Source organism: Mycobacterium sp. 3519A (genome assembly GCF_900240945.1).
Classification (GTDB): Bacteria; Actinomycetota; Actinomycetes; order Mycobacteriales; family Mycobacteriaceae; genus Mycobacterium.
Genome location: NZ_OESG01000012.1, coordinates 1 through 56,048 on the forward strand (window position 1 = coordinate 1; position 56,048 = coordinate 56,048).

At 66.2% G+C, this 56,048-nt stretch carries 56 protein-coding genes, 1 tRNA gene, 1 rRNA gene and 4 pseudogenes (1 of these 62 running past the window's edge); 34 read left to right on the forward strand and 28 right to left on the reverse strand.

Going from position 1 to position 56,048, the window contains the following annotated elements; all coding sequences use genetic code 11:
• The first annotated feature begins 4 nt into the window (after positions 1–4).
• The 7 genes from rrf (at position 5) to recN (ending at position 5,799) form a co-directional block, all read left to right on the forward strand.
• Positions 5–119: ribosomal RNA gene (gene rrf / locus C1A30_RS02065) — 5S ribosomal RNA — on the forward strand.
• Positions 120–232: 113 nt separating this feature from the next.
• Complete coding sequence (locus C1A30_RS02070; RefSeq protein WP_101946643.1) at positions 233–1,015, forward strand: tetratricopeptide repeat protein; 783 nt, start codon at positions 233–235, stop codon at positions 1,013–1,015.
• A 2-nt stretch (positions 1,016–1,017) separates the two neighbouring features.
• Positions 1,018–2,040 (forward strand): HAD-IIA family hydrolase, encoded by a 1,023-nt coding sequence (locus C1A30_RS02075; protein ID WP_101946644.1) that lies wholly within the window; start codon positions 1,018–1,020, stop codon positions 2,038–2,040.
• 8 nt (positions 2,041–2,048) lie between these two features.
• On the forward strand, positions 2,049–2,234 hold the full coding sequence (locus C1A30_RS02080) for a hypothetical protein (RefSeq protein WP_067801296.1): 186 nt from the start codon (positions 2,049–2,051) through the stop codon (positions 2,232–2,234).
• 6 nt (positions 2,235–2,240) lie between these two features.
• Entirely contained in the window at positions 2,241–3,050 is an 810-nt protein-coding gene (locus C1A30_RS02085) for a TlyA family RNA methyltransferase (RefSeq protein ID WP_101946645.1), read from the forward strand.
• Complete coding sequence (locus C1A30_RS02090) at positions 3,047–3,970, forward strand: NAD kinase (protein ID WP_101946646.1); 924 nt, start codon at positions 3,047–3,049, stop codon at positions 3,968–3,970. The genes C1A30_RS02085 and C1A30_RS02090 overlap by 4 nt, the downstream gene beginning before the upstream one ends.
• Positions 3,970–5,799, forward strand: coding sequence for a DNA repair protein RecN (recN, locus tag C1A30_RS02095; protein ID WP_235009618.1), 1,830 nt, complete (start codon positions 3,970–3,972; stop codon positions 5,797–5,799). Before C1A30_RS02090 ends, recN begins: the two co-directional genes overlap by 1 nt.
• Here the strand turns inward: recN and C1A30_RS02100 are convergent.
• Positions 5,793–6,338: pseudogene (locus C1A30_RS02100) on the reverse strand (TetR/AcrR family transcriptional regulator); the annotation flags it as partial. The gene recN and the pseudogene C1A30_RS02100 sit on opposite strands and share 7 nt — an antisense overlap.
• On the opposite strand from C1A30_RS02100, the gene C1A30_RS02105 reads away from it, so the two are divergent.
• The 7 genes from C1A30_RS02105 to C1A30_RS02135 all read left to right on the forward strand — a co-directional run bounded on the left by C1A30_RS02105 (position 6,331) and on the right by C1A30_RS02135 (position 13,564).
• Positions 6,331–6,714 (forward strand): VOC family protein, encoded by a 384-nt coding sequence (locus C1A30_RS02105; RefSeq protein ID WP_101947573.1) that lies wholly within the window; start codon positions 6,331–6,333, stop codon positions 6,712–6,714. The pseudogene C1A30_RS02100 and the gene C1A30_RS02105 sit on opposite strands and share 8 nt — an antisense overlap.
• Before the next feature lie 97 nt (positions 6,715–6,811).
• Positions 6,812–7,996, forward strand: a complete 1,185-nt coding sequence (gene steA / locus C1A30_RS02110; protein WP_101947574.1) for a putative cytokinetic ring protein SteA — start codon at positions 6,812–6,814, stop codon at positions 7,994–7,996.
• Between the two features lie 8 nt (positions 7,997–8,004).
• The gene (locus tag C1A30_RS02115; RefSeq protein WP_101946647.1) at positions 8,005–8,946 is read left to right on the forward strand and encodes a copper transporter; all 942 of its coding nucleotides are present in this window, start codon (positions 8,005–8,007) and stop codon (positions 8,944–8,946) included.
• A gap of 136 nt (positions 8,947–9,082) precedes the next feature.
• Complete coding sequence (locus tag C1A30_RS02120; RefSeq protein ID WP_101946648.1) at positions 9,083–10,846, forward strand: CTP synthase; 1,764 nt, start codon at positions 9,083–9,085, stop codon at positions 10,844–10,846.
• Positions 10,839–11,459 (forward strand): NUDIX hydrolase, encoded by a 621-nt coding sequence (locus tag C1A30_RS02125; protein ID WP_101946649.1) that lies wholly within the window; start codon positions 10,839–10,841, stop codon positions 11,457–11,459. Before C1A30_RS02120 ends, C1A30_RS02125 begins: the two co-directional genes overlap by 8 nt.
• Positions 11,456–12,403: a site-specific tyrosine recombinase XerD gene (gene xerD / locus C1A30_RS02130; protein ID WP_101946650.1), complete on the forward strand. Its 948-nt coding sequence runs from the start codon at positions 11,456–11,458 to the stop codon at positions 12,401–12,403. The genes C1A30_RS02125 and xerD overlap by 4 nt, the downstream gene beginning before the upstream one ends.
• Positions 12,404–12,436: 33 nt before the next feature.
• Entirely contained in the window at positions 12,437–13,564 is a 1,128-nt protein-coding gene (locus C1A30_RS02135; protein ID WP_101946651.1) for an NAD(P)/FAD-dependent oxidoreductase, read from the forward strand.
• Here the strand turns inward: C1A30_RS02135 and C1A30_RS02140 are convergent.
• Positions 13,553–14,308, reverse strand: a complete 756-nt coding sequence (locus tag C1A30_RS02140) for an O-methyltransferase (RefSeq protein WP_101946652.1) — start codon at positions 14,306–14,308, stop codon at positions 13,553–13,555. The genes C1A30_RS02135 and C1A30_RS02140 overlap by 12 nt on opposite strands.
• 138 nt (positions 14,309–14,446) lie before the next feature.
• On the opposite strand from C1A30_RS02140, the gene C1A30_RS02145 reads away from it, so the two are divergent.
• The 7 genes from C1A30_RS02145 to C1A30_RS02175 are packed head-to-tail and all read left to right on the forward strand — an operon-like array spanning position 14,447 to position 20,461.
• Positions 14,447–15,307: a ParA family protein gene (locus tag C1A30_RS02145; RefSeq protein ID WP_101946653.1), complete on the forward strand. Its 861-nt coding sequence runs from the start codon at positions 14,447–14,449 to the stop codon at positions 15,305–15,307.
• Positions 15,304–16,131 (forward strand): segregation/condensation protein A, encoded by an 828-nt coding sequence (locus C1A30_RS02150; RefSeq protein ID WP_101946654.1) that lies wholly within the window; start codon positions 15,304–15,306, stop codon positions 16,129–16,131. The genes C1A30_RS02145 and C1A30_RS02150 overlap by 4 nt, the downstream gene beginning before the upstream one ends.
• Positions 16,124–16,840 carry an SMC-Scp complex subunit ScpB gene (scpB, locus tag C1A30_RS02155; RefSeq protein WP_101946655.1) on the forward strand — a complete coding sequence of 239 codons (717 nt, stop codon included), beginning with the start codon at positions 16,124–16,126 and terminating at the stop codon, positions 16,838–16,840. Before C1A30_RS02150 ends, scpB begins: the two co-directional genes overlap by 8 nt.
• Position 16,841: 1 nt before the next feature.
• On the forward strand, positions 16,842–17,585 hold the full coding sequence (locus C1A30_RS02160; protein ID WP_101946656.1) for a pseudouridine synthase: 744 nt from the start codon (positions 16,842–16,844) through the stop codon (positions 17,583–17,585).
• On the forward strand, positions 17,582–18,268 hold the full coding sequence (cmk, locus tag C1A30_RS02165; RefSeq protein WP_101946657.1) for a (d)CMP kinase: 687 nt from the start codon (positions 17,582–17,584) through the stop codon (positions 18,266–18,268). The genes C1A30_RS02160 and cmk overlap by 4 nt, the downstream gene beginning before the upstream one ends.
• Positions 18,265–19,668 (forward strand): ribosome biogenesis GTPase Der, encoded by a 1,404-nt coding sequence (der, locus tag C1A30_RS02170; RefSeq protein ID WP_101946658.1) that lies wholly within the window; start codon positions 18,265–18,267, stop codon positions 19,666–19,668. The genes cmk and der overlap by 4 nt, the downstream gene beginning before the upstream one ends.
• A gap of 10 nt (positions 19,669–19,678) precedes the next feature.
• Positions 19,679–20,461 carry a sulfite exporter TauE/SafE family protein gene (locus tag C1A30_RS02175; RefSeq protein WP_101946659.1) on the forward strand — a complete coding sequence of 261 codons (783 nt, stop codon included), beginning with the start codon at positions 19,679–19,681 and terminating at the stop codon, positions 20,459–20,461.
• Here the strand turns inward: C1A30_RS02175 and C1A30_RS02180 are convergent.
• Positions 20,458–21,945: pseudogene (locus tag C1A30_RS02180) on the reverse strand (cryptochrome/photolyase family protein). The gene C1A30_RS02175 and the pseudogene C1A30_RS02180 overlap by 4 nt on opposite strands.
• A gap of 90 nt (positions 21,946–22,035) precedes the next feature.
• On the opposite strand from C1A30_RS02180, the gene C1A30_RS02185 reads away from it, so the two are divergent.
• Positions 22,036–22,109 (forward strand) — tRNA-Pro (locus C1A30_RS02185).
• Between the two features lie 299 nt (positions 22,110–22,408).
• Here the strand turns inward: C1A30_RS02185 and C1A30_RS02190 are convergent.
• The 6 genes from C1A30_RS02190 to C1A30_RS36410 all read right to left on the reverse strand — a co-directional run bounded on the left by C1A30_RS02190 (position 22,409) and on the right by C1A30_RS36410 (position 27,291).
• Positions 22,409–22,921, reverse strand: a complete 513-nt coding sequence (locus C1A30_RS02190) for a GNAT family N-acetyltransferase (protein WP_101946660.1) — start codon at positions 22,919–22,921, stop codon at positions 22,409–22,411.
• Positions 22,922–22,924: 3 nt separating this feature from the next.
• The gene (locus tag C1A30_RS02195; protein WP_101946661.1) at positions 22,925–23,194 is read right to left on the reverse strand and encodes a DUF1778 domain-containing protein; all 270 of its coding nucleotides are present in this window, start codon (positions 23,192–23,194) and stop codon (positions 22,925–22,927) included.
• A 1,134-nt stretch (positions 23,195–24,328) separates the two neighbouring features.
• Positions 24,329–24,751, reverse strand: a complete 423-nt coding sequence (locus C1A30_RS02200) for a hypothetical protein (protein WP_142392533.1) — start codon at positions 24,749–24,751, stop codon at positions 24,329–24,331.
• A 65-nt stretch (positions 24,752–24,816) separates the two neighbouring features.
• Positions 24,817–25,236, reverse strand: a complete 420-nt coding sequence (locus C1A30_RS02205; RefSeq protein ID WP_235009619.1) for a helix-turn-helix domain-containing protein — start codon at positions 25,234–25,236, stop codon at positions 24,817–24,819.
• 765 nt (positions 25,237–26,001) lie between these two features.
• On the reverse strand, positions 26,002–26,250 hold the full coding sequence (locus C1A30_RS02210; RefSeq protein WP_101946663.1) for a hypothetical protein: 249 nt from the start codon (positions 26,248–26,250) through the stop codon (positions 26,002–26,004).
• 144 nt (positions 26,251–26,394) lie between these two features.
• On the reverse strand, positions 26,395–27,291 hold the full coding sequence (locus C1A30_RS36410; protein WP_101946664.1) for a peroxiredoxin: 897 nt from the start codon (positions 27,289–27,291) through the stop codon (positions 26,395–26,397).
• A gap of 150 nt (positions 27,292–27,441) precedes the next feature.
• On the opposite strand from C1A30_RS36410, the gene C1A30_RS02220 reads away from it, so the two are divergent.
• Positions 27,442–27,900: a hypothetical protein gene (locus C1A30_RS02220; protein ID WP_101946665.1), complete on the forward strand. Its 459-nt coding sequence runs from the start codon at positions 27,442–27,444 to the stop codon at positions 27,898–27,900.
• A 28-nt stretch (positions 27,901–27,928) separates the two neighbouring features.
• On the opposite strand, the gene C1A30_RS02225 is transcribed toward C1A30_RS02220, so the two are convergent.
• Genes C1A30_RS02225 through C1A30_RS02235 form a run of 3 tightly spaced genes read right to left on the reverse strand, consistent with a single transcriptional unit; the run spans position 27,929 to position 30,380 of the window.
• On the reverse strand, positions 27,929–28,873 hold the full coding sequence (locus tag C1A30_RS02225; RefSeq protein ID WP_101946666.1) for a lytic transglycosylase domain-containing protein: 945 nt from the start codon (positions 28,871–28,873) through the stop codon (positions 27,929–27,931).
• Positions 28,870–29,529, reverse strand: a complete 660-nt coding sequence (locus tag C1A30_RS02230; RefSeq protein ID WP_101946667.1) for a glycoside hydrolase — start codon at positions 29,527–29,529, stop codon at positions 28,870–28,872. The genes C1A30_RS02225 and C1A30_RS02230 overlap by 4 nt, the downstream gene beginning before the upstream one ends.
• 50 nt (positions 29,530–29,579) lie before the next feature.
• Positions 29,580–30,380: an RsiV family protein gene (locus tag C1A30_RS02235; protein ID WP_101946668.1), complete on the reverse strand. Its 801-nt coding sequence runs from the start codon at positions 30,378–30,380 to the stop codon at positions 29,580–29,582.
• Positions 30,381–30,482: 102 nt separating this feature from the next.
• On the opposite strand from C1A30_RS02235, the gene C1A30_RS02240 reads away from it, so the two are divergent.
• A complete protein-coding gene (locus C1A30_RS02240; protein ID WP_101946669.1) occupies positions 30,483–31,787 on the forward strand; it encodes an acyltransferase in 1,305 nt (434 codons plus the stop codon).
• Positions 31,788–31,822: 35 nt separating this feature from the next.
• On the opposite strand, the gene C1A30_RS02245 is transcribed toward C1A30_RS02240, so the two are convergent.
• The 3 genes from C1A30_RS02245 to C1A30_RS02255 form a co-directional block, all read right to left on the reverse strand.
• Positions 31,823–32,713 carry a cutinase family protein gene (locus tag C1A30_RS02245; RefSeq protein ID WP_235009621.1) on the reverse strand — a complete coding sequence of 297 codons (891 nt, stop codon included), beginning with the start codon at positions 32,711–32,713 and terminating at the stop codon, positions 31,823–31,825.
• A 338-nt stretch (positions 32,714–33,051) separates the two neighbouring features.
• Positions 33,052–33,684: a cutinase family protein gene (locus C1A30_RS02250; protein WP_101946671.1), complete on the reverse strand. Its 633-nt coding sequence runs from the start codon at positions 33,682–33,684 to the stop codon at positions 33,052–33,054.
• Positions 33,685–33,714: 30 nt separating this feature from the next.
• Complete coding sequence (locus C1A30_RS02255) at positions 33,715–34,851, reverse strand: FAD-binding oxidoreductase (protein ID WP_235009622.1); 1,137 nt, start codon at positions 34,849–34,851, stop codon at positions 33,715–33,717.
• Here C1A30_RS02255 and C1A30_RS35950 point away from each other — a divergent pair.
• A complete protein-coding gene (locus C1A30_RS35950) occupies positions 34,822–35,142 on the forward strand; it encodes a hypothetical protein (protein ID WP_235009623.1) in 321 nt (106 codons plus the stop codon). The genes C1A30_RS02255 and C1A30_RS35950 overlap by 30 nt on opposite strands.
• 38 nt (positions 35,143–35,180) lie before the next feature.
• Here C1A30_RS35950 and C1A30_RS02260 read toward each other — a convergent pair whose 3' ends face one another.
• A complete protein-coding gene (locus C1A30_RS02260) occupies positions 35,181–36,212 on the reverse strand; it encodes a hypothetical protein (protein ID WP_142392534.1) in 1,032 nt (343 codons plus the stop codon).
• 817 nt (positions 36,213–37,029) lie between these two features.
• Between C1A30_RS02260 and C1A30_RS02265 the strand changes: the two genes are divergently transcribed.
• Positions 37,030–38,307, forward strand: coding sequence for an aryl-sulfate sulfotransferase (locus tag C1A30_RS02265; RefSeq protein WP_101946673.1), 1,278 nt, complete (start codon positions 37,030–37,032; stop codon positions 38,305–38,307).
• Between the two features lie 280 nt (positions 38,308–38,587).
• Positions 38,588–40,057 (forward strand): hypothetical protein, encoded by a 1,470-nt coding sequence (locus C1A30_RS02270; RefSeq protein ID WP_101946674.1) that lies wholly within the window; start codon positions 38,588–38,590, stop codon positions 40,055–40,057.
• Here the strand turns inward: C1A30_RS02270 and C1A30_RS02275 are convergent.
• From C1A30_RS02275 to C1A30_RS02305, 7 genes are all read right to left on the reverse strand, one after another.
• A complete protein-coding gene (locus C1A30_RS02275) occupies positions 40,054–40,692 on the reverse strand; it encodes a class I SAM-dependent methyltransferase (RefSeq protein WP_101946675.1) in 639 nt (212 codons plus the stop codon). The two genes, C1A30_RS02270 and C1A30_RS02275, sit on opposite strands and share 4 nt — an antisense overlap.
• Complete coding sequence (locus C1A30_RS02280; protein WP_101946676.1) at positions 40,689–41,129, reverse strand: DUF5078 domain-containing protein; 441 nt, start codon at positions 41,127–41,129, stop codon at positions 40,689–40,691. The genes C1A30_RS02275 and C1A30_RS02280 overlap by 4 nt, the downstream gene beginning before the upstream one ends.
• A gap of 10 nt (positions 41,130–41,139) precedes the next feature.
• Positions 41,140–41,469 carry a DUF732 domain-containing protein gene (locus C1A30_RS02285; protein WP_101947575.1) on the reverse strand — a complete coding sequence of 110 codons (330 nt, stop codon included), beginning with the start codon at positions 41,467–41,469 and terminating at the stop codon, positions 41,140–41,142.
• Between the two features lie 16 nt (positions 41,470–41,485).
• Positions 41,486–44,392, reverse strand: coding sequence for an RND family transporter (locus C1A30_RS02290; protein ID WP_101946677.1), 2,907 nt, complete (start codon positions 44,390–44,392; stop codon positions 41,486–41,488).
• A 61-nt stretch (positions 44,393–44,453) separates the two neighbouring features.
• Positions 44,454–44,882, reverse strand: coding sequence for an MmpS family transport accessory protein (locus C1A30_RS02295; protein ID WP_101946678.1), 429 nt, complete (start codon positions 44,880–44,882; stop codon positions 44,454–44,456).
• Between the two features lie 112 nt (positions 44,883–44,994).
• Positions 44,995–45,660, reverse strand: a complete 666-nt coding sequence (locus tag C1A30_RS02300) for a TetR/AcrR family transcriptional regulator (protein ID WP_101946679.1) — start codon at positions 45,658–45,660, stop codon at positions 44,995–44,997.
• A 45-nt stretch (positions 45,661–45,705) separates the two neighbouring features.
• A complete protein-coding gene (locus tag C1A30_RS02305) occupies positions 45,706–45,954 on the reverse strand; it encodes a DUF6457 domain-containing protein (RefSeq protein WP_101946680.1) in 249 nt (82 codons plus the stop codon).
• A gap of 79 nt (positions 45,955–46,033) precedes the next feature.
• Here C1A30_RS02305 and C1A30_RS02310 point away from each other — a divergent pair, with 79 nt between their 5' ends.
• Together C1A30_RS02310 and C1A30_RS02315 are read left to right on the forward strand one after the other, a co-directional pair.
• On the forward strand, positions 46,034–47,380 hold the full coding sequence (locus C1A30_RS02310; RefSeq protein WP_101947576.1) for an aromatic ring-hydroxylating dioxygenase subunit alpha: 1,347 nt from the start codon (positions 46,034–46,036) through the stop codon (positions 47,378–47,380).
• A complete protein-coding gene (locus C1A30_RS02315) occupies positions 47,377–49,041 on the forward strand; it encodes an FAD-binding protein (protein ID WP_101946681.1) in 1,665 nt (554 codons plus the stop codon). The genes C1A30_RS02310 and C1A30_RS02315 overlap by 4 nt, the downstream gene beginning before the upstream one ends.
• A 30-nt stretch (positions 49,042–49,071) precedes the next feature.
• Here C1A30_RS02315 and C1A30_RS02320 read toward each other — a convergent pair whose 3' ends face one another.
• From C1A30_RS02320 to C1A30_RS02335, 4 genes are read right to left on the reverse strand one after another with little or no spacing between them, the layout of a single operon-like run.
• Entirely contained in the window at positions 49,072–49,929 is an 858-nt protein-coding gene (locus tag C1A30_RS02320) for an enoyl-CoA hydratase-related protein (protein ID WP_101947577.1), read from the reverse strand.
• Positions 49,930–49,943: 14 nt separating this feature from the next.
• A complete protein-coding gene (locus C1A30_RS02325) occupies positions 49,944–51,164 on the reverse strand; it encodes a CaiB/BaiF CoA-transferase family protein (RefSeq protein ID WP_101946682.1) in 1,221 nt (406 codons plus the stop codon).
• Positions 51,161–52,225, reverse strand: coding sequence for an acyl-CoA dehydrogenase family protein (locus tag C1A30_RS02330; RefSeq protein WP_101946683.1), 1,065 nt, complete (start codon positions 52,223–52,225; stop codon positions 51,161–51,163). The genes C1A30_RS02325 and C1A30_RS02330 overlap by 4 nt, the downstream gene beginning before the upstream one ends.
• The gene (locus tag C1A30_RS02335) at positions 52,222–53,355 is read right to left on the reverse strand and encodes an acyl-CoA dehydrogenase family protein (protein WP_101946684.1); all 1,134 of its coding nucleotides are present in this window, start codon (positions 53,353–53,355) and stop codon (positions 52,222–52,224) included. Before C1A30_RS02335 ends, C1A30_RS02330 begins: the two co-directional genes overlap by 4 nt.
• Positions 53,356–53,511: 156 nt before the next feature.
• Here C1A30_RS02335 and C1A30_RS02340 point away from each other — a divergent pair, with 156 nt between their 5' ends.
• The 5 genes and pseudogenes from C1A30_RS02340 (at position 53,512) to C1A30_RS02360 (ending at position 55,799) form a co-directional block, all read left to right on the forward strand.
• Positions 53,512–54,378, forward strand: coding sequence for a mycofactocin-coupled SDR family oxidoreductase (locus C1A30_RS02340; RefSeq protein WP_101946685.1), 867 nt, complete (start codon positions 53,512–53,514; stop codon positions 54,376–54,378).
• Positions 54,379–54,380: 2 nt separating this feature from the next.
• A complete protein-coding gene (locus tag C1A30_RS02345) occupies positions 54,381–54,689 on the forward strand; it encodes a DUF4286 family protein (protein WP_101947578.1) in 309 nt (102 codons plus the stop codon).
• Positions 54,690–54,727: 38 nt separating this feature from the next.
• Positions 54,728–54,856 (forward strand): annotated as a pseudogene (locus tag C1A30_RS02350) (thiamine pyrophosphate-dependent dehydrogenase E1 component subunit alpha); the annotation flags it as partial.
• Positions 54,841–54,924, forward strand: a pseudogene (locus tag C1A30_RS36475) (dihydrolipoamide acyltransferase); the annotation flags it as partial. The pseudogenes C1A30_RS02350 and C1A30_RS36475, both read left to right, overlap by 16 nt.
• Positions 54,925–54,932: 8 nt before the next feature.
• Positions 54,933–55,799 carry an enoyl-CoA hydratase/isomerase family protein gene (locus tag C1A30_RS02360; protein WP_101946686.1) on the forward strand — a complete coding sequence of 289 codons (867 nt, stop codon included), beginning with the start codon at positions 54,933–54,935 and terminating at the stop codon, positions 55,797–55,799.
• Positions 55,800–55,910: 111 nt separating this feature from the next.
• On the opposite strand, the gene fadD1 is transcribed toward C1A30_RS02360, so the two are convergent.
• On the reverse strand, positions 55,911–56,048 hold the 3' portion of the coding sequence (gene fadD1, locus C1A30_RS02365) for a fatty-acid--CoA ligase FadD1 (RefSeq protein WP_101946687.1). The gene runs 1,443 nt beyond the window's last position; 138 of the gene's 1,581 nt are visible here — the last part of the coding sequence; its start codon lies beyond the right edge, outside the window — the gene reads right to left on this strand; its stop codon occupies positions 55,911–55,913.

Below are 56,048 nucleotides of genomic sequence, written 5' to 3' on the forward strand. Positions count from 1 at the left end.
GAGTTACGGCGGTACATAGCGGCAGGGAAACGCCCGGACCCATCCCGAACCCGGAAGCTAAGCCTGCCAGCGCCGATGATACTACCCAACCCGGGTGGAAAAGTAGGACACCGCCGAACACAATTTAGAATCACCCCCCACAATTGCGTGGGGGGTGATTCTATATTCGCCACAATTCGACAAATCAATTGCTGAATTGTCGGGATTGGCAAACACGTGTAGAAAGGCATACGTGGTCCAGGACAGCCAGGGCGGCGGAGACCGGCGTCGTCCGCGACGTTCGGCGCCGCGCAGCTCGGGGCCCAACCGCGCTCGCCGCGCTCAACCCCAACCCAACGGTGAGGCGCCGCGACCCCAGGGCCCGCCGATCCCCGCCGAGATCGAGGCCAAGCAACTCTCGCCCGAAATACGGGGTGAGCTAACGACTTTGGATCGCTCGACCGCCGACGTCGTGGCCCGCCACCTGGTCGCAGCCGGCGAGCTTCTGGAGGACGATCCGCAAGCCGCGCTGGCGCATGCCCGTGCCGCGCGCGCCCGATCCGGGCGCATCGCGGCGGTTCGCGAAGCGGTCGGCATCGCCGCCTATCACTGCGGCGACTGGGCTCAGGCCCTAGCCGAACTGCGTGCGGCACGCCGAATGGGCAGCAAGTCGCCGCTGCTGCCGCTGATCGCCGACTGCGAACGCGGCGTCGGGCGCCCCGAGCGGGCCATCGAACTCGCGCGCAGCCCCGAAGCCGCCCAACTCACCGGCGATGACGCCGACGAACTGCGCATCGTCGTCGCCGGCGCGCGTTCCGATCTCGGCCAGCACGAGCAGGCCCTTGCGATGCTGTCGACCCCGAAGCTCGACCCGACCCGCACCGGACAGACCGCCGCGCGACTGTTCTATGTCTACGCCGAAACGCTGCTCGCGCTCGACCGCACCGACGACGCGCTGCAGTGGTTCATCCATGCCGCGGCCGCCGACATCGAAGGTGTCACCGACGCCGAAGAGCGCATCACGGAGCTCTCCTGACGGTGAGTACCCTTGCGCAAGAACATGATTGCTTACTGCTCGACCTCGACGGCACCGTCTTCCGCGGCCACGAAGCCACCCCGGGAGCCGTCGAGACTTTGGCGGTAGTCCGGTCGCGCATCCTGTTCGTCACGAACAACGCCTCGCGCGGACCGGCCGAAGTCGCCCAACACCTCAACGCGATGGGCTTCACCGCCAAACCTGACGACGTCGTCACCAGCGCCCAAAGCGCGGCGCGGCTGCTGCAGGAGCAGTTGCAGCCCGGCGCAGCGGTGTTGATCGTCGGCACCGATTCGCTTGCGGCCGAAGTCCGTAAGGCCGGGTTGAAGCCGGTGCGCAAGTGGGCGGACGGCCCCGTCGCCGTCGTCCAGGGGCATTCGCCGCAAACCGCATGGCCTGATCTCGCCGAGGCGGCGCTGGCCATCCGCGGCGGCGCACTGTGGGTCGCCGCCAACGTCGACAAGACCCTGCCGTCGGAACGCGGACTGCTGCCGGGAAACGGGGCGATGGTCGCCGCCCTGTGTACCGCCACCGACACCAAACCGCAGGTCGCCGGCAAGCCCGAGCCCACCCTGTTGATGGATGCGCTGGCGCGCGGCAAGTTTCGCACCCCGCTGGTCGTCGGTGATCGTCTCGACACCGACATCGCGGGTGCCAATGCGGCCGGCCTGCCCAGCCTGCACGTGCTGTGCGGCGTCAGCACGGCCGCCGACACCGTGCGCGCCAGCGTCGGGCAGCGGCCCAACTACATCGCCGAGGACCTCCGCTCGCTGTACGCCCGCGCGGACACCCTCCGCATCGGACCGCATCCCGCGTGGTACGTCGACGTGGGCCCGACGGCGGTGACGGTGCAGTCCACCGGACGCGACCCCGACGACGCGCTGTCCGTGGTCCGCGCGACCGCCAGCGCGGTGTGGAACGCCCAGCTCGACGGCAACCGCGTCGTGCTGATGGCCGGCGACGACATGGCGCGACAGGCCATGGACCGCTGGTCCCTGCTCAGCCCGCCAAATCGGCTAGCGTGAAGACCGACATGAGTACCGACCCCGACCAGATTCGCGCCCAGATCGCGGAACTACTGGCAGACGTGCCCGATCCGGCCCAGGAGGGCTCCGGTTTCGACCAGCTTGCCGATGCGGACATCGATGCCGTCGCAGCGCGGCTCGAAGAGGCTCACGACCTGCTCGTGCATGCGTTGGAATCCGTCGAGAAGGGCTAACCGCTCGTGACCCGGCGCGCTCGTGTTGACGCCGAGCTGGTGCGGCGCGGTCTGGCGCGCTCCCGGCAGCAGGCGGCCGAATTGATCGGCGCCGGGCGGGTCTCCATCGACGGCATGCCTGCGGCCAAACCGGCCACGGCGATCGCCATCACCGCGACGCTTCGTGTCGAGGGCGACGACGAACGTAGCTGGGTGTCCCGCGGCGCCCACAAGCTGATCGGTGCCCTGAACGCGTTCGCCCTGTCGGTCGACGACCGGCGCTGCCTCGACGCAGGCGCGTCCACGGGCGGGTTCACCGAAGTGCTGCTCGACCGCGGCGCCCGTGAAGTCGTCGCCGCTGACGTCGGCTACGGCCAGTTGGCTTGGTCGCTGCGCAACGATGCGCGCGTGCACGTGCTGGAACGCACCAACGTCCGCGACCTCACCCCCGAGGCGATCGGGGGACCGGTCGACCTGGTGGTTGCCGACCTGTCCTTCATTTCGCTGTCCACAGTGCTGCCGGCGCTGGCCGCCTGCGCGTCAGCCGAGGCGGATATCGTTCCTATGGTGAAGCCGCAGTTCGAGGTTGGTAAGGATCGGGTCGGTGCGGGCGGAGTGGTCTCCGACCCTGAACTGCGCGCCGAGGCGGTGCGCGCTGTCGCGGACAAGGCCGCCACGCTCAACTGGCATACCGTCGGTGTCACCGCCAGTCCGCTGCCAGGCCCCTCCGGCAACGTCGAATATTTCCTGCACCTGCGGGCCAGTGCCGATGCTCCGCTGCGGGACGAAAAGCTAGCGCAGGCGATTCACCGGGCCGTCGCGGAGGGCCCGCAATGACGTGTGAACGCAACATTTTGCTGGTCGTCCACACCGGCCGTGAAGAGGCCACCGAGGTCGCTCGCCGAGTCGAGAAGGTGTTGGGGGACAACGGCATTGGACTCCGGGTGCTTTCCGCGGAAGCGGTCGACCGTGGCCCGTTGCGGCTGGCACCCGACGATATGCGGGCACTCGGCATCGAGATCGAGGTGGTCGACGCCGACGAGCGCGCGGCCGAGGGTTGCGAACTGGTTCTCGTTCTCGGCGGTGACGGCACCTTCCTGCGGGCCGCCGAATTGGCGCGCAACGTCGAAATACCGGTGCTGGGTGTCAATCTCGGCCGCATCGGTTTCCTCGCCGAGGCGGAAGCCGACCACATCGACACGGTGCTCGAGCACGTCATCACCCGGGATTACCGCGTCGAGGAGCGGATGACGCTCGACGTCGTGGTCCGCGTCGACGGCAAGATCGCCGATCGCAACTGGGCGCTCAACGAGGCCAGCCTCGAAAAGGGGCCCCGGCTGGGTGTTTTGGGTGTCGTTTTGGAGGTCGACGGCAGGCCGGTGTCGTCGTTCGGCTGCGACGGCGTGCTGGTGTCGACACCGACCGGGTCCACCGCGTACGCGTTCTCCGCCGGCGGGCCCATCGTGTGGCCCGACCTGGAGGCAATTCTGGTGGTGCCCAACAACGCTCACGCATTGTTCGCGCGGCCGCTGGTCACCAGCCCCGACGCCGCGATCGCCATCGAAATCGAGGCGTCCGGCCACGATGCATATGTGTTCTGCGACGGCCGCCGCGAGATGATCATCCCCGCCGGTGGCCGGTTGGAGGTGACGCGGTGCGGCACCCCGTTGAAGTGGGTGCGGTTGGACAGCGCGCCGTTCACCGACCGCCTGGTGCGCAAGTTCCGGTTGCCGGTCAAAGGGTGGCGCGGACAGTAGTGTTATCCGAAATCCGTATCGAATCGCTCGGTGCCATCAGCGCCGCGACGGCCGAGTTCGATCGCGGGTTCACCGTGCTGACCGGAGAGACGGGTACCGGCAAGACGATGGTGGTCACCGGCCTGCACCTGCTCGGCGGCGCGCGCGCCGACGCGTCCAGGGTGCGGTCCGGGGCGAGCCGCGCGGTGGTCGAAGGTCGGTTCACCACAACAGAATTGGGCGACGGGGTGGCCGGCAGGGTGGACGACATCCTGGAGTCCTCCGGAGCCGACCGCGACGACGACGGTAGCGTCATCGCCGCCAGGTCCGTCAGCCGCGACGGTCCGTCACGGGCCTATCTGGGTGGGCGCAGCGTGCCCGCGAAATCGCTCAGCACATTCACCAACGAACTCCTCGCACTGCACGGGCAGAACGACCAACTGCGGTTGATGCGGCCAGAAGAACAGCGCGCCGCACTTGACCGGTCCGTCGACGTCGAGTCGCAGTTGAAGCGCTACCGAAGGGTGCGTGAGGACTGGCTGGCCGCTCGTCGCGACCTCGCCGACCGCAAGCAACGCGCACGCGAGTTGGCTCAGGAAGCGGACCGACTCAAGTTCGGGCTCAACGAAATCGACAGCGTCGCACCCGAACCCGGCGAAGACCAGGCGCTCGTCGACGACATCAGACGATTGTCAGAACTGGATGCGCTGCGCGAGGCTGCGCAGTCAGCCCGCGCCGCACTCTCCGGTTCCGACGACGATCCGTCGGACGCATCGGCCGCCAACAGCGTCGCGCACGCGAAGTCGGCTCTCGACGCCACCGACGACGCGACGTTGCGCGCGCTGGCCGAACAACTCACCGGCGCGTTGGCCGTGCTGATCGACGTGTCGACCGAACTCGGCGACTATCTCGCCGGACTTCCCAGCGACGCAAGCACTCTCGAGACCAAACTGGCCCGACAGGGTGAGCTGCGCACCCTGACCCGCAAGTACGCCGCCGACATCGACGGTGTGTTGCGGTGGGCGGCCGAATCGCGGGAACGCCTTGGGCTCCTCGACGTCTCGGAGGAGGCGCTGGCAGAACTCGAGCGTCGTGTCGGCGAGCTCGAAGCCAAAGTGGTCAGCGCTGCAACAGAACTCACCAAGGCGCGGACCAAAGCCGCCAAGAACCTCGCCAAAGCAGTGACCGCCGAGCTGGCCGGCCTGGCGATGGCCGACGCCGAGTTCACCGTGTCGGTCGCCGCGCTTCCCGCCCGAGCCGACGATTCCGCGCCGCTGACGCTGCCGACCGGAGTCACCGTGCACGCCGGCCACGACGGTGTCGACGCCGTCGAATTCGGCTTCGCCGCGCACCGCGGCACCGACGTGCTACCGCTGAGCAAGAGCGCATCCGGCGGTGAACTGTCGCGGGTCATGCTGGCTCTGGAAGTGGTGCTGGCGGCGTCGGTCGAAGGCACGACCATGGTCTTCGACGAGGTCGACGCCGGTGTCGGCGGCCGCGCGGCGGTGCAGATCGGACGCAGGCTGGCCCGCTTGGCCCGCACCCACCAGGTCATCGTCGTCACGCACCTGCCCCAGGTCGCCGCCTACGCCGATGTTCACCTGGTCGTCGACAGCGGCGGCGGGCGCAACAAAGCCAGCGGGGTGCGCCGCCTCGACGACGACGACCGGGTCGCGGAACTCGCGCGCATGTTGGCCGGGCTGGGGGAGTCCGACAGTGGCCGCGCGCCCGCCCGTGAGCTACTGGACGCCGCGCAGCAGGACCGGAAGAACTGGGCGCCGAGCACGGTGTCCACCAAGCGGGTGATGAAGTCCGCGTCCGGCGGGTCGGCAGTCATCAACCGCCGGTAGAACATCGCGCCGGCCAGCGCAACCGAGGCCGCCTCGGGGTCGACGCGCGACGGGAAAGTACCGGCCTCGACCCCCGCCGCGATCGTGTCGGTCAACCGCTGCCGTCGTCGTGCCGAATAGCCATGCAGGAAGTCGCGAACGGTGGGTGCTGTCTCGGCGGCGTGCACCAGGGCAGGTACGCACGCCGACAGCGGAGAATCACCCAGCGCTTCGGCCAGGTGCTGCAGGATCAGTTCGACGCCGGCGCGGGCGTCGCCGTCGGGAAGATCGCGGGCCGGGTCGGGTTGCACGTTGAGGGTCTCGAGGGCGTCGGCGATCAACGCCGCCTTGTTCGGCCAGTGTCGATACACCGTGCTGCGCCCGACGCCCGCGATGGCCGCCACCGACTCCATCCGAAATCCGCTGTAGCCCTGTATCGCGAATTCCTCGAGGGCGCCGCGCAGGATCGCCCGGCGGGACTCCTCGATACGCGGATCTGACCGCTGCACGTTATGGGACACTTCTGTATCATAACTTCTAGGAGGTGCAATGATGAGCACATTCAGCGTTCGCTACATCGTCGACGACGTCGACGCCGCGGCGGACTTCTACACCCGTCACTTCCATTTCGAGGTGGTCATGAAACCGGGCCCGGGGTTTGCGATGCTGCGCAACGGCGACCTGCGCCTGCTGCTGAACGCCCCCGGCGGCGGCGGTGGGGCGGGCCAGACCCTGTCCGACGGTTCGACGCCCACGCCGGGTGGATGGAACCGCTTCCAAGCCCAAGTCGACGATCTGGACAGCGCGGTGGCCGAACTCAAGGAGGCCGGCGTCGAATTCCGTGGCGACCCAATCACCGGCGGGGGCGGCAGGCAGGCCCTCGCGGTCGATCCGTCGGGCAATCTGGTCGAGTTGTTCGAGGCATATCAGGGCTGAAACGACACTGTTGCAATTGTGACAAAAGGTGCGTCTGGGGCTGGTGTTACGGCGCGCCTCCGACCGATTTCCGCAGTTCCTCGACAGAATCGGCGCCATGAAGATGTCAGCGCTGCTTTCCCGATCTGCCAACTCCCGGCCGGGTATCACCGGCACCGCCCGAGTTGACCGCGACATCGATCGGCTGCTGCGACGAGTCACGCCCGGTGACATCGTCGTCATCGACGCCTTGGATCTCGACCGGATCACCGCCGATGCGCTCGTCGAGGCCAACGTCGCCGCGGTCATCAACGCGTCGCCGTCCATTTCGGGCCGCTACCCGAACCTCGGGCCCGAGGTGCTCGTCGCCAATGGCGTCACACTGATCGACGAGACCGGCCCGGAGGTGTTCAAAAAGGTCAAGGACGGCGCCCGCGTGCGACTGCACGACGGCGGTGTGTACTCCGGCGATCGGCAACTGATTGCCGGCACCGAGCGCACCGACCACGAGATCCACGAGTTGATGCACGAGGCCAAGAGCGGACTGGTCGCACACCTCGAGGCGTTCGCGGGCAACACGATCGAATTCATCCGCAGCGAGAGCCCCCTGCTGATCGACGGCATCGGCATCCCCGACATCGATGTCGACGTCAACCGCAGGCATGTGGTGATCGTCGCCGAAGACCTCAGCGCGGCCGGTGACCTCAAGGCGCTCAAACCGTTCATCAAGGAGTACCAACCGGTCCTCGTCGGCGTCGGTGTCGGTGCCGACGTGCTGCGTAAGGCCGGCTACCGACCGCAACTCATCGTCGGTGACCCCGACAAGATCAGCGCGGAGACGCTGCGCTGCGGCGCTCAGGTGGTGCTGCCTGCCGACGCCGACGGTCACGCCGCGGGCCTGGAGCGAATCCAGGATCTGGGTGTCGGTGCGATGACGTTCCCCGCCGCAGGTTCGGCCGCCGACCTGGCACTGCTGTTGTGCGACCATCACGGCGCATCGCTGATCGTCACCGCGGGTCATTCCGCCAGCATCGAGGAGTTCTTCGACCGGTCACGCCAGCAGAGCAACCCGTCGACGTTCCTGACCCGGCTGAAGGTCGGCGAAAAGCTGGTGGACGCCAAAGCCGTTGCCACGTTGTACCGCAGCCGGGTGTCCGGTGGGGCGATTGCACTGCTTGTGCTCGCGATGCTGATCGCGGTGATTGCGGCGCTGTGGGTGTCGCGTGCCGATGCCGCGGTGCTGGACTGGATCGCCGACTACTGGAACCGGTTCTCGCTCTGGGTCCAGGGCTTGGTCGCCTAGGAATTCCTATGATTTCACTTCGCACGCATGCGATTTCGCTCGCGGCCGTGTTCCTCGCGCTGGCCGTCGGGGTGGCGCTCGGGTCGGGCCTACTGTCGAACACGTTGCTGTCGGGCCTGCGTGACGACAAACATCAGCTGCAGAACCAGATCAACTCGCTCACCGACGACAAGAATGCGCTGAACGAAAAGCTGAGCGCCGCAGGCGAGTTCGACGCGCAGATGTCACCGCGGATTCTGCATGACGTGCTGCAGGCCAAGTCGGTGATGGTGTTCCGCACCCCCGACGCCACCGACGACGACGTCGACGCGCTGACCAGAATGGTCGGACAGGCGGGCGGCACGGTCAGCGGAACCATCGCGTTGACGCAGGAATTCGTCGACGCGAACTCCGCCGAGAAGCTGCTGTCGGTGGTGAACTCGCCGATCGTGCCCGCCGGCACGCAGCTGAGCACCAAATCGGTGGACCAAGGGTCGCAGGCAGGCGACCTGTTGGGGATCGCCCTGCTGATCAACAAGGACCCGAAGGCTCCGGTGGTCGACGACACTCAGCGCGACACCGTGCTGACGGCGCTGCGCGACACGGGCTTCATCACATACGGCGCCCAGCGCATCGCACCGGCCAACACCGCGCTGATCGTCACCGGCGGGGGACTGGGCGACGGCGCAGGCAATCAGGGGCCCACGGTCGCGCGCCTCGCCGCCGGGCTCGCTCCGCACGGCTCCGGCACCGTGATCGCGGGACGGGACGGCTCTGCGTCCGGCACCGCCGCGGTCGCCGTGACGAGGTCGGACACCGGGCTGAAGGGCGCGGTCTCCACCGTCGACGACGTGAACGCCGAATCGGGCCGGATCACCACCGTGCTCGCGTTGGGCGACCTGATCAACGGTGGGCGGCCCGGGCAGTACGGCCTCGGCCAGGGCGCTTCATCGGTAACGCTGCCGCAATAGGCCCCCGCAAGCGGGAGGTGCCCCCAGCCCGCGTGTCAGCACCGGCTTGTCGGCGTCGGTGTTAGGGTGGGGTTCCGTGGGTCGGCAGGCCCCAGCTAGTTCAGCGATCCCCTGCCCGTCGTCACGGAGGTTGCTCTTGCCAGCATTACGCAAGCACCCGCAAACCGCCACCAAGCACCTCTTCGTAACGGGCGGCGTGGTCTCCTCACTCGGTAAAGGTCTGACGGCGTCCAGCCTCGGCCAGTTGCTGACCGCGCGGGGCTTGCAGGTCACCATGCAGAAGCTCGACCCCTACCTCAACGTCGACCCCGGCACCATGAACCCGTTCCAGCACGGCGAGGTGTTCGTCACCGAGGACGGCGCCGAAACCGACCTCGACGTCGGCCACTACGAGCGCTTCTTGGACCGCAACCTGTCCGGCTCGGCCAATGTCACCACGGGACAGGTGTATTCGTCGGTGATCGCCAAGGAGCGCCGCGGCGAATACCTCGGCGACACCGTCCAGGTCATCCCGCACATCACCGATGAGATCAAAAGTCGCATCCTGGCGATGGCCGCACCGGACGCCGACGGCCACCGACCCGACGTGGTGATCACCGAGATCGGCGGCACCGTCGGTGACATCGAATCGCTGCCCTTCCTCGAAGCGGCGCGGCAGGTGCGCCATGAGGTCGGCCGGGAGAACTGCTTCTTCCTGCACTGCTCGCTGGTGCCCTACATGGCGCCGTCCGGCGAGTTGAAGACCAAACCGACGCAACACTCCGTCGCCGCGCTCCGCAGCATCGGTATCACCCCCGATGCGCTGATCCTGCGCTGCGACCGCGACGTGCCCGAACCGCTGAAAAACAAAATTGCGCTGATGTGCGACGTCGACATCGACGGCGTGATCTCCACTCCGGACGCACCGTCGATCTACGACATCCCCAAGGTGCTGCACCGCGAGGAACTGGACGCCTACGTGGTGCGCCGGCTGAACCTGCCGTTCCGCGACGTCGACTGGACGCAGTGGAACGACCTGCTGCAGCGGGTGCACGAACCGCACGAGACCGTGCGAATCGCGTTGGTGGGCAAATATATTGACCTCTCCGACGCCTACCTGTCGGTGGCCGAGGCACTGCGCGCCGGCGGCTTCGCACACCGCGCGAAGGTGGAGATGCGTTGGGTCGCCTCCGACGACTGCGAAACCGACGCCGGTGCAGCCGCCGCGCTGAGCGATGTGCACGGTGTGCTGATCCCCGGCGGCTTCGGTATCCGCGGCATCGAGGGCAAGATCGGTGCCATTTCGCACGCCCGTAAGCGGGGACTGCCGGTGCTTGGGCTGTGCCTTGGCCTGCAGTGCATCGTGATCGAGGCTGCCCGTTCGGTCGGCCTGACCGCGGCCAACTCCGCCGAGTTCGACCCGAAGACACCGGATCCGGTCATCTCCACGATGGCCGATCAACGTGACGCGGTGGCAGGCGAAGCCGATCTCGGCGGCACCATGCGACTGGGCGCTTATCCGGCCGTGCTGGAGGCCGGATCGATTGTGGCGCAAGCCTATCAGGCCACCGAAGTGTCCGAGCGACACCGCCATCGTTACGAGGTGAACAACGAATACCGTGACCGCATCGCTGAAAGCGGGCTGAAATTCTCCGGCACCTCGCCCGACGGTCACCTGGTGGAGTTCGTCGAGTACGCCGCTGACGTGCATCCCTTCATCGTCGGCACCCAGGCGCACCCGGAACTCAAGAGCAGGCCCACCCGCCCGCATCCGCTGTTCGTCGCGTTCATCGGCGCGTCGCTCAACTACAAAGCCGAGGAACGATTGCCGGGCATGGACATCCCCGAGCAGCGTGCGAACGGCATCGATCACCACGAGAACGGTTCGCAACTGCTCCAAGAGCACGCAGCCCGTGGCTGATCACGAGTTCGAGACGGTCAACAGCGAAACCATCTATGTCGGAAAGATTTTCGCGTTGCGCACCGACGACGTGCGGATGCCGCACGGCAACATCGCCAAGCGCGAGGTCATAGAGCACTACGGTGCGGTGGCGGTGCTGGCGCTCGACGCCGCCGACAACGTCGTGATGGTCTACCAGTACCGGCATCCCGTCGGCCGCCGACTCTGGGAACTGCCTGCCGGACTGCTCGATCTCGGTGGTGAACCGCCGCACCTCTCCGCCGCGCGTGAACTCAGGGAAGAGGCCGGACTGGAGGCAACCGACTGGCGGGTGCTGGTCGACCTCGTCACGGCGCCGGGCTTCAGCGATGAATGCGTGCGGGTGTACCTCGCCACCGGCATCACCGACGTCGGCCGTCCCGCGGCCCACGACGAGGAGGCCGACCTCCAGGTGAAGTGGTTTCCCCTCGAGCAGGCCAGGCGGATGGTGCTCGACGGCGAAATCGTCAATTCCATTGCCATAGCGGGCATTCTGGCCGCCCACGATGTCGAGGACCCGGCCGCGCTTCGCCCCGTCGACGCGCCGTGGCCCGACAGGTCGAAGGCGTTCGCGGCGCGACAGGCCGACAAATGACGGCGTTCCGCTGCGCTCTGGACGACCAGTTGCAGGGCTACCTCGACCACCTCACCATCGAACGCGGCGTCGCGGCCAACACCCTGAGTTCGTATCGCCGCGATCTGCGCCGGTACTCGGAGCACCTGACCGAGCGGGGCATAGACGATCTGGCCAAGGTCACCGAGGCCGACGTCAGCGACTTCCTGGTGTCGCTGCGCCGCGGCGACCCCGACACGAAAACCGCTCCGCTGTCGGCGGTTTCGGCGGCGCGTGCGGTGGTTGCCGTACGGGGTCTGCACCGTTTCGCAGCCTCTGAGGGACTGACCGAGGTCGACGTGGCACGCGAGGTGAAGCCGCCGACCCCGAGTCGGCGGCTGCCCAAGAGTCTGACCATCGACGAAGTGCTGGCCCTGCTCGACGCCGCCGGAGGTGACAGCGAGGCCGACGGTCCGTTGACGTTGCGCAACCGGGCCCTGCTGGAGCTGCTGTACTCCACGGGCGCCCGCATCTCGGAGGCAGTCGGCCTCGACATCGACGACATCGACACCCAAGCCCGCTCGGCGTTGCTGCGCGGCAAGGGCGGCAAGCAGCGACTGGTCCCCGTCGGCAGGCCCGCCGTAAGCGCCCTTGACGCCTACCTGGTCCGGGGGCGCCCGGACCTGGCGCGCCGCGGTCGCGGGACACCCGCCATCTTCCTCAACGCCCGCGGCGGGCGGTTGTCGCGGCAGAGCGCATGGCAGGTGCTGCAGGACGCCGCCGAACGGGCGGGAGTCAAGGCCACGGTGTCACCGCACGTGCTCCGCCACTCGTTCGCAACGCATCTGCTCGACGGTGGCGCCGACGTCCGGGTGGTGCAGGAGTTGCTCGGGCACGCCTCGGTGACCACGACGCAGATCTACACTATGGTCACCGTGAACGCGCTGCGCGAAGTCTGGGCCGGCGCCCACCCGCGGGCCCGCTGAACAAAATCGCGGCCGCGATCGTTTGGACCGGGTGTGAGCGAACCAGATGTCGCGATCGTCGGGGCTGGACCGGCTGGAGTTGCGGTCGCGCTGAGTCTGCGTGACCGGGGAGTCCGTCCGCTGCTGATCGAGCGGGCTGACCAGGTCGCCGGCGCGTGGCGCAAGCGATACGACCGTTTGAAGCTCAACACCGGCAGACCCTTCTCCCATTTGCCCAATCGGCGATATCCGAAGGGCACCCCGATGTTTCCCAGTCGAGACGACGTCGTCGCGCACCTGGACCGGCACGCCCGCGAAGAAGGCATCGATCTGCGGCTGGGGACGAATGTCCAGCGCGTCGAGCGACGCGACCGCGGATGGCGCCTGCAGACCTCGACCGGCCACGACATCGATGCGCGCCAAGTCGTCGTCGCCATCGGATTCCACCACACGCCCGACCTCCCGCGATTGCCTGGCGCGTTCGCGAACGTGATCCACTCCTCGGAGTACCGCAACCCGGCGCAATACCGGGGCAAGAAGGTCGTCGTCGTGGGCGCCGGCTCGTCGGCCATGGAGATCGCCCATGACCTCGCCACCGGCGGCGTCGCCAAAGCCTGGCTGGCCGTGCGCACACCGCCGCACGTCATGCTGCGGTCGCTGCCCGGCGGCTTCTCCGGTGACCCGATCCTGCGGCCGCTCTATCGCCTTCCGGTTCGTATCTCGGACCCGATCGCGGCGGGTGTGCAGCGAAGGGCCGTCGGCGACCTCACCGAGTTCGGCTTGCCGACACCCACCGAGGGGGTGTTCACCCGGGCCAAGTACCGCGGGCGGGTGCCCGCGCTGGTCGACATGGAGGTCATCGACGCGATCAAGGCAGGCTCGATCGAAGTGGTCGCGGCGGTCGAGCGTTTCGACAGTGGGCAGGTGCTCCTGACCGACGGGTCGCGGTTGGACGCGGATGCCGTCATCCTCGCGACCGGGTACAAGGTTGGCCTCGAACCGGTGGTCGGTCATCTCGGTGTGCTCGACGCGAACGGCAAACCGCTGGCGTTTGGACCACAACCCGCCGCGGCGGGGCTGCGGTTCGTCGGCTTCGACCTCCGGCCGTCGTTCATCGGGCACCTGGCCCGCCAGTCCAAGCGGGTAGCGAAGCGCATCGCCCGTGAGCTGTCAGTCGACTAGGTACTCCGACTCCAGAACGAGGTCCGGAATCAGCGACTGGTACTCGCCGTGTGTCTTGTGCTCGACGGTGTCGAACAGCTTGCCCTGCTGCTGGCTCATGAACTCGCGGTACTTCGGCGAACCGGGAATCAGGATGTTGTCGGCGACCACGATCGACCCGCGGTGCAGCCAGCCCCGGTCGAGGATGCTCTGCAGGTCGGGCAGGTAGGCGGCCTTGTCGTGGTCGATGAACAGCAGGTCCAGTTTCCCCTTGGCGAACCCGTGTTCTCCTGCCAACCTGTCGAGGGTGGCGCCGCCGTCGCCGATCGTGCCCACCACACAGGTGACCCGGTCGGCAACGCCGGCGTGAGTCCAGATCCGTTGCGCCACGGTGGCATTCGCTGCTGACAGCTCGACGGAGAACACCTTGGCCGACGGCGCCGCACGCGCGATCCGCAGCGAACCGTAGCCGCAGTAGGTGCCCAACTCCAGCGCCAGGCCGGAGTTGGCGCGGCGGACCGCGGCGTCGAGCAGCGCGCCCTTCTCGTCGCCGACGTTGATCAGGAACGACTCCTCATAGGCGAACTGGTCGACCTTGGCGATCACGTCGTCGATGTCGCCCTTGCGTGCGTTGGCGACCACATAGTCGGCCGCGGCGGCTTCGCGTCCGTCGCCGATCTGGCCGGTCTTGGTGATGTTGCGGGCTCCCACCGCCAGGCGCCAGAACGACCAGCGCAGGAACGGTACGCGCTGCTTGAGGCTCATGTCGCCAGCCTATTCGGGCGGGCCGGTTGATTGGGTCCGACGTTGCCCGCGGGTCTGCCAGTCCAGGCAGTCGCCTGCCGTTAAACTTGCCCGGATGTTCGGAATGCCTTCTGCGTGCCTGACCAGCGGCGGTCGGGTATGACCGACGAAGGAGGAGGCTCCGAGCTGGGCCTGACCGGCCGGCCGCCACGAAGCATTCCCGAGCCCAAGCCGAAGAACGTGCACGGCCCCGCGAAGGTCATCGCGATGTGCAACCAGAAGGGCGGCGTCGGGAAGACCACGTCGACCATCAATCTGGGAGCCAGCCTCGCCGAATACGGGCGGCGGGTGCTGCTGGTGGACCTCGACCCGCAGGGCGCGCTGTCGGCGGGCCTTGGCGTGCCGCACTACGAACTCGAGCACACCGTGCACAACCTGCTGGTCGAACCGCGGGTGTCGATCGACAACGTGGTGATCCACACCCGGGTGCCTGGCATGGACCTGGTGCCGAGCAACATCGACCTGTCGGCCGCCGAAATCCAGTTGGTCAACGAGGTCGGCCGCGAACAGTCGCTGGCCCGCGCGCTGTATCCGGTGCTGGATCGCTACGACTACGTGCTGATCGACTGCCAGCCGTCGCTGGGCCTGCTCACCGTCAACGGGCTGGCGTGCAGCGACGGCGTGATCATCCCGACCGAATGCGAGTACTTCTCGCTGCGCGGCCTCGCGCTGCTGACGGACACGGTCGACAAGGTGCACGACCGGCTCAACCCGAAGCTGTCCATCAGCGGCATCCTGATCACCCGTTACGACCCTCGCACCGTCAACTCCCGCGAAGTGATGGCCCGCGTGCTGGAGCGGTTCGGCGATCTGGTGTTCGACACCGTCATCACCCGCACGGTCCGGTTCCCCGAAACCAGCGTCGCGGGCGAGCCGATCACCACCTGGGCGCCGAAATCCGGTGGGGCCGAGGCATATCGGTCGTTGGCGCGCGAGGTCATCGACCGGTTCGGCGCGTGAACGACGTTCAATCGACACCGGAGGAGCAGACCCAGCAGAGCGGTTTCCAGGTCCGGCTGAGCAATTTCGAGGGCCCGTTCGATCTGCTGTTGCAGCTGATCTTCGCGCACCGCCTCGACGTCACCGAGGTGGCGCTGCATCAGGTCACCGACGACTTCATCGCCTACACCAAGGCGATCGGTCCGCAGCTGGAGCTGGAGGAGACCACGGCGTTCCTGGTGGTCGCGGCCACCCTGCTGGACCTCAAGGCGGCGCGGCTGCTGCCCGCCGGTGAGGTGCACGACGAGGACGACCTGGCGCTGCTGGAGGTCCGCGACCTGCTGTTCGCGCGGCTGCTGCAGTACCGCGCGTTCAAACACGTCGCGGAGATGTTCGCCGAACTGGAGGCCGCCGCCCTGCGCAGCTACCCGCGGGCGGTGGCATTGGAGAAGCGCTACGAGGAGCTGCTGCCCGAGGTGATGCTGGGCGTCGACGCCGAGAGCTTTGCGCAGATCGCCGCGGCGGCGTTCACGCCGCGACCGGTGCCGACCGTGGGCACCGAACACCTGCACGAGGTCGTGGTGTCGGTGCCGGAGCAGGTGAGCAATCTGATGAACCTGCTGGAGAGCCGCGGCATCGGGCAGTGGGCGTCGTTTTCCGAGCTGGTGGCCGACTGTGGTGCGCCGATCGAGATCGTGGGCCGGTTCCTGGCGCTGCTCGAGCTCTACCGGGCGCGGGCGGTAGCATTCGAGCAACCAGAACCGCTTGGTGTGCTCCAGATTTCGTGGACCGGCGAACGGCCCACCAACGAACACCTGGCTGCGGAAGTAGACCAATATGACTGACGATTTGCCGACCGAAGCTGCCGTGGACGTGCCCACCGATCTGGACCTGGGCATCGACGTCGCGACCGCACCCGAGCTGGAGGATTCCGAGCTGGGCGCGGCGCTGGAGGCGCTGCTGTTGGTGGTCGACACCCCGGTGACGGTCGATCAGTTGGCCGCCGCGACCGATCAGCCGGCGTATCGGGTCGCCGCGAAGCTTCAGTTGATGGCCGAGGAACTGACGGCCAGGGACAGCGGTATCGACCTGCGCGAAGCCGGCGGTGGCTGGCGGATGTACACCAGGGCGCGATTCGCTCCCTACGTCGAACGGCTGCTGCTCGACGGTGCCAGGACCAAGCTGACCCGTGCGGCGTTGGAGACGTTGGCGGTGGTGGCCTACCGCCAACCCGTGACCCGTGCGCGGGTGAGCGCGGTGCGCGGCGTCAACGTCGACGCGGTGATGCGCACGCTGCTGGCGCGCGGACTGATCACCGAGGCGGGTGTCGACCCGGATACCGGCGCGACGACCTTTGCGACCACCGAGCTGTTCCTGGAGCGGCTGGGATTGACGTCGTTGGCCGACCTGCCGGACATCGCGCCGCTGTTGCCGGACGTCGACGTCATCGACGATCTCAGCGAATCTCTCAGCGAAGAGCCACGTTTCATGAAACTCAACGGTGGGGTGCCCGCAGGTGGCGACGCCACGCCGTTCGACGTGGATCAGGAGTGAGATGGCCGCCTCCGAAGGAGTGCGTCTGCAGAAGGTGTTGTCGCAGGCGGGAATTGCGTCGCGCCGCGTCGCCGAGAAGATGATCCTGGACGGCAGGGTCGAGGTCGACGACAGGATCGTGACCGAACTCGGCACCAGGGTCGATCCGGACGTCTCGGTGATCCGCGTCGACGGGGCCCGCGTCACGGTCGACGACACGCTGGTGCACCTGGCGATCAACAAACCGCGCGGGATGCATTCGACGATGAGCGACGACCGGGGCCGCCCGTGCATCGGCGATCTGGTCGAGCACCGGGTACGCGGCAACAAGAAGCTGTTTCACGTCGGCCGACTCGACGCCGACACCGAGGGACTGATGCTGTTGACCAACGACGGCGAGTTGGCGCACCGGTTGATGCATCCGTCGTTCGAGGTGCCCAAGACGTACGTGGCGACGGTCGACGGGGCGGTGCGTCGGGGTCTGGGCAACAAGTTGCGCGAAGGCATCGAACTGGAGGACGGCATCGCCCGGGTCGACGATTTCGCGTTGGTGGACAAGGTGCCCGGCAAGACGCTGGTGCGAGTGACGTTGCACGAGGGGCGCAAGCGGATCGTGCGAAGGATGCTGGCGGCGGTCGGTCATCCGGTGCTGGAATTGGTGCGCACCGACATCGGCTCGGTGGCTTTGGGCGATCAGCGGCCGGGCAGCATCCGGGTGCTGAGCCGCAAGGAGGTAGGGGAGTTGTACAAGGCGGTGGGCCTGTGAGCTCCTCACTGGTGATCGCGGTCGACGGGCCTGCGGGAACCGGAAAGTCTTCGGTTTCAAGGGGTTTGGCCCGTTCGCTGGATGCCCGCTACCTGGATACCGGTGCGATGTACCGGATCGTGACGCTCGCGGTGCTGCGGGCCGGGGTGGACCTGCAGAACGTCGACGCCATCGGCGCGACGGCGGCCACCGTCGACCTGTCCGTCGGCTACGACCCGGACGAGGACCGCTCTTACCTTGCGGGAGAAGATGTTTCAGCCGAGATCCGCGGCGACGAGGTGACCAAGGCGGTGTCCGCGGTGTCGGCGGTGCCTGCGGTGCGGGCCCGCCTGGTGGACCTGCAGCGGGAACTGGCGGCGGGTCAGGGCAGCGTCGTGGTCGAGGGGCGTGACATCGGCACGGTGGTGCTTCCCGACGCCGACATCAAGATCTTCCTCACCGCCTCGGCGGAGGAACGCGCACGGCGGCGCAACGACCAGAACGTCACCGCCGGTCTGCCGGACGACTACGAGGCGGTGCTGGCGGACGTCAAACGCCGCGATCATCTGGACTCGACGCGGCCAGTGTCGCCGTTGCGGGCCGCCGACGATGCGGTCGTCGTCGACACCAGTGACATGAATGAGTCTGAAGTGGTGGCTCATCTGCTGGACCTGGTCAACCAGCACGCCGGGGCGTCGCGATGAGCGACGGCACGTGGAGCGACGAAACCGATTGGGAACTGGGCGCAGAAGAGGTCGCCGAGGCGATCGAGGAGGCCGCGGCGCCGCCGCCGGTGGTCGCTGTCGTCGGTCGCCCGAACGTCGGCAAGTCGACACTGGTGAACCGCATCCTGGGCCGCCGCGAGGCCGTCGTGCAGGACGTGCCGGGGGTGACCCGCGACCGGGTGTCCTACGACGCGCTGTGGAGCGGCAGGCGGTTCGTCGTACAGGACACCGGCGGCTGGGAACCGGACGCCAAGGGCCTGCAGCAGTTGGTGGCCGAGCAGGCTTCGGTGGCGATGCGCACCGCGGACGCGATCGTCTTCGTCGTCGATTCGACGGTCGGGGCGACGACGGCCGACGAGGCCGCGGCGCGGCTGCTGCAACGCTCTGGCAAACCAGTCTTCTTGGCAGCCAACAAGGTTGACACCGAACGCGGTGAGGCCGACGCGGCGGAGTTGTGGTCGCTCGGGCTCGGCGAGCCGCATCCGGTCAGCGCGATGCACGGCCGCGGAGTCGCCGATCTGCTGGACAAGGTGACCGAATCGCTGCCCGCCGTCTCGGAAATGGCGTCGGGCGGGGGAGGGCCGCGCCGAGTCGCGTTGATCGGCAAGCCGAATGTCGGCAAGAGTTCACTGTTGAACAGGCTGGCCGGCGACCAACGGTCGGTGGTGCACGACGTGGCGGGCACGACGGTCGACCCGGTCGACTCGCTGATCGAAATGGACGGCAAACTCTGGCGTTTCGTCGACACCGCGGGATTGCGGCGCAAGGTCGGTCAGGCCAGCGGCCACGAGTTCTACGCGTCGGTGCGCACCCACGGCGCCATCGACGCCGCCGAGGTCGCGATCGTGTTGATCGACGCGTCGCAGCCGCTGACCGAACAGGACCAGCGGGTGCTGTCGATGGTGATCGAGGCGGGCCGCGCGCTGGTGCTGGCGTTCAACAAGTGGGACCTGGTCGACGAGGACCGGCGATATCTGCTGGACCGCGAGATCGACTTGCAGCTGGCGCAACTGCAGTGGGCGCCGCGGGTCAACATCTCGGCCAAGACGGGCCGCGCGGTGCAGAAGCTCGTGCCCGCGCTGGAGACGTCGCTGGCGTCGTGGGACACCCGGGTGCCGACCGGGCGGCTGAACACCTTCTTCAAGGAGGTGGTGGCGGCCACCCCGCCGCCGGTCCGCGGCGGCAAGCAACCGCGGATTTTGTTCGCCACACAGGCCACTGCGCGGCCACCCACGTTTGTGTTGTTCACCACAGGTTTTCTCGAGGCCGGCTATCGGCGCTTCCTTGAGCGGCGGTTACGCGAGACATTCGGGTTCGAGGGCAGCCCGATCCGGATCAACGTGCGGGTGCGGGAAAAGAGAGGCGCAAAGTCTCGATAGGGTTGGGCAAATGCCCATCTCGCACATGATCCTGATCGCCCTGGCGGGCGTCGGGGCGGGAGCGATCAACGCGATCGTCGGTTCGGGCACGTTGATCACCTTTCCGACCCTGGTGGCGCTCGGCTACCCGCCGGTGACCGCGACGATGTCGAATGCGGTCGGCCTGGTGGCCGGTGGCGTATCGGGCACCTGGGGCTATCGCCGCGAACTCCGCGGGCAATGGCACCGACTGCGCTGGCAGATCCCGGCGTCGTTGATCGGCGCGTTGTTGGGTTCGTGGCTGCTGCTGCACCTGCCGGAGTCGGTGTTCGAGCGTGTGGTGCCGGTCTTGTTGGTGCTCGCCCTGGGCTTGGTGGTCGTCGGGCCGAAGATCCAGGAGTGGGCACGCCGACGCGCCGAGGCATCCGGTCAGTCGCCGGAACACGTGAGCGCACGGCGGATGACGGCCCTGGTGTTCGGCACGTTCGCCATCGGGATCTACGGCGGATACTTCACGGCGGCGCAGGGCATCATGCTGATCGCGGCGATGAGTGCGCTTCTGCCCGAGGACATGCAGCGGATGAACGCCGCAAAGAACCTGCTGTCGCTGTTGGTGAACATCGTGGCCGCGGTGGCGTACACCGTCGTCGCCTTCGGCCGAATCAGTTGGCTGGCAGCGGGTTTGATCGCGGTGGGCTCACTACTCGGCGGGTTCCTCGGTGCGCATTACGGGCGACGGCTGTCGCCTGCGGCGCTGCGCACCGCGATCGTGATGGTCGGCGCGATCGGCCTGTATCGCCTGGTCAGTATTTAGTACTTGCGCCGCGAGGCCTCTTGTTCCAGGACCGCTTCCAGGTCGGCCAGTCGTTCCATCGATGACACGGCGCGCTGCGTGCGGTTGTTGCGGGCAAGCCGGCCGCGGTGGCGGTGCACGAACGCCCAGTAACCCGCGGTGAACGGGCAGGCGTCGTCGCCGAGGCGTTTCTTCGGGTCGAATGCGCAATCGCCGCAGTGGTCGCTCATCTTGTTGATGTATGCGCCGCCGGCGGCGTACGGCTTGGTGGCGAGTTTGCCGCCGTCGGCGTGTTGGCTCATGCCGATGACGTTGGTGGGCATCACCCACCGGAAGCCGTCGACGTAGGCGGTGGCGAACCACTCGGCGAGGTCGTCCGGCCGGTAGCCGCGCTGCAGCGCGTGGTTGCCCAGCACCATCAGCCGCTGAATGTGGTGGGTCCAGCCACGGTCACGAACGCCGGTCAGGGCGTGTCGAAGGCACTCGGCGGTGACGGCGTCGGCGTCGAGTTCGGTCCACCATTGCGGCAGCTTCGTTCGCGCCTGCAGTTCGTTGCTGCGCAGGTAGTCCCGACCAAAGTGCCAGTACAGATGCCACATGTATTCGCGCCAGCCGAGGATCTGGCGGATGAAACCTTCGACCGCGGCGAGCGGCGCCTTGTGCTGGCGGTAGGCGTGCTCGGCGGCGTGGACGGCGTCGAGGGGATGCAGCACACCCAAGTTCAGTGGTACGGACAGCAGTGAGTGCGACATCGCCCAGTCCTGCCCCATGATGGCGTCCTCGTATTGGCCGAAGTGGGGCAGGCGATGGTCGATGAACCGGGTCAGCGCTCGGCGCGCCTCGGCGGGGGTGACGGCGAACAGGCGTGGGCCGTCCACGCCGACGGTGTCGAGGTCCATGCGGTCGAGGTCGTGACGAACCTGTTCGTCGATGTCGTCCTCACGCGGTCGATAGGATCCCGGAACGCCAAGTGTGGCTTGCTTTTTCGGCGGTGGCTCGCGGTTCTCGGTGTCCTAGTTCCATCGTCCGCCGACGGGATCGTCGCCGGCCATCAACACGTCGAAGCGGCGGCGTTGGTCGCGGTAGAAATCCTCCATCCGGAAGCGGGAGCGGGTGCCTGCCCAGGCGGCGAACTCGGCGCGCGGCAGCGCGAACGTGGGGGTCGGCAGAATGTCGGCGACGAGCCCTTGTCGCTTCAGGCGGTGCACGAACCTCTCGGCGGCGTGGGAGGTGGGCTCATGCACCAGGACTGGTCGGCCGTAGCGTTCGAGGGCGTCGGTGTAACCGTCAGACGTGATCAGCGTGGCCCGGTCGCCGAGGTCGCGGGCGGCGTGCCGCAGCGCGGACAGCACGACGTGCAGTTTCTGGCGGTGGTAGCGGCGCCGCCGCAGGGCCGAGGCCGCCTCGATCAGCAGAATCTCGCGGTCGGCATGTTCGCCGCCGTGGACCGCCGGGCCGAGTTGATCGGCGAACAGCCACAACGGGGTGGTATCGCCACTGCTCACAACATGCAGGTACCCACTCGTGGCGGTTGGGATTGTGACGTCGTGCTGCGGTAGGCTTTCGACCTGCCGCCGGCGATCCTGGCGGCACCGCGGGCTGTGGCGCAGTTTGGTAGCGCACTTGACTGGGGGTCAAGTGGTCGCAGGTTCAAATCCTGTCAGCCCGACGCAAAAGCAAAGGCCAGGACCGGCTTCAGCCGGCCTGGCCATTTGCGTTGCGGAGGGCGGACATGATGCTGGGAGCCGAAGCGCCCGCCGAGGGACGAGGCGGTCGCGCCGGCGGTTCCTGTCAGCCCGACTTAGAGAACAGTCTTTGACTTGCGATGATGTTGTATTCGGCCGTGACGGTTCCGTGAGGTGCAAACCGACCTGGGACCACACGCGGTGCCGGCGTCGGGTTCGATGGGGAGCTTCTGTCAAGCTAATGATCACTTCTCCTTGAGCAGCACATCATTCGGCGGAAGGGTTACTCCCGCCAACGTTCGCCGAGCGCTTTCGCCGCCGTGGACACCTTCATGACCAGACGACGCTCGCGGTTTTTGACGGGAACGAAATGGTAGTGCTCGTAGAAGGATTGGGCCTCGTCGTCTATGGCGTCAACGACGATGAGCCGGCCGCCGCCGATTTCCGATGCGGCGACTGCTTTGCCTAGTGCGTCGAGCAGCAGCTGCTCGCCATATCCACGACCGCGCAGCGACGTGTCGATCGCCAGGCGGGCAATCAAGTATCCGGGAATGCGGGAATAGCCGCCGGCCATGGATCCCGAGACGCCGTCGTCATTGCGTACTACTTCGGTGGGGCAGATGGCGAAATAGGCGATGACCTTCTGTTCGCCGAGCGGCGTCCACACGTAGACGTGCGCGACTCCGCTGCTGTCGGCACGACGGGCATGGGCGATGAGCCAGGAATTCAGCGACTCCTTACCGCAGTCGAATCCTTCTAGCGTGTGAGCGTCAGCGAGTCGCGTGGACTCGAACATTGATCACCGCCGTGTAAAAGCCGCTGGTTTGCGTGCGGCTGCTGCCAGCCGCGGCGCGTCGTCGGCAGCATCGAGCGAGGACATCAGTTTGTCGAATTGTTCGGGTTCCATTGCCGTTACCAGTTCCTGGCGCAGGACGTCTTCGGCCCGTTGCATAGCAGCTTTTCGCACGAACTCCGATGTTTGCTCGTGGACGAGGTTGGCGGCGTGCTGAATGCGGTCTAAGGTCGCTTGCTCCGCGCGAAGCTCGATGCGCTTCGTCTTGGCTGCCATAGCGACACCTCCTTATTAGTTCTTCCGTGCATCTCTGTCAGCCTTTGTCGAACTCCAGTGTACGGTGAATGTACGTACAGTCTTAGGGGGATTTCGGTCGACAACGGAGGACCAGTCTGGGACCACACGTCATGCACGCTGCTGCACGACCTGCGCGTCCCTAAACGTCGCGCATCGCACAAAGACTACGAAAATCACCGACGACCTGGGGAGACGTTCTACCGCTACTTCCTGGGGGTCAAGTGGTCGCAGGTTCAAATCCTGTCAGCCCGACGCAAAAGCAAAGGCCAGGACCGGCTTCAGCCGGCCTGGCCATTTGCGTTGCGGAGGGCGGACATGATGCTGGAAGCCGAAGCGCCCGCCGAGGGACGAGGCGGTCGCGCCGGCGGTTCCTGTCAGCCCGACGCAAAGTCAGAGGACGTTTTGATGCTTGACAGGCGTCATGTTTCACGTTTGACCCCAATGAGATTTTGCCGAGGTCGATGATCCGTTTGCTGGAGGACTGTCGGGTGGGTCGGCGACGGCCTAACCTGCACAAGGCGACCGCCTGCCACAAAAGCCATGGGAGCGACGCGGCCATCAGGAGGTAGTGGCTGGCGCGGGCCAGCCGTGAGGAATGGAATGTGGGGGAATGGAATCCCTGATTTTGGTGTGGGGTGGTTTGCGCGGTCGCAGGGGGCTGTCAGCAATTCAAAGAATCGCGGGTGGGGCGTCGGCATCGCCTGCGGAGGCCTCCTGAGGTTATCGGGCTAATCGTGGTCGCGTGTATGCAACCTGCAAGCTCTGTGCCGCCGGGGATGGAAGCCGCCTGCTGTCCTCGACGCAACACAGTTCAAAACATTCCCAGGGGTGCCGACTCCTTTGAGTGCTGGCAATGCAGCTACCTCGCCCGCTCTCAACCCGGGAAGAAGGCGATAAATGCATGAACGACGAAGGCATCAGTGGCTATCCGTGGCAAGGTTGAGTTTGGGGACACCAGTTCATCGACATCCGCTGAAGGCGTAGGCGTTACGCATTCGCCACGCTGATTTTCCAAGCTGCTTATTCCAGGCATCCGGCGGGCAGGTCGAAGCCCAGCACCCGGCACAGCAGCAGATGCCGGTCGGGGCGTCAAACAGTTGGGCACACCATGCCTTAGTTCACCGTCGAAACGGTGGCGGCGTCGGAGGGCACCCGAACCGGTCGGGGCGCGTCCTTGGTCTCTGTGGGTGCGGTGGCGATATCGGTTGGGATGTGGACGTTACCCGGAAGCTGCCGTGAGCCCTTAGCGGGTTCAGCGGGCGGGGCAACACACTTTCCGAGATAGCCGTCGTCTATGAAAATCCCGCCGGAGCCTTCACAGCAGACCCTATTGCCCTCCTTTTGTTGGTTGATGCTGTAATCCATTTGGTTACCAGAAGTCCCCTCCATGCAGCTGTCGTACAACTCGATGTCCCAAACTTTTTCGGCGGTTGCTACGGCAGGATAAGCCAGCGGGCTCGCACCAACGGCTAGTGCGCCAAGTAGCACCGCTGCGTACTTGAAGCGGCTCGGTTTGGGGCGGGTCGATTTGGTCATCGTGGATTCCTCTCAGCCTCTGTGAGAAATACTCCCGTGCCCGAGGGTGTGTCTGTAATCGCTGCTCAGCCAGATTCGTCTTCCGGCAAGGAAGGTTTAGCTATCCGCCAGGTAAGCAACCGGGGCCGGGGGATCACGAAGCCGCGACGAGACAGGATCCGCCAGATCGTGGATACCGCAGGGACGTTGGTGATGGTGTGGTCGCGGGCGAGGTGTTCGGCGATGGTGGCCGCGCTGGCGTCGTAGTCGGCTTTGTCCAACGACTTGCGCAACCGTACGATGCGCTTCTCAAGGTCGGCGCTGACCGCGTGCGGGTTGTGGTGCGGGCGGCGCGAGCGCGGTTCGAACGCCGCTTGCCCTTCGGCGCAGTAGCGCTTACATAGTTGCTGGACCCAGGTGCGGGAGACGCTGTAGTCGCGGGCGACTTCGCTTTTGCTGCGTCCTTCTAACACCACGGCGGTGATCACGAGTTGTGCCTTCGACATGGGCGCCTCCCACGACAGCTGAGGTGCCAACTATGTCTCGAGACAGCTGCCAACTATGTCGTGAAACCAGACACTGTCAGCCCGACAAATGGAAGCCCGCCGAGCGGGCTTCTTTTGTCGGGGGCCATGATGCTGGGAGCCGAAGCGCCCGCCGAGGTACGAGGCGGTCGCGCCGGCGGTTCCTGTCAGCCCGACTATTACCACCACAGGTCAGAGCGTTTTCTGGGCTGTGGAATCCCCGAACATCCGTTCAATCTGGCGGGTCTGACCACCCTTGGCCGGTAAAGACCCCGGTAGACGCCAATTTCGACGGGCGTCTATTTTGACCAACACAGAGTCAAGTGGTCCTCATGGTCGGCAAAGTGGTGAGCGCCCCTCGGTGGCCGACCGGTCGACCACCCTACGTTCGCCGGCCGCACGCTCGGATGAGTTGTTCGGCGCAGCGCCTGGTCCGGCAACCCGCGTCAACACCGAGCCTCTAGGGCGGCAACGTCGTTGGCCGACCGAGTGAATGTCAGCAAGCTTGCGGGTCGGGCAACGCGCACTGGCCAAAGCGCAAGGCATGCACCGCTTTTGACGGCGCAGCGGGCCAATGTTGCAGCGGTTCAAGCAGATCAACGGTGTCCGACCCGATGGGCGGCCTCCTCGGTTGCCACGGGACGCCGCTGTTCCCGCGGTCTTGTTCAGCCCGTTATGGTTTCGGCGGCCCCGCCTCGACGGCCCTGGCTCGCTCGATCTCGGGGCGCTGCACAGTCGCGGTAGCGATCAGCAGCCCTTGGTGAAGCCGCAGGGCACGGTCGCCTTCTCGGCGGGAGTCGCGATCGCGACGGGGGCCACTGTGGGAGGAGTGGTCGTTGTCGCAGTGTCACCGAGGGTCATCTCACCGCTGGACACGATCGGCACGGTGGTTGGCCCGGCTGCCTTCTCCTCGCCCATCGCCATCGTGAAGGCACCGGCGGCTATCAAGGCTGCTCCGGCTACCAGGGTTGTTCGCATCTTGATCGACTGCTGCATGGCTGTCCCTCCTGGTTTCTGTGATGCGCCTCCGTAGTACGTACGGATGACCTGAAAATCCCTCGTGGAACTGGACCGGCGCTGGATACGTTCTGGGAATCCGCTACGAATCTGACGCGGTGGGGAATCGACGGGGCGCCGACGTCAGAGAGCTCGTAGGCCGGCCAGGGTCCTACTGATGAGTTCGCGTCGTTCGTCGATTGTCATGGCGCCGCCGACGGGACCACGCACCCGCAGATAACCCTCCGACACCAGCTCGTCGACCAAGAATCGCGTCGCTCCGAGTGGCAGCGACAGCCGGGCGGCGATCTCCGCGACTGTGGTGCTGTGCGCACTCCACGTCAAAATCTGGCCGCGCACATCATGTCTCGGCCACCGCGGAGGATGCGGAGCCGGGTCGAGCGCCTCGATCGGCGCCTCCAGCGGCAGTTCGACGCCTGAGTCGATTCGGCCCGTGGCGACTGGCTCTTCGAACCAGTCCTGCTCCGTGGCGGGCGTGGCAATGCGTGGCTGGTAATTGCGCAGGAACCACAACGTCTGATCGGCGTGCACGGACGCGCGCACCTCGTTCGACACGACCTTCAGCACGGTGCGGTCGGTGTCGATGACGAACGTGGTCCGTCGGACAGGCAGCATTCGGGCTAGCAGGCCACGGCGCCGGGTGTGGCGGCTGTGTCGGGCCGCCTCACGCGCCAACACTGACTTCCGCAGCTTGGCGAACCGGCCCCGGCGCACACCGAAAAGCTCAGACACCACGCCGTCTTCGTCCGAGAGCAGCGGATAGTCGAAGGACCGTTGTTGGGCGAAGTGCGCCTGCCTGTCGACGGTGTCCGTACTGATGCCGACCCGATGAGCGCCGACTGCGGCGAACTCGCTGCCCAAGTCGCGAAAATGGCACGCCTGCGCGGTGCAGATCGGCGAGGACGCCAGCGGGAAGAAGAACAGCACGACCGGCCCGTCGGATAGCAGTGCGGACAGAGTCCGTGCCCGACCGGTGTGGTCGTACAACGTGAAATCAGGCGCCTTCTCGCCCGCAATCATCGGCAAAGACTAGCGCGGGGAGGCTAGTGGCGAAATCCTGTCGGCGATTTCTGGATTTCGCGCACGGCCTCGACGGCTGCTGGGTAGCGTCAGCGCGCCGTATGTAATGGATATAGAGGAAACAGGGTGGGCGAACGACGGAATCGACGCATGGTCGTCGGCGGTGCCGTGTTCATGGGGTTTCTGGTCCTCGTGCCGGCACAACAGGCAACCGCAGAACGGCCCGGTGCGGGCAACGTCGGCACCGCCGTTCACGTGGTGATCCACCAGTCCTTCCAACAAGTCGACGATCCCGACCAGTGCGTCGGGGCATCTACCGTCGCAACCATTCGCCGTGGATCATCCGTCCTTCTCTCCGAAGGCTCCGCCGCGAGCGACACCCCCAAAGTCGCGATCGGTCAGTTCTTTCGCTCCCGCCTGAAGGACGGCATGTGCGAGGCGCTCTACATCACGAGCGCGCCGACGCTGCCGACGTTCAACCTCCAATTCGTCGGCCCGGGAGGCGAACTGAGTCCGGCGTTCGGCCCGGTGGCGTCGGAGCCCGTAACCGATCAGCCCGGTATTCAGCAGGCGGTCCGCATCGACATGGAGTTCGAACCTCAACCGTGAAAGCCGTTGCCGCGCAACAGCTGATCAGTCACTGCGGATGGGTCGCCAGATAATCGACGGCAGGTATCGGTTCCGTCGCTGCGTAACCGATCGGCAGCAACACGTCACCTGCGGTCGTCGGGTAATAGACCTCCCACCGGTAGTAACCGGTGAACGCGGCCGGATCGATCGCCAGCACCGCCGCATAGTCGTTGACGGCCTGCACATACGCGTCGGAATTGTTGTATCGGTAGATGGCGTGGTCGCGGTCGTTGGCAAATCCGTTGGCGGCCAACATCCGACCCGCCGCCATGATGCTGTCGTGCGCTGAGTTGATGTCGCCGCCTGCGCCGTAGGCGGCGAACGTCGAAGGCATGAACTGCATGGGCCCCTGCGCGCCCGCCGTGCTGACGCCGTTGATGCGGCCGAAGCGCGTCTCGATCAAGTTGATCGCGGCCAGATGCGTCCACCCCACGCCCGACGCCGACTCCGCCTCGCGATAGTAGGCCAGCAGTTCCTCGGCAGGTGCAGGAGCTTCGATGTGCCAGGCCGGCAGGGTGTCGGTGGCGTGTGACAGCGCGCCCAGCTGCCGTCGCGCGTTCACGTTGCGGTCATAGACCTCGAGCATCGCCGCGGGGATTCGCGGCCGCGCAACCGCATCCCAATCCGGGTGGTGTCCAATCGCGCGGTACGCGGCCTGCTGGCGGCGCGCGGCAGCCGTCAGCGCAGCCTCCGATGCCGCCGCGTCATGCAATGTCTGCTCGTCGGCGACCAGGTCGTCGGCGATCTGCGCCGGGTCCGCGGCCAGCCTCGGTTGCGCGCCCTGAGGCGCCGCTGCCGCGGCGGCCGTCGTCTCGTCGAGCATGGTCGCGCGGGTAGGCGCCGCGGGAGCTGTCGTCGGTCTTGACGCGCTTGGCGGGGGAGCAGGCGAACAACCAACGGCCACCGCCGATATCGCCGCGACGGCCAGTGCAACGCCGCGTCTGCCGGTCACGAGCGCATCGAATCGAGGTAGTACGTTTCCTTACCCGTCGGATAGCCCCCGCCGTCGGTGGCGATGTGCACGTGGTCGAAATGGTTGGCCGTTTCGTTGCCATAGTCCGCGGTCCAACTCGGCGCGGCTTGAGCCGGGTAGAAGCCCTGCCGCCAAATCACATGCAGGACGCCCCATTTCTTCGCCATCGCCAGCGCAAACCCGGCGACCTGGTTACCCAACGCGATGCCCTCGTCGGAGTGGTAGTTGGGGATCATCACGTCGATCGCCAGACCGTTGGGATGCCACTTCAGCGGGTCCTGCCGAAACCCGCCGATGGTCTTGATCTCGGGGAACATCACGGCGATCGCGCGCGCCACCCAGATGGTGTGGATCTGCAAGCCGCTCTCCGGCGTGATTCCGGCGGGCAATGCGAACTGGAATCCTTGCCCGGCGACAGGCGCGCTCGCCGCCAACAACTCCGCCTCCGTCGGCGCCGCCACTTTCGGAGGGCTCGGTGGCGCGCTTTCCTGCACCGTCGGCGGTGTTGCCGCCCTCTGGGGCCGGGGTTCGCCGCTCTGGGCGTAGAACATGCCGCCGGCCAGCACGACCGACGCGCAGAGCGCCAGCCAGCGGCCGCGGCCGTTGGCTAACAGATTTACGCTCACGGCCAGCACCTTACTGCCGCAACCGGCGAGAAGTGGCTACCTTTGTCGAAGGTTGAGAGTTACGCGATCATCGGATCGATCTGTGCCCGCGGCACCAGAACCGCCAGCGCACCTGCCGAGTCCGGCAGCAGCACGCCCTGGTCGAAGAAGAAGATGATCCCGTCGTTGATCACCGCGAAATTCTGGTAGTTGTTCGGGTTGTAGAGCGCGGCCGGTGCGATCGGCAACGGCGGCGGGGGTGGCGGCGTGGTCGTCGTCGTGGTGGGTGTGGTCGTCGGGGTCTGCCCCGGCGTCGTGGGCGGCGCGGCGGGTGGCGGAGGCGCCAGTTGTTTCTCCAGTTCGGTTCGAACGATCGGCGCGACTGTCGTCAGCGGATCATCGACGCGCCACAGCGGGGTGTTGTTCTTGTCGTCCGGTGCGGCCGTCCAGACGATCGCCTTGCGGTAGCTCTGATCCCAGTTGAAGGCCTTGTACATGGTCTGCGGATGTCCGCCGCCGACATTCTGATAGACCTTGAACACCACCGCCTGGGTGCCGCGCGGGGGTATCGCCGAGTTGTACTCGGTCGGGGTGATGTTCAGCTCGTACGGCGTGTCGCGGGGCGCGCCGGACTTCGCGACGTTGAGGAATCCGTCGCGGGTCTGCGCGATGTAGTCGGCGATCGACTTCTGGTCGGGATAATCCAGCGGAATGCTGATATTGACGGTGTAGGCGGGGTCGTTGAGCTGGATCTCGCACGTCCTGCCCGTGTTGCCACCTTTGAGTTCGGCGCAGTAGTCCTTCGGCGCGGCCGTGGCCACACCGGGCGAGCCGAAAACGGCGACAGCCGCAATGAGGGCGGCCACGATGAGCATGCGCATGTCGAATCCCTCCGAGCAAACAGCGGCACCGCGCCGCGCACGAGACATTAGCGCGTATTACTACTCATCCGCTAAGTGCCCTGGCAGGGGCATGCTGGGAGCATGACGCTCACCAAGCCGACCTCCGGCGCGCGCACGGTCGCCGACAACACACCGGCCACCCGTGATCGCGCCGTCGATGTGGCCAGGCTGGCCGCGCTCGTCGTCGTCATGTTCGGCCACTGCGCGCTGCTACTGGCGACCATCGACACCGACGGGCTGCGCATCGGCAATCTCCTCGGCGCGATTCCTGCGCTTGCCCCGGTCACGTGGGTCGTCCAGGTGATGCCGCTGTTCTTCCTCGCCGGCGGTGCCGCGGGCGCGTATGGCTGGCGAGCCGGTACGCCTTGGGGCGCATGGCTTTTCACCAGGGCGCAACGGTTGTGCCGCCCGGTTTTCTGGTATCTCGCGGCGTGGTCGGCCGGGCTCATCGCGGCGCGAATGCTCCTCGGGGCGGAATCCGCAGCGGGACTCGGTCGGGAATCCGTTGCGCTGCTGTGGTTCCTCGGTGTGTATCTCGTGGTGCTCGGATTTGTTCCGGCCTTCACTCGGTTGCAGACAGCCCGCGGCGTCGCGATGGTGGTCGGGTCGCTATTGGCGGCCGCCGGGGCGGTCGACGCGATCCGGGTCGCGGCAGGCACCGCCGCCGCGGGCTCTGTGAACTTCCTCATCGTCTGGCTGATTCCTGTGGCGATCGGCGTGGGCTATGCGCGTCGACTGATCCCGGTCAGGGCCGCACTGGTCGTCGCCGCATGCGCACTGGGCGCACAGATCCTGCTCGCCCTCGTCGGCCCCTACGACACCTCCCTTGTCGTCACCGGCACCGAACAGATGTCGAACGTGTCACCGCCGACCCTGCTGCTCGCGTTGCACTGCACCTGGATGTCCTTCGCATTCGTCGCCTCTGCCGATGCCATCCGACGACTGGCTGCCCGGCCTCGCTTCTGGCGCCTCGTAGTCGTGGGCAACGGCGGAGCGATGACGCTGTACCTCTGGCACATCCCCGCGATCGCGGTGGCGGCCTTCACGCTGAACGCCGTCGGTCTGGACGCGTATGACGTTGATGCGCCGTGGTTTTGGGCCCGCCTCGCGCTGCGCGCGGTGGTTTTCGCAGGCATCATGGCCGTGGCATTCAAACTGCTGGTACCGCTCGAGCATCGTCAACTGCCGTGGTGGGATGCCCAAGCCTCCGCGACTGGCGCTCGCTCGACCACCGCAGGTGTGTTGATTTGCGTTGCGGGCGTTGCGCTTCTGCTGCTGGCGAAGGACGGTCTCGGCGACGCCACGGGGTGGACAGAGCTGGGGGGCTTCGTCATCGCCGCGGCGGCCGCGCGACTAACCGCTACGCTCCAAGCGCCGGCCCGATAGTGGTGTTCCAGGACTCCTGCAAGGCAATCCGGTTGTCAGATGACGGGTTCGACCGGAGCAGGCGGGGCGGCAGGGCCCGGCGGCACCGGACCGGTAGGCAGATGCGGTGTGGCGCCGGTGTTTTCGGCAGCGGGCGCCGGCGGTGTGATTGGTGCCGAGGCCGCCGTCAGGGGTGAGGGCGGCGGCGCTACCTGCGGTCCCGGAGCGGGGCCGGTGACAGGCGGCTGCGCGATAGCATCCGCGGCCCAACTCGCCTGTAGCTGATTCGCGGCGAATGTCGCGCCCTGGTCGGCCATTCCGCCGTCGACGTAGGTGTTGTGCGCCGAGAAACTCCTGCCACTGCTGTCGCAGACCAGGTCGTTGTCGACGCACAGGTCGACGGTCTTGCCGACATACTGCGGTCCGATGGTCACCGCCGGGTCGTTGATCGCACGCATGAAACGGGTCGACGGCTTGCCGAACAGGACGACCGCAGCGACGTGGTTGGCCACCTCGGGCGGCATCGGTGCCGGCACATCTGCGGGTGAAACCCCGTCGGGCACAACGTTGGCGGTGACGAAGCCCATGACAGCGGCGCCCTGCGAGAAGCCACCGAGCACCATCTTGGTCTTCGGGCAGTTCGCGGCGGTGGCGAGGATGTGCGCGCGTGCGTCGTTGATTCCGTCGACGGCGGTGGGGAAGTCGATGGTCGCGGGGTAGTCGACGGCGTAGACCCCGAGCGATTTTCCGACGGTTCGGGCGCGAAGTGCGTCGACGAAGGCCTCACCGGTCGGCCCTACTCCCGGGGCCTCGGTGGTGCCGCGGGCGAAGACGACTTCGGCGTCCGGGCACGGTATCGCCTCCGCGGACGGTGCGTGTGCGACCTGAATGGCCGACGTCGCCGCCGCCGCAACGCCGATCGACACGGCGAGAAGGCGTGACTTCACCGCCCTATGCTGACACACCTCACCGCCTGATGCGCGTCGGACGAACGGCCGTGCGGCCCCGCCGAATTTGCCGCGTTCCTGCAGTGCAGCAACGGCAGCGACTAACCGTGGCTTCGCCATGGCTGACCTCCCGACTCAACGATGTCATCTATGTCGTCACACAGTCGCCGGGTATTACGCCAACCCAGTAACTGCCAGCCTGGCCGAAGTGGATTGCAGGTGATTGTACGATCCGCACCGCCGCGAAACCTAGGTCGTAAGAACCTTCCTTAAGACTTGCTCATTCACAGCTAGCGAAGCTGCTACAGATGGGCTGGGCGCGTGGGAGTTTCGCCTAGCTAGATGCGATTGGCAGCGAAAGTAGCGGCCTGGTTGACCATTCCGGTCTGGATGTAGGCGCTGTGCGCACCCCAGTCCCAGCCGTCGGAACAGATCGGGTCGTTGGCCACGCACAAGTCGATGGTCTTCTCGGCGAACAGGGGGCCGATTCCCGGTAGCGGACCCGGCGACAACTGGTCGGCGAACGCACTTCGTGGAGCCCCGAAAAGCGCTGCTGCCGCGACGTGATCGGCGACCTGCGGCGGCAGCGCGCCGGTCGCCAGGTCGATCACGCCCGCACCCTGGGAATAGCCCCCGAGCACCAACCGGGTGGACGGACAGGCCGCAGCCATCGACTGGATGTGAGCGCTCGCATCGCGGGCGCCTGCGGGCGTACTCGTGTCGAAGTCACGGCTGGCGGGGTAGTCGACCGCGTACACCCCGACCGATCGGCCGGTCAATTGCGTACGAAGCGAGTCGATGAATGCGCCGCCGATGCCGCCGGGGCCCGCTGGCTCCGTCGTGCCGCGGGCGAACACGATCTCGACGTCAGGGCACGGCGCCGCATTCGAGGCGGAAACGGGCAGCGCGATCGCGGTGGCGGCCAGAACGCCGAGAAGGCAGATGCCGGGGCGAGAACTCGAGATGTCCATGCTGATATGTCGCGCAACGGGCCGCAAATGTCACAGGCCCGCGTACATCAATCCCGCGGGGTCGTATCTTCGGCGGACAGCGACGAGCCGCTCGAAGTTTCCGCCGAAGTAACGCGACACGGGCATATCGGCTTCTGCGTAGTTCACGTAGCCGCCGACCGAGTGTGCCCGCACTGCGGCATGCGCCTCGCCCAACCACCTCGTCGCCGTCGACACCGTCTCCGCTGACGGCTCGGTGTACCACTGCACGCACGCGAACTCCCCGCGCCACGGAAACGCGGTGTCCGCGGCTGAAACGTCGGCCACCGCGCCCGAAAGGGACTCCATCACCGCGGTCGCCGATCCGACGTCGTCGGGCCACGACGACATCGCGGCGACGATGGCGTCCGCGGCCGACGTCGTCGTGTCGCCGATGATGTCGGAACCGGCGAGAAACGAACGCGGCTGGGAAGCCTGGCTGCCGCCTTCGAAGTAGCGGACGAACTCCAAATGGCCGAGCGTGTGCACGGTGATGCTGGCGGGCTGGACACCGATGGCCGTGACCAAGTCACCGGCGGTGCCGCGGCCCTCGCCGGCCGGCGTCGCCAACACGACGGTGCAGCGTTGGGATCCCGCCCCTGCGGTGAGGTTGACCATGCCCCATACCGCGCGGTCGGCGCCGCGCATCCACTGCCGCCACCCGGCGATCGCCTGCGCGGCGGTGCCGTCGGGAACGACCATGGTGACCACGTCCCGGTCGGCGGTCGGAAACGTGCGGAACGTCATCGCGGTGACCACGCCGAGGTTCGCACCGCCGCCTCGCAATGCCCAGAACAGGTCGGTGTGGTCGCGCGCCGATGCGGTGACCGTCTCGCCGCTGGGCAGCACGACCGTGGCCGATGCCAACGCGTCACACGTCAATCCGCAACGCCGAGAATCGGATCCGAGCCCGCCGCCCAACGTCAGGCCGGCGATTCCGACGGTGGGGCAGCTGCCGCCCGGAACCGATCGTCCACGCGCAGCCAGGACCTCCTGTATCGAATCCAGGTGTGCCGCACCGGGAATCGTCACCCGGTCCTGGTCGAACGTGATGTCGCCGGGCATCTCGCGCAGATCGACGATCACGGCGTTGTCGGCGGCCGACGCGCCGGTGTAGGAGTGCCCGCCGCTGCGGACCGCGACCCGCAAGCCCTTGGCCTCCGCGAATCGCACTGTCTGCGAGACGTCGTCGGTGGGGACTTCACCGTCACAACGGCGACCGGCGCCGAGTCGGCGAACCTGGTGTTGAAAAGCCCCTTCGCCGTGCCGTATTCCGGGCTGGACGGGAGCGTTACGCGGCCGTCGATGGACTTGCCGAGAGCATCCCAGTCGCGCGGTCCGGTCGACTGCGGGGTCGGTGCGCTCGACGAGGGGGTGTTACAGCCGCTGACAAGCGCGCCGGAGGCGATGGTGCCGAGCGTGCCGCGCAGGAATGCCTGACGTGAGATATCCCGCGCCATGGCCGACGACGGTTGAGGTCAGGCGGCCCGTTCGAACAACGGCACCGCGCGCGCCACCTCGGAATTGCTCGTCCGCGGTCGGCGCGACCGCCGCGTGTGCAGCGACACCAGCGAGCCCGAACGCACCACGCCCAACGGGCCTTGGCGGGCGAACCGGGCGATCGCGGTGCTGCGCACCGTGAGTGCGGCCTTCGCCTGCCGGTAGCCGACCCGGATGCCCGCCGCGCAGATGATCAGCAGTCCTCCGATACCGGGAAGCGCGAACGCCGCGAGCGCCGTCAGCGATGCCGGCGCCAAGACCGCCCTGACGGTGTGCTCGAGGAAGGACAGCGCGCCCGCGGGAGCGGTGACCTCGGTGGCCATCGGCGCGGTGCCGGCGAGCGCCAAGTCGGCGTCCAGCCCTGCCGTGGCAATTCCGCCAAGCGCTGCGGGCGCGATGACGTCACCGCTCAACGGCAGCACATCAAGTGGTGAAACCGGCAGGATCGGCGACGCATCAGGCGGCGTCGGTGCCGGCGGGCCCGCCGGGCTCGTCCCGGTCACGGTGGTCAAGCCCAACCCGGAGCCGACGTTCACCGGCTGCACGATCGGCGCGTTGATTCCCGGGAACACGAGCATCGAGTAGAGGTCACCGGGGACCTGCGCGAGCGGAGCGACCGCGTCGTTGACGGAAATCAGCATGTTCTGCATCGACGTGATCACGTCGGTGACCGGGGTTTCGGACGTGGGCAACGCCGCGAGTACGCCAGGTACCGTCATCGCGACACCGGCGACTTTGGCCATCGCGGTGGGCACGGGCTGCAAGGCCTTCAGCGTCGGTCCGATCAGATCGGTGGGGTGATTGGCGGACGCTGTACTCGGCGGCGCGGTGTGGGTCACCGACGGGGCCGGAGTGGACTCCGCGGCGGCGAACACCTTCGCCTCAGGTGCGGTGGCCTCGGCGGTGGCTGGGGCCACCTCTTCGGACTCCGACGTCGCAGCGACGGGCTCCGCGGCGACGGTGGTCGGCGTCGCCTTCACGATGACCGGCCTCTGAACTGGCTTGCTCATCGCGTGAAGTTTCTTCAGCACGTCCTGGATGGCGCGACTGATCGGCGACTTCGGAGTCGAGGACGTGGCGGCGGTGGCGGCTGTGGTAGTGGAGGTGCTGACGGGCGCGAGGCTGGGACTTGCCGTCTCCACGCCCTGACTCTGAGTGGCGGTGCCTGCGGATTCGTCAGCCGAGGCGATCGCACCGCCGGCGCTTCCGACGAGGAGACCGGTCGTGAGCACGCAGACACCCGCTGCGCGGCGCAATTGCGTCGAAATCTTGATCTCCTCCCACCAGCAAGCGATCTCGTCGGTAGGTAACGTGCGACATTCTCGCACAGTTTTCCTCCCCAATTCACACGATTGTGCAGGCAATCGGCCCAGATGAGAATAGGTAGCAAACAATTTTTATGGCGGGTCCGAAAATGAGCTTTGTCGGGCTCCCCGCACAGCGCACGAAATGGGTTTGCTGCCGACGGCACGTCCGGCAGCTATCTTCGTCGGCGCTGGGGTGGCAGCGGTCGGTCGGCCTGCTCGGAGTAGCCGGGCGAACGGCACTGACGAGCCAGTTTCTTCGCGAGCGTAAATAAATACGTTTGAATCACAGCAGCGTCACGGCATTCCGCAGGGAAATCGGAAATTCGTTTCGGCTCTGTTCGCATATGCGCGACGGTAACCCTGCAAACCGCCCTCAAGATCAATGCGACTGGCGGCCTATCTACGAGCAAGTTTGCCAGCTCCCGCGTCGCGGGCATGCGGCCGTCCGCAAGCGATTCTTGGCGATCATTGCGAGTTCAACCCTCGGAGGCGCCGGTGAACACTGATAGGACTACCCGCCATGGCTTTCGTTCAGTTCAGTGGCGTGACGTATCACGACCCCAGCCTCGCGTTCGGCTGCTATGTCCTCTACAGCGGCGCTGACGGTGTCACCCGGCTGATCGACCTGAACGGCGTCGTGCACAACGAGTGGCCGCATCCCGGCGTGCCTGCCCGCATCATCGATCCTGCGCTCAACGGCGGACGGGTCGGCGACATCGGTCTGCAACTGACGCAGTTGGCGGATTCGCCGGGCGGCATCTACGGCAACCGCACCGTCGGCCAGCTGACGTGGACCGGCGAGAAGGTCTGGGAGTGGGGCGTCGAAGCCCCTGGCGGCGCGGCCCGACAGAATCACGACTGGGAACTGCTGGAGAACGGCAATCGGCTCATCCTGGTGGCGATCCCGCGCGAAGTACCCGCTCTCGGCCCGCACGTCGTGGGTGATCAGGGAATCTACGAGGTGGCTCCCGGCGGGCGCATCGTCTGGCAATGGCGAGCGGGTGACCACCTCGACGAATTCGGTTTCACGCCCGAAGGATTCGAGTATCTGCGCAAAACCGTCGCGCGCCACCCTGGTGATGTCTGGGGATACCTCGAGATCAACAGTGCCAAGACGTTGGGGCCGAACCGTTGGCACCGCGATGACCCCGACACGGTGTTTGCCCCCGACAACATTCTGATCAGTTCGCGGAAAGCCAATACAGTCGCGCTGATCGACCGGTCCACAGGTCGGATCGTGTGGCGTCTGGGGCCGTACTTCGAGGCCGAACCCGGCGCCGAGCATCAGCGGATCAACAGGCATGCTCTGCCTCGACCTCTCGACCAACTCTCGGGTCAGCACAACCCGCATCTCATCGGCGAGGGGTTACCCGGCGCCCGGAACCTGCTCGTGTTCGACAACCAGGGTGGGGCGGGGTATCCGCCTGCGCCGCTTGGGATTTACGCGGGGTCGCGAGTCCTGGAGATCGACCCGATGACCAGAAACATCGTGTGGCAGTACACCGCTGAGGATTCCGGGCGCCCACCGTGGACGTTCTTCAGCTCATTCGTCAGCAACGCGCAGCGCCTGCCGAACGGAAACACGTTGATCACCGAGGGCATGCACGGCCGGATCTTTCAGGTGACGCAGGACGGTCAGGTGGTGTGGGAGTACCTGACTCCGTATGAGGATTACGCCGTCGCGGGGGAGCCTGAGGTCAAAGTGTCGACGGTCGACGGTGTCGACCGTCCCACGCTCACCCGGATGATCTACCGCGCGCAGGCCGTGCCGTTCGAGTGGGTGCCCAGCAAATCATGAACGGACGTCGGACGCAGAGCGTACGGGGGGTGAACTCGCTCCACGCGGCCGGCGAAGCAGCGGCAGGCGAGTTTCCATATGGAACGTCAATATTCACCAGCGGGGCGATCGGGTAACGCCATCTGGCTGCAACTCGATAAACGCTGCAAGTCGTTGCGCCCGCCGTCTGGAGACGACGAGATGACGGGTGAGAGTGAGCAAACTATGCTCGCTTCGGGTGAGCGCTTGACCCGCGACGGCGAATGGGTTTCGCGACGAGAGTGGAGCCAAAGTGCAATCAGTGCTGGGACTGTCCGTGACGTCCACCAGCGTCGGCTGGGTGCTGCTCGACGGACAAGGCTCCGATCCCGCAGTTCTCGACCATGACGTGTTCGATGTGCAGTCCTCCGTGAACGGCGCCGACGCCGCCACGGCACCGCACACGGCGGCGGCGCGCGGCGCGCAAGCCATCGCGGCGGCCAGCGGGCACAAGGTGGGCTCCGTTCATGTGACCTGGACACAGGAGGTCGAGGCGGGCTCCGCTGCTCTGCTGAACTCGTTGGCGGACTTGGGCTTCGACAACGTGCACGCGGTTCCCATCAGCCGGGCCGTGCAATTCTGGGGTATCGAAACGGGACAGCAAAGCGAGCACGCCAAGTCCGGGCTGTGCATTCTCGAACCCAATGCGGCGACGATGATGGTCATCGCCACTGGTGCGGGCACCGTGCGTACCGCTGTCACGGACCACCTCGAGTCCGCCGAGGATGTCGTCGAGTGGCTACGGACGGTGTTCCGTAAGGATGGCTGGCTGCCTGAAAGTCTGTACCTCGTTGGGGCGCATACCGATTTGGATGAGCTCACGCAGGCCGTTGCTGACGCGTTGCCCATCCCCGTGTCTGATTCGGTTGACACCCAGCTGGCGCTCGCGCGTGGGGCAGCACTGGCCACGGTGGAGCCGACCGTCAGCGGTTCGGTACAGGCCACCGAGGCGCCGCCCGAAAAGCCTTGGCGGATAACGCGTCCGAAGAAGCACGTCGCACCGGCGGCGGAGCCCGTCGTCGACACCGAGGCGACCATGGTCATCGCGACACCACGCGTCAAGTCCGCGAAGCACGACCGGCCGTGGACGCGCGCACACGCCAAGAAGCTGACCATCGGGGCCGCTGCCGTGGCGGTTTTCGGCGCGGCACTCTCGCTTGCCGCGGGTTCGGCGCTGAACGTCGAAACCGACACCGCACAGGCTGCGGACACCTCGAGTGCCCACCCCGTGCCCGCGCAGGCGACGACGTTGCCCGTTCCGGCGCTTCAACCGCTGGCCGCCGTTCCGCCACCCGCGCCGCCGCCCGCACCGGAAACCGTGCCGGTTCCTGCCGCGCAGGCTGCGATCAGCACACCGGAATCGACCGCCGTTCCGGTTCCGCACCCGACACCGGAACCGATTGTGCATCCGACCCCGTCCGCATCGCCGAGCACCCCGGTTCCGGTCACCGCGCCGGTTTCGACGTCACCTGAGGCGGCACCCCTCGCGGCACCGGTTGCGCCGCCACCCGCTGCGCCCGTCCCGAATCCGCCGGTGGCTGCCCCTGGGCCTCTCGTCGCTGGAGCACCTGAGGTGATTCCGCCGGCCTTCGGGCCGCCTCCGGGTCCCGTCGGGCCTGCTGCTCCTGGTCCCGTCGTCCCTGCTGCTCCTGCAGACGCCGGAGCACCGCAACCGCCCCCACCGGATCCCATCCAGCAGGCCCTGAGCCCGCTGTTCAGCGGGCTGCCCTAGGGCTTGACGCCGATGGTGATCAGGTCCGACAGCAGCTGAGTCCACACCGGACGGTGCACGCGGTGCTGATCTTCGACGCGGAAGCCCGCGTCTGCGAACAACTTTCGCATCTCGGCCGGCGTCGGATTGTGGGCCGGGTTCAGTCGATTCGCGGATAGCCGGTGCAGCGGCAGCCGCTGGCGCGGACTCAATGTCGCCACCGCCGTCAGGCCGCCTGGGGCAAGGACGCGATGGAATTCACGCAACGCGGCCGGCTGATCGAAGAAGTGAAACGCCGAAGTCGTGACGACCGCGTCCAGCGTGCCGTCCTCGAACGGCAAATGCTCCGCAGGCCCCTTGCGCCACAGCACCTTCGACGTGCGTGCTCGTGCCTGGGCGAGCATGCCATCGGACATGTCGATGCCGTAGACCTCGTCAGGATCCAACTCGTCCGCGATCCGGGCGGCGAGAATGCCTGTGCCGCACGCAACGTCGGCGATCCGACGGGCGCCGCGGCTGCCGAGCACCGCGATCACCTCGTCCTGCGCCGGGCGGTATACCCACTGCTGCAAGGCAGGCGAGTCGTACAGCGGCGCCGCGAGACTCCAGAACCGCGTGACCGCGTCGTTGAGCGTTCGTCGGGGCGCCGACGTCACCAAGTCCAGACCGTGGGGTCGGTCGGCGGGTAGTTCATGCAGATGTCGGTGCCGTGCGCGGCGACACCCTTGTTGTTGAAGAACAGCTTGGCCCAGTTGCCCCAACGCGTCGCCACCTGCTCGTAGTACACGTTGGTCGCGGTGTTCTCCGAATACTGCCGCCGGCCAGCGTAATCCAACGAGAAGAACCAGTAGATGCGGTCACGCGCGGCGTCCTGAACGTCGGCGGGCCGGTTCTTGTAGTCGGTCATGTACCGCTCGTAGTAGACCGGTTCGACGTCCCGCACGGCCGCCATGTACTGGTCGACGGTGCACGTGGTCTTCAGGATGCGGTTGGGAATCGGGTAGTCGTCGCTGGCATCGGCCGAGGCCACCGCTGGCAGGGCCACCGCCGCCACGCTGACCGCAACCGCCGCGACACTCGCTTTGCTGAACATGTCTGACTCCTTACTGGTGGGCGGCGGCGTCGAGCACCGGCAGCTTATCTGGGCAGTAGGTGCGAAGCGACGCGCCGAGGAACTGCCATGCCTGTTCGGTGGTGCTGCCCTTGGGTAGTTGCAGGAAGACGAACTTCGCCGACTTGTCGGCGTCCGCATCCTGCCCGTTGTTCAGCCGCTTACACGTGATCTTGCCGATCCACGCGTTGTAATCCTTCTGGCCGTAGATGCCGTATGTGTGGAGTTCGTTCGCGAAGTCCGTGTCGGGGTCGGCGTGGGCCGGAGCAGCGAACACCAGGGCGGGCGCCACCGCCGCGGCGGCCAGCGTAGCGAGTCTCATTCCCTTCATTACACACCTATCTAATTGGACCCGTTGGGTTTTCGTCGTCGGCACCGCTGGCGCCGACGCGGACCGGGGATTCAGCCGAATGCCGCGCCGGCTTCGGCCATGGTGATGGTACGGGCCGCGTCCGGACATTCTGCGGCCACCAGAACCAGCGGCCCATCAGGGCCGCGATCGACGGCGTCATGAACGACCGGATCACCAGGGTGTCGAACAGCAGGCCCAGTCCGATCGTCGTACCCACCTGACCCACCACTATCAGGTCGCTGACCACCATCGACATCATGGTGAACGCGAACACCAGGCCCGCCGAGGTGACCACCGCGCCGGTGCCCGCCATCGACCTGATGATGCCCGTCTTGATGCCCGCGGGTATCTCTTCCTTGAATCGGGACACCAGCAACAGGTTGTAGTCGGAGCCCACCGCCAGCAGGATGATCACCGACATCGCCAGGATCATCCAGTGCAGCGGTATGCCCAGGATGTGTTCCCAGATCAGCACGGACAATCCGAAGGACGTACCCAAAGACAACAGCACCGTGCCGACGATGACCGCCGAGGCGATCACCGCCCTGGTCAGCAACAGCATGATGATGAAAATCAGGCAGAGCGACGAAATCCCGGCGATCAGCAGGTCCCAGTTCGAACCCTCCTGCATGTCCTTGTAAGTGGACGCCGTTCCCGCCAGGTAGATCTTCGAGCCCTCCATTGGCGTGCCCTTGATCGCCTCGAATGCCGCGTTCTTGATCTGCGGGATCAGCGCGATGCCCTCTGGAGTCGCGGGGTCACTCTCGTGAGAGATGATGAACCGCACGGCCTTTCCGTCGGGGGAGACGAACATCTTCATGCCCCGTTTGAAATCGGGGTTGTCGAAGACTTCCGGCGGCAGATAGAACGAGTCGTCGTTCTTGGATGCATCGAACGCCTGGCCCATCGCGCCCTGGTTCTCCTGCATCGCCTTCATCTGGTCCTGCTGGCTCTTCTGACTCTGATACATGGTCAGCGTGATGTGCTGCATGCTCTTCATCGTCTCGATCATCGACGGCATCAGAGCCACCATCTGGGGCATCAACGTGTCCAGCTTCTCCATGTCGGGAAGCAGGTTCTTGATGTCGTCGGTCATCGTGTCGATGCCGTCGAGGGTGTCGAAGATCGATCTGATCGACCAGCAGACCGGGATGTCGTAGCAGTGCGGTTCCCAGTAGAAGTAGTTGCGCAGCGGCCGGAAGAAATCGTCGAAATCGGCGATGTGGTCGCGCAATTCCTCGATGTCGACCGTCATGCCCTTCATCTTGGTGACCATGCTGTGCGTGGTGGCCGCCATCTGCACAGTGATGTTCTGCATCCGTTCCATCGTGTCGATGGACGTCTGCATGTCGTTGGCCTGCTTCAGCATGTTGTCCATGACTTTTTGCATGTAGTCCTGATTCATCTGCTGGCTGGTGCCCTGCATGCTGATCAGGAACGGGATCGAGGTGTGCTCGATCGGGGTGCCTTCCGGACGGGTGATGGACTGCACCCGTCCGACGCCGGGGACGTGGAAGATGCTCTTGGCGATTCGGTCGATCACCAACATGTCCGCCGAGTTGCGCACGTCATGGTCGGTTTCAACCAGCAGCATCTCCGGATTCATCCGGGCCTGCGGGAAATGCCGGTCCGCGGCCGCGTAGCCGAGGTTCGCCGGAATGTCCTTGGGCAGATAGTTGCGGTCGTTGTAGCTCGGCTTGTACGACGGCAGGGCCAGCAACCCGATCAGCGCCAGCGCCACCGACGCGGCGAGAATCGGTCCCGGCCAACGCACCACCGCGGTGCCAACGCGTCGCCAGCCGCGGGTCTTCATCGCGCGCTTCGGGTCGAACAAACCGAACCGGCTGCACACCGTGAGCAGGGCGGGCGCCATGGTCAACGCGGCCGCCACCGCGACGAGCATGCCGATGGCCAACGGGATGCCCAGCGTCTGGAAATACGGGAGTCGCGTGAAAGTCAGGCAGAACGTCGCGCCTGCGATGGTCAGGCCCGAGCCCAGGATCACGTGCGCGGTGCCGTGATACATCGTGTAGAACGCGGTTTCGCGGTCCTCGCCGTTCTCCCGCGCTTCGTGATATCGGCCGACGAGGAAGATCGCGTAGTCGGTGCCCGCGGCGATGGCCAGCGTGGTGAGCAGGTTGACCGCGAACGTCGACAAGCCGATCAGTTCGTAGTAGCCAAGGGTGGCAACGATTCCCCTGGCCGCCGCCAACTCGATGAACATCATCACCAGGACCAGCAGGACGGTGACGATGGACCGGTAGACGAACAACAGCATCACGAAGATCACGGCGATCGTGATCATGGTGATCAGCTGGATGCTCTTGTCGCCGGCGTGCTGCTGATCGGTCATCAGGGGTCCGGGCCCGGTGACATAGGCCTTGATCCCCGGCGGCGGCGGAGTGTCTGCCACGATCTTGCGAACGGATTCGACGGATTCGTTCGACAGGCTCTCGCCCTGGTTGCCTGCCAGGTAGACCTGGACGTAGGCGGCCTTACCGTCGGCGCTCTGTGCGCCGGAGGCGGTCAGCGGATCGCCCCAGAAATCCTGAATGTGTTCGACATGGGTTTTGTCGGTCTCGAGCTTGTCGATCAGGGTGTCGTAATACTTGTGGGCCGCATCGCCGAGCGGCTGGTCGCCCTCCAGCACGATCATCGCCGAGCTGTTGGAGTCGAATTCCTGGAAGGTCTTGCCGACCCGCTGCATCGCCTCCAATGAGGGTGCGTCGTTGGGCGCCAACGACACCGCGTGTGCCTCGCCGACCTTCTCCAATTGCGGGGCTACGACGTTGACGATGACCGTCAGTGCGATCCAGCCCAGGAGGACCGGCACGGCGAACAGCCGGATGAAGCGCGGGATGATCGGAGGCGCGCCGATATGCGTGTTACTCATTCGGCGACCTCGCAGGCTCGGTCACCGAATTCTGTGCCGATGATTCGCTCGCAAGCTTTGCTCATGCCGATTTCACCAAGCAGAACGTCTGGGCGTTCACGCCGTCAGTGGTCCTCTCGTCTTTGACCACGCCGTCGACGGTGATCCGGCAGGTGATGCTGTTGCCGTCACTCTGGGCGATGATGTTGGGGCTGGCCGCGGGCGCGGTGGTCGTCAGGGTCAGCTCCCACGGCAGCGGGGCATTCAGTGCCTTCTGCGGTTGGGCGTCCAGATCGAGGTAGTTGATCGTGGCGGTGCTGCCGTTGCCGAAGATCTCGTATTTGACGACCTTGGGGTTGAACGGCTCGGGGTCGTTGACGAGGCCTGCGCCCGGCTTGGTGAGCACGGTGTGCCCGAAGAAGCCGCGGAACCGGTCCACGACGAACACCGCGATGACCACCACCAGCAGGATGACCAGCACGACCCAACTGCGCTTGGCGAAACGCAACATCAGACGATTCGCTCCCGACCCTCGCTACTCATTTATGCCCTCTTCTAATGCCTGTTCACGGCGCTGCGGCTATAACTTAGCCGGTATAACTTCTCATCGCGAAACAATTACCTCAAGTAATTGTGCTGCTGGTCACCTCCTGGCCACTTGACGGCGCTGGGTCACTCGACTGCGCCGGCGGCTGATCCCAAACCGGCATTTCGAAACGCTCCAGACAGCGCTCGATGAAGGCGGTGGCCTCCTCGTGGCCGTGCGTGATGCCGAGTCCCTGCTCATGCATCACCATCCGGGCCAGGCCACCCATGATCATCGACATGACCACCGGCGGGAACTGCTCGAGGTCCACGCCGCGGGCCTTCAACGCCAGCGTCACCACGCCTTCTTCCAGGTCACGGAAGCGCATGGCGTAGGCCGAGATCTCGCTGCGGATGGCCTTACGATGATTGGCCATCGCGAGGAACTCGGTGAAGAGTTGAGCGTCGGTCGCGCTGTTGAGCAGCCACAACGCGTGCAGTGGCTGCGCATCGGCGATCGCCTCGCGTTGACGCTGCAGATTGTGCTCGGCCTTGTCGCGCAGCACGGCGACGAACAGGTCGTCCATGCTGGGGAAGTAGTAGTGCACCAACGCGGGCTTGACCCCGGCCTTGGCGGCGACCCGCCGCGACGTCGCCGCCGCATAGCCCTCGTCGAGCATGATTTGGGCGGTCGCCTCGATCAGGGCCTCCCGTGTCGCCTCACGCCCGACGCGTGGCTGCTCGTCAGCGGGCTTGCTCGACATGAAGGCAGACTAACGGTTGGGCGACCGCCCAACAACTGCTACGTGCTAGCCCTGTGGCGGCGGCAGAAGTGCGTCGAGCTGACCCAGGGCGTCGCCGAGTGCATCCGCGCGATCCACGCTCTCGGCGAGCCTGCGCCCGACGGCACAGCCGAGCACGAACGTCGAAAGCGGCGTCATCTTGCGCTCGACCCGGTGCGCGACATCGCCTGCCGCACCGAGCAGTTTCGTCATCTCGTCGGACGTGAGGGGCTCCTCGCCGAGAGCGCGCGCGAGTTCGTCGATCCAGTTGTCCATGGGTTCAGTATCGGTGCCGCATCGGTGCAGAACTTGCTATTTTTGCAAAGATACGAGCTCGCGCCAAAGGGTGATGTCGTTGACCGAAGTGGACTGGACACCGTTTCGGATTCCGTGGGCGGTGCAGGCGGTGGATCGAATCCCCAAACAGCGCTACTACGACTCCGAGTTCTATGCGCGCGAAGCGGAGTTGTTCTGGCCGCGGGTGTGGCAGATGGCATGCCGACTCGAGGAGATACCGTCGCGGGGAGATTTTGTGGAGTACGAAATCCTCGACCAGTCTGTCATCGTGGTGCGAGTCGACGATGACGACGTCCGCGCCTTCTACAACTCGTGCCGTCATCGCGGTATGAAGATCGTCGAAGGCTGCGGGTCGCGCCGCAACTTCGTCTGCCCGTTTCACGGGTGGTGCTGGAGCCTCGACGGCGCCAACACCTTCGTGCTGCGGCCCGAGATATTCGACGAAAGCAACCTGGCGGCAACCGATCTCGCGTTGGTCTCGGTTCGGTGCGAGCTGTGGGGTGGCTGCGCGTGGATCAACCTCGACGAGGATGCGCCGCCGTTGCGGGAGTGCATCGAGCCGTTCGCGTCCCGCCACGACGAGTGGAAAGTCGGCGCGTTGCGCACCGAATGGTGGAAATCGTGCCTGCTACCCGTCAATTGGAAGCTGGCAACGGCAGCCTTCATGGAGGGCTATCACGTCCCACAGACCCACCCGCAGTTGCTGCCGTCGTCGCATCGCCCCGACGACGCACCGGTGCACCCGCTCATCGAGACCAGTTTGCACTTCATGCGCACGCTGGGTTCCGGCATGGGCGGCATGACCCACGAGAACGACGTGCGGATCGCCGAAGGGCTGCAGAACATGTCGCTGCCCGACGACCCCGCAGCGGCGATGGCGGCCTGGCGCGGCGCGGTCAACGACGCGGTCACGGCGTGGCACCGGGCCCGCGGATGTGACTTTCCGGACCTCAATGACCTGGATCGTCGCGGAGTGATCGACCCGATCGGGTTCTGCTTCCCGCACTACTTCATCCTGCCGCAGTACAGCAGCGCCTCGTCGTATCGCATCCGGCCGCTGGGACCGGAACAGACACTCTTCGAGATCTGGTCGCTCACCCGTTATCCGAACGACCGCTCGCCGGGTAAGCCGACACCGCCGCAACCGCTGGCGCCCGATGACCCCAGCTGGCCGACCATCCCGGCCCAAGACTTCTCCAATTTGCCGCGCCAACAAAAAGGCCTGCACGCCAGGGGATTTGACTTCATGCGCCTGTCGACTCAGGTCGAAGGGCTGATCTCGAACTTCGAGCGGGTGATCGATGCCTTCCTCGCCGGAGTGCCTTACGACCAACTTGTCGGCGCAATCCAGAAGACGAACACGACCATCGACGTGCCCATCGCCGACCTCGGGCTGCGCGCATGATGACTTGGGACAAGTCCGTCGACCTTCTCATCGCGGGCAGCGGCGGCGGCGGAATGGTCGCTGCGCTGGCTGCTCTGGATTCGGGGATCGAACCGCTCGTCGTCGAGAAGCAGGACCTCATCGGCGGGGCCACCGGAATGTCGGGCGGCATGGTGTGGCTGCCGAACAACCCGTTGATGGTCGCCGACGGGATTCCCGATTCGCATGAAGACGGGATGGCGTACTTCGACTCCGTCGTCGGCGACATCGGGGAGGCATCGTCGATCGCGCGCCGCGAGATGTTCCTGACCGCGGGTCACCAGATGATCGAGTTCCTGCTCGGCAGGGGCATTCGGCTCGTGCGGTGCCCCGGTTACACCGACTACTACCCGAATCACAAGGGCGGCAACACAGCCGGCCGTTCGGTAGAGGGCATTGCATACGATGCGGCAGCGTTGGGAGCATGGAGTGACAAGGTCCAGACGATGGACAAGAACTGGAACCGTGGATTCGTGGTGAAGACCAGCGAATTGCGCTCGGTGCAGTACTTCAACCGGTCTCCGCGCGCGTTCGGCATCGCGATGAGGGTCTTCCTGCGGACCTGGGCCGCGAGGCTGCGTCGGCGCACGATGCTCACCAACGGTGCGTCGATCATCGGTCAGATCCTCGAGGCGCTGATCTCCGAAAGTGGCGAACCGCCGGTGTGGACGAACACCGCGATGGACGATCTGATCGTCGAGGACGGTCGCGTCGTCGGCGCCAGCGTCACTCGGGACGGCACGCCTTTGCACATCGAAGCGCGGCGGGGCGTCCTGCTCGCGGCGGGCGGGTTCAGCCGCAACGCCGACATGCGCCGCCAGTACAGCGGTGATCAGCCCAACGAAGCGAAGTGGTCGCTGTCCAACGCTGGCGACACCGGTGAAGTGCTGCAGACGGCGATGCGGTTGGGCGCCAAGACCGACCTGCTGGACGAGGCGTGGTGGCTGCCTTCGGTTTTCGTCGCAGACCCCCGCGCCCGCGCACTCGGGCAGGGCAGGCAGCGGCCGGGCGCCATCTACGTCGACGGCACCGGCAGGCGGTTCTGCAACGAGGCGAACTCCTACGTGGAGGTCGGCAAGGCGATGTACGCCGCCAAGGCCGTCCCGTGCTGGCAGATCTGCGACGAAGGGTTTGTGCGACGGTATGTCTCAGGCGCCAATCCACTGCAGACGCGTCGGCTGCCCGAAGAGGTGATCGAGTCCGGCGCCGTCGTGCGGGGGGACACGCTGGCAGAACTCGCACCCCAGATCGGCGTCCCCGCTGAGGCTTTGGAGCAGACGATCGACCGCTTCAACGAATTCGCGGCCAAGGGCCTGGATCCCGACTTCGGTCGCGGGCAGTCGGCATACAACATCTGCCTTGGCGATCCGGGGTACAAGCCGAACGCCGCGCTCGGGCCCATCGATCGTCCGCCGTACTACGCCGCCAGGGTGTTCCCGGCCGACGTCGGCACATGCGGGGGAGTGATCACGAATGAGCACGCGCAGGTGCTCGACCGCGACGATCGGGTGATCGACGGGCTGTATGCGACCGGGAACATCACCGCCACCGTGATGGGCAGGCACTATCTGGGCGCGGGCGGCAGCATCGCCAACACCATGGTGTTCGGTTATGTGGCCGCCCGCCACGCCGCGGGGGGCTGACTTTTCCTGCGCGAGCAGACGCAAAGTGTCCTATTTTCGCGGCGTGTCGGGACCTTTTCCGTCTGCTCGCGTGGAGAAATCCCGTGGTGTCAAGCCTGACTCGATGAGTTCGGCGCGGCGGGCCTGCACATCGGAGGCCGCGCCGACCATGTTGGTCAGGATGTGGCTGACTTGCAGGTGCACCCGCATGCCCATCAACTCCCACGCCCGCTTCACGTTGTTCTTGACCGCCATCAGCGTGGTCAACGGGATCTGGCCGATCTTGCGCGCCATCTCCTCGACGGTGTCTTCGAGCGCGTCGCGCGGCACCACCTTGTTGAGCAGTCCCCAGTCGAGCGCTTCCTGCGCGGAAAGCGTTGGCGCCAAGAGCAACCAGTCCATGGTGCGATGCCAGTTCATCATCAGCCACGGCTCGATCATCGTGTGTCCGCCGGGTTCGCCGAGGCTCTGCGCGAGCGGCATCTGAAAGTACGCATCCTCCGATGCGACGCAGAAGTCGGTCAGCAGACCCAGGTAGATGCCGCCGCCCATGCAGTAGCCGTGGATCTGCGAAATGGTCGGCTTCGGAAACTCCCACAGATAAAGCGTCGGCCACAGGAACAAGTCGGCGGTGCCCTTGTACAGATCTTCGAAGGTGTCGCCGAAGTTCGGATACGGGTTCTCTTCGGGGCCCCAGCGCGCGACATGCCCGCCGCAGAAGCCGTTGCCGTTGGCCTTCAGTATCACGACTTTGATGTCGCAGTCATGGTCGGCCTCGTGTAGGCAGGCGTCGACCTCCTGCACCAGTTGCGCGTCTTTGGTGTTGGCCTTCTCGGGGCGGTTCAGGATGATCCGCGCGATCGGTGGCTCGCGCTCGTAGATCACCGATTCCAGGGTGCGTCGCTCGATAGTCACAGGCCCTCCTACAGGATCGCGCCGCTGTCCTTGGCTGCCGAGATGTCACCCCAGTCCAAATCGAGTTCGAGCAGGATCTCCTCGGTGTGCTGACCGTGCTCGGGAGCACGCGCCGGATCCGGCGTGGTCTCGTTGAATTGCACTGGGGCGGCGACGATTTGATACTCGACCCCGTTGTCGTCGACGTTGGCGACGGTGAGGCCGTTCGGCTTGACCTGAGGATCGTGCAACGTCTCCTTCGGCGTCGCGAGCGCCGCCCACACCCCCGGTTCGTCGGCCAGCGCCTTACGCCAGTACTCCAAATCCTCGCTGGCGATGCGGTCTCCGACGAGCGCGCACGCTTCGGCGGCATTGGCGATCAGGTTGCTCGAGGGCACGAAGCGGTCGTCAGTCGCCAGTTCGGGCAGACCGATCCGCTCGCAGAATCCGGCCCAGAACCGGTCGGGTTGCAGGAAGACCATCTGGATCCACCGGTTGTCCCGCGTCTTGTAACGGTTCACCAGCGGGTTGATCGCCAGTCCAGGAGGCGCGCCGGGGATGCCGTCGATGTCGAACAGGTCGGCCACCGAGATCGACGGCGCGATGGACCACATCGCCTGGGCCAGTAGCGACGAGTCGACGACGGAGGGCTCGCCGGTGCGCTCGCGGTGAAACAGCGCCGCGCAGACGCCGCCAGCCAGCGTGATGCCGCCCTGCAGATCGCCGAAGCCGGGGCCCTGCACCGCGGGCGTCTCGGTGCCGAACGGCGTCAACGTGTACGCCACCCCGCCACGGGAAAGGTATGTGGCGGCGTCGAATCCGCCCTTGTTGGCATCCGGTCCGCGCACGCCGGTGCCGGTGCCGCGGGCGACGATGATGTTCGGGTTGAACGCGCGCACATCGGCGACTGTCAACCGGGCACGTTCCAGCGCGCCGGGCAACCAGTTGGTCAGGAACACGTCCGCGGTGGCCAACAGGCGGCCCAAATATTCGTGGCCGGTTTCGGATTTGATGTCGATGGCGATGCTGCGCTTGCCGCGGTTACCGATTTCGAGGATGAAGTCGACGTCGGCGCGCGCGTTCTGCCTGGTGAAGCCCCCGATCACCAACGCGCGGCCAGGGTCACCGCCCTTCACGTCCTCGACCTTGATGACATCTGCGCCCCAATCCGCAAGGGCTGCACCGGCAGACGGCACATACGTCCATGACGCCAGTTCGACCACACGAACTCCGCTCAGCACTCGCGTCATCGCAATGCTCTCCCCACTTCTTGCAGATACTGGTCCGGGCCACCGAGGAATGCGCTCCAACCCAGCAGTCGCTTCAAATACAGGTGGGCGTCGTGCTCCCAGGTGTAGCCGATGCCACCGAACACTTGAATCGCAGTGTCGGCGACCGCTGCCAGTTGCGAAGCGAACGCCTTGGCGCGCACCGCCGCCAGGTGACGCTCGTCGGGGTCCGCGGCGTCGGCCGCCCACAACGCGTGCAGCACACCGCTTCGCGCGAGTTCAACGGTTTCGTACATGTCGACGCACAGGTGCTGGACTGCCTGGAAACTGCCGATCGGCTGGTCGAACTGTCGCCGCACCTTGGCGTAGTCGACGGCGAGGTTCATCACCGCGGTGGCCGCGCCCAACGCGTCGGCCGCGCGGGCGATCAGCACGTCGTCGACGAGACCCCGGATGGCGTCCGCCGGTGCGGAGGCCACCCGGTGCGCGGGCACGCCGTCGAATCGCACGTCGAACAGCTTGCGGGTGGGGTCGACGTGTGATCGCTCGGTCATCGACAACGCCGGCGCCGTGGCATCGATGGTGAACAGGCCGGTGCCCGAATCGCTTTCGGCCAGCACGAGTATCACGGTGGCGGCGGCCGCGTCGGGCAGCGACGGGATGTCCCCGACGAGGGTCCCGCCCTCGACAGTCGGGCGCGGACCCTGCAACGGGCCCACCGCGCCGATGACCGATCCGTCGGCGATACCGCGCAGCACCGAGTCGGATGCCGCCCCCGTTCGCGTCAGCGCCCGGGGAGCAGCGACCGCCGTCGACAACCACGGCCCCGGGTGCAGTGCGGCGCCCAGTTCCTCGGCCACTACGCCGGCTTCGACCATCGTCATGCCCGAACCGCCGCACTCCTGTGGCACCAGCACACCGGTCGCACCCAGGTCAGCGAGCGCTCGCCAGACTTCGCTGGTGACGCCGGTCGGATCGTCGAGCATCGGCCGTACATGTGTTGCCAGGCCGGCCTTTTCGGCCAGGAACCGGCGCAGGGTGTCCCGCAGTGCGACCTGTTCGTCGGTCAGTTCGAGATTCATGGCCGCGGCAACCCCAGCACCCGCGTCGCGGTGACACCCTTGTTGATCTGCGTTGTACCGCCTGCGATGGTCAACGAGCGCGACGTCAGCCGGTACTCCCGCCACCGTCGGTGGTCTGCGAGTACGTCGAAGGCCAATGCGGCAAGGTCCTGGCCGATCTCGGCCCACACGCTCTTGGCCAGGCTGGCCGAACCGAGCGCGTCGCCACCGTGCAGCGTCGCCGAGATGGACCGTTGACAGAGCACCTCGAGGTACTTGGTCCGCACCGCCAGCGCGCCAAGGCGTTGCAACGTCGCGGCGTCGTCGAGCAGTTGGGCGGCCGCCAGGTCGGACGCCAGATCACGCAACTGCATCTCCAACTGCGCGTACAGTCGCGCCGCCCCGGCCCGCTCGTGGCTCAACGTGGTGGTAGCGACCTGCCAGCCCCCGTTGAGCGGACCGAGCAGCGCGTCGGCGGGCACCCGCACGTCGTTGAAGAACACCTCCGCGAAGTCGGTGGCGCCGTTGATGGTGACCAGCGGGCGCGCCTCGATGCCGGGCAGCGTCATGTCGACGATCAGACAGGAGATGCCTTTGTGCTTGGGCACGTCCGGGTCGGTGCGCACGTACAGCTGGCACCAGTGCGCCCGATGGCCGAGCGACGTCCACACCTTCTGTCCGTTGACCACATATTCGTCCCCGTCGGGCACCGCGCGGGTGCGCAACGAGGCGAGATCGGAACCCGCCTCGGGTTCAGACATGCCCTGACACCAGATGTCGTCGGCGCGCACCATGCGGGGGAGCAGCTCACGCTTTTGCGCGTCGGTGCCGTACTGCATGATCGCGGGTGCGATGTTGTTCATCCCGATCACATTGAGCGGCACCGGCGCTCGCGCACGGATGGTTTCCTCCGCGTAGGCCAGTTGCTCGAGCACGCCGGCCCCGCGGCCGCCGTATTCCGGTGGCCACGACACCGCGCCCCACCCCGCGTCGGCCAAGGTGGCGTCCCACGCCCGCAAGATGTCGAAGGTCTGCGCGTCCCGTGTGCGCCCGCGCCCGGCGGCCACCACCTCGTCGGTCAGGTGCGCGGCCAACCAGGCACGCAGCTCCTTGCGGAACTGCTCGACCTCCGGCGGATATGAGAAGTCCACGGCGTCCTGTCGGAATCGGTCTGAATTGGTTTCTTTATAATTTTAGGTAGTATAGCCACCGCACCAGTTACAGTTGGCTGCAATGTCGCGGCGCCCAAACCGGCTGTGCTGCCGAGTCGTCCGCATGCCGCGAAGCATCGCGAGGGAGGACGAACCATGGGCAGGGTGACCGGCAAGGTGGCGCTGATCAGCGGTGCGGCACGCGGCCAGGGCCGGTCACACGCGCGGTTGCTGGCCGCCGAGGGCGCCGACATCATCGCGGTGGACATCTGCGAGGACATCGAGACCAACGACTACCCGCTCGCCCGGCCCGAGGATCTCGACGAGACAGCCCGACTGGTCGAGAAGGAAGGGCAACGCGCTCACACCGAGATCGCCGACGTCCGCGACCGCGCGGCGCTGTCCGCCGCCATCGACCGCGGCGTCGCCGAGTTCGGCGCGCTGGACATCGTGGTCGCCAACGCCGGTATCTGCCCGATGACCGCCGGGCTGCCGCCGCAGGCGTTCGTCGACGCCGTGGACGTCGACCTGCTCGGGGAGATGAACCTGATCCACGCCAGCATCAAGCACTTGCATGCGGGCGCGTCGATCATCGCGACGGGTTCGGTGGCCGCCTTCATGGCGACGGCGGTCAACACCGCCGGTATGGACGGCGGTCCTGGCGGCGCAGGGTATGCGTTCGCGAAACAGGTTGTCGCGCACTATGTCAACGACCTCGCAAGGACCCTGGCCCCTGAGCAGATCCGGGTCAACGCGGTTCACCCGACCAACTGCAACACCGACATGCTGCACAGTCCGCCGATGTACAAGGCGTTCCGGCCCGATCTGCAGAACCCGACCCGCGAGGAAGCCGAAGTCGTCTTCCCGATGCTGCAGGGTTTTCCGATCCCCTACGTCGAGCCGGAGGACATCAGCGAGGCAGTGCTGTTCCTCGCCAGCGACGCCGCCCGATACGTCACCGGTCAGCAGTTGCGGGTCGACGCGGGGGGTTACCTGAAGATCAAGCCATGGTCGGGGGTGTGAGCATGCCCAGGGGGATCATCTACGTGGAAACGATGCCGGCCTCGCCGGACCGCGAAGCCGAATACCACAAGTGGTACAACGAAACCCATCTCGCGCAGATTCTGTCCGTGGACGGCATCCTGTCGGCACGCCGCTTCGCACCCACCAGCGGCGACGGTCCGTTCATCGCCATCTACGAGCTTGACTGCGACGACCTCGATGCGGCCGCGAAGCGCATGCGCGAAGTCCCGCTGACAGGCCTGGACAACATCTCCATGGATCCCAAGCCGATTCCGCACGTCTACCGCGAGATCGGGTCGCTCGGCCCGTGACGTACTCCGCGGACGTACAACGACGCCGCTACGCGCTGATGGTGCTGATGAAATCCGCCGACGACCGGCTGTCCAAGGGCATCGGCACCGGCGAGTTCATGTGCGTGTACTGGCCGTCGCGCGGACAAGAGGCCGTGGGCGCCGCGGTGGGGGTGCCTCGGGCACCGTGCAATGGACCGGACAAGCAGTAACGGTGTACGACATCGGCGCCCAGATCGGTGTCATCACGTCATAGGAGAGGGTATGGATCTCAACGAGACCCGCGAACGGATCATCTACGAAAAGAACGGTCCGATCGCGACGATCACGCTGAACTGGCCCGAGAAGGCGAACGCCCAGGACCAGAAGCAGGTCGAGGAGATCGACGACGCACTGCGGGACGCCGACCGCGACTACGACATCAAGGTTCTGGTGATGAAGGCCAACGGCCCAGGGTTCTGCTCGGGGCATGCCATCGGCAACAACGCGGTCGACTATCCGGAGTTCGTCGAAGGTTTCAAGGCCACCGGCATGCCGTGGAAGCCGCAGACCGACTTGTTCGTCAAGCCGATCCTGAATCTGTGGGAGTTCTCCAAGCCGACCATCGCGCAGGTGCACGGGTACTGCGTCGGCGGCGGCACCCATTACGGGCTGACCACCGACATCGTCATCGCCTCCGACGACGCGTACTTCTCCTATCCGCCGTTGCAGGGCTTCGGCATGCCGTCCGGTGAATGCTCCATCGAGCCTTGGGTTTTCATGAACTGGCGGCGGGCATCGTATTACCTCTACACCGCCGAGACCGTCGACGCGCACAAGGCACTCGAGTACGGCCTCATCAACGAGGTGGTCAAGCGGGAGGATCTGGACGCGCGGGTGGAGGCCATCGCCCGCCACATCGCGCAGGCTCCGCTGACCACGCTGCTCGCCACCAAGGCCAACATCAAGCGGGCGTGGGAGATGATGGGCATGCGGGTGCATTGGCAGAGCTCCAACGACCTGGTCGCGCTCGCATCGGTGAGCAGGGACGTACAGGAACTCATCCAGCAGGTGTTCAAGGACAAGATCCTGCCGTCGGAGATGGCGAAGCGGCAGGCGGCCGCGTCGGCCGACGGTAACGGGGCGCCTTAGGTGCACCTCGGCGACCACGCGGTCTAGCGCCCCCGAATGACTGACGGCCGCGAACGTTCCGTACCGCTCGAACTTTCGGCGGATTTTTCGAGCGGTAACGAACGTTCGTCGCTAGACCGTGCGCGTGTAGCGCGTTCCGCGCGGTTCCCGCACCCACAGTTCACCATCGCCTGCGGTGGCGCCTTGAGCCGCCAACTCGCGTTTGAGCACCTTGTGCGTGGCGGTGGTCGGCAAGTCCGCGGCGATCCT

What these genes read in the sequence shown, in the direction of transcription:
- C1A30_RS02360 (WP_101946686.1), top strand. Translation starts at nt 54,933, where the DNA reads ATGGATCTCAACGAGACCCGCGAACGGATCATCTACGAAAAGAACGGT.
- C1A30_RS02190 (WP_101946660.1), bottom strand. Translation starts at nt 22,921, where the DNA reads ATGTTCGAGTCCACGCGACTCGCTGACGCTCACACGCTAGAAGGATTC.
- C1A30_RS02300 (WP_101946679.1), bottom strand. Translation starts at nt 45,660, where the DNA reads ATGTCGAGCAAGCCCGCTGACGAGCAGCCACGCGTCGGGCGTGAGGCG.
- C1A30_RS02260 (WP_142392534.1), bottom strand. Translation starts at nt 36,212, where the DNA reads ATGAGCAAGCCAGTTCAGAGGCCGGTCATCGTGAAGGCGACGCCGACC.
- C1A30_RS02280 (WP_101946676.1), bottom strand. Translation starts at nt 41,129, where the DNA reads ATGTTCAGCAAAGCGAGTGTCGCGGCGGTTGCGGTCAGCGTGGCGGCG.
- C1A30_RS02315 (WP_101946681.1), top strand. Translation starts at nt 47,377, where the DNA reads ATGATGACTTGGGACAAGTCCGTCGACCTTCTCATCGCGGGCAGCGGC.
- C1A30_RS02295 (WP_101946678.1), bottom strand. Translation starts at nt 44,882, where the DNA reads ATGTTGCGTTTCGCCAAGCGCAGTTGGGTCGTGCTGGTCATCCTGCTG.
- der (WP_101946658.1), top strand. Translation starts at nt 18,265, where the DNA reads ATGAGCGACGGCACGTGGAGCGACGAAACCGATTGGGAACTGGGCGCA.
- C1A30_RS02235 (WP_101946668.1), bottom strand. Translation starts at nt 30,380, where the DNA reads ATGCGCATGCTCATCGTGGCCGCCCTCATTGCGGCTGTCGCCGTTTTC.
- C1A30_RS02140 (WP_101946652.1), bottom strand. Translation starts at nt 14,308, where the DNA reads ATGAGCCTCAAGCAGCGCGTACCGTTCCTGCGCTGGTCGTTCTGGCGC.
- C1A30_RS02175 (WP_101946659.1), top strand. Translation starts at nt 19,679, where the DNA reads ATGCCCATCTCGCACATGATCCTGATCGCCCTGGCGGGCGTCGGGGCG.
- C1A30_RS02330 (WP_101946683.1), bottom strand. Translation starts at nt 52,225, where the DNA reads ATGAATCTCGAACTGACCGACGAACAGGTCGCACTGCGGGACACCCTG.
- C1A30_RS02090 (WP_101946646.1), top strand. Translation starts at nt 3,047, where the DNA reads ATGACGTGTGAACGCAACATTTTGCTGGTCGTCCACACCGGCCGTGAA.
- C1A30_RS02080 (WP_067801296.1), top strand. Translation starts at nt 2,049, where the DNA reads ATGAGTACCGACCCCGACCAGATTCGCGCCCAGATCGCGGAACTACTG.
- C1A30_RS02195 (WP_101946661.1), bottom strand. Translation starts at nt 23,194, where the DNA reads ATGGCAGCCAAGACGAAGCGCATCGAGCTTCGCGCGGAGCAAGCGACC.
- C1A30_RS02210 (WP_101946663.1), bottom strand. Translation starts at nt 26,250, where the DNA reads ATGCAGCAGTCGATCAAGATGCGAACAACCCTGGTAGCCGGAGCAGCC.
- C1A30_RS02250 (WP_101946671.1), bottom strand. Translation starts at nt 33,684, where the DNA reads ATGGACATCTCGAGTTCTCGCCCCGGCATCTGCCTTCTCGGCGTTCTG.
- C1A30_RS02290 (WP_101946677.1), bottom strand. Translation starts at nt 44,392, where the DNA reads ATGAGTAACACGCATATCGGCGCGCCTCCGATCATCCCGCGCTTCATC.
- C1A30_RS02240 (WP_101946669.1), top strand. Translation starts at nt 30,483, where the DNA reads ATGACGCTCACCAAGCCGACCTCCGGCGCGCGCACGGTCGCCGACAAC.
- C1A30_RS02160 (WP_101946656.1), top strand. Translation starts at nt 16,842, where the DNA reads ATGGCCGCCTCCGAAGGAGTGCGTCTGCAGAAGGTGTTGTCGCAGGCG.
- C1A30_RS02145 (WP_101946653.1), top strand. Translation starts at nt 14,447, where the DNA reads ATGACCGACGAAGGAGGAGGCTCCGAGCTGGGCCTGACCGGCCGGCCG.
- C1A30_RS02220 (WP_101946665.1), top strand. Translation starts at nt 27,442, where the DNA reads ATGGTCGTCGGCGGTGCCGTGTTCATGGGGTTTCTGGTCCTCGTGCCG.
- C1A30_RS02340 (WP_101946685.1), top strand. Translation starts at nt 53,512, where the DNA reads ATGGGCAGGGTGACCGGCAAGGTGGCGCTGATCAGCGGTGCGGCACGC.
- C1A30_RS36410 (WP_101946664.1), bottom strand. Translation starts at nt 27,291, where the DNA reads ATGATTGCGGGCGAGAAGGCGCCTGATTTCACGTTGTACGACCACACC.
- C1A30_RS02115 (WP_101946647.1), top strand. Translation starts at nt 8,005, where the DNA reads ATGATTTCACTTCGCACGCATGCGATTTCGCTCGCGGCCGTGTTCCTC.
- xerD (WP_101946650.1), top strand. Translation starts at nt 11,456, where the DNA reads ATGACGGCGTTCCGCTGCGCTCTGGACGACCAGTTGCAGGGCTACCTC.
- C1A30_RS02105 (WP_101947573.1), top strand. Translation starts at nt 6,331, where the DNA reads ATGAGCACATTCAGCGTTCGCTACATCGTCGACGACGTCGACGCCGCG.
- scpB (WP_101946655.1), top strand. Translation starts at nt 16,124, where the DNA reads ATGACTGACGATTTGCCGACCGAAGCTGCCGTGGACGTGCCCACCGAT.
- steA (WP_101947574.1), top strand. Translation starts at nt 6,812, where the DNA reads ATGAAGATGTCAGCGCTGCTTTCCCGATCTGCCAACTCCCGGCCGGGT.
- C1A30_RS02325 (WP_101946682.1), bottom strand. Translation starts at nt 51,164, where the DNA reads ATGACGCGAGTGCTGAGCGGAGTTCGTGTGGTCGAACTGGCGTCATGG.
- C1A30_RS02200 (WP_142392533.1), bottom strand. Translation starts at nt 24,751, where the DNA reads ATGACCAAATCGACCCGCCCCAAACCGAGCCGCTTCAAGTACGCAGCG.
- C1A30_RS02345 (WP_101947578.1), top strand. Translation starts at nt 54,381, where the DNA reads ATGCCCAGGGGGATCATCTACGTGGAAACGATGCCGGCCTCGCCGGAC.
- C1A30_RS02285 (WP_101947575.1), bottom strand. Translation starts at nt 41,469, where the DNA reads ATGAGACTCGCTACGCTGGCCGCCGCGGCGGTGGCGCCCGCCCTGGTG.
- C1A30_RS02265 (WP_101946673.1), top strand. Translation starts at nt 37,030, where the DNA reads ATGGCTTTCGTTCAGTTCAGTGGCGTGACGTATCACGACCCCAGCCTC.
- C1A30_RS02305 (WP_101946680.1), bottom strand. Translation starts at nt 45,954, where the DNA reads ATGGACAACTGGATCGACGAACTCGCGCGCGCTCTCGGCGAGGAGCCC.
- C1A30_RS02205 (WP_235009619.1), bottom strand. Translation starts at nt 25,236, where the DNA reads ATGTCGAAGGCACAACTCGTGATCACCGCCGTGGTGTTAGAAGGACGC.